Source organism: uncultured Rikenella sp. (assembly GCF_948810725.1).
Taxonomy (GTDB): Bacteria; Bacteroidota; Bacteroidia; order Bacteroidales; family Rikenellaceae; genus Rikenella.
Genome location: NZ_CAQIVA010000008.1, coordinates 1 through 57,671, shown reverse-complemented (window position 1 = coordinate 57,671; position 57,671 = coordinate 1). Strand labels below are relative to the sequence as shown.

Here is a 57,671-nt window from a genome sequence, read left to right as displayed (position 1 = left end):
AAATCAATGCGGGGGCGGAATATGTGGTGACCCAGATGTTTTTCGACAATTCGAAATATTTCGCCTACGTCGAAGCGTGCCGGGCGGCGGGGATCGGGGTTCCGATCGTCGCGGGGCTCAAACCTTTCACGACGAAATCGCAGCTCTCCTTGCTGCCGCAGACGTTCGGCATCGAACTGCCGGACGAGTTGGTGCGGGCGGTAGAGGGGTGTCGGGATAATGCGGCTGTGCGGGAGGTGGGAATCGAGTGGGCGGTGGCACAGGGGCGCGAGCTGATGGCGGCGGGAGTTCCCGCGCTCCATTTCTATACGATGGGCAAGGCGGATAATGTGGAACGGATCGCCCGGGCGTTGTTCTGAGCCTCTCTTTTCAGCCGGTTTTCCCATCTCCGGTTCGTTCGGTCTGTCCGGCATCAACGGCTTCGGGACAAACCCGGCCAGTTTTCGAGTGTCTTTCGGCCCCGGGCTACCGCAATCATACAGATGGTACATTGGTACGCATAGGCAACAACGGGTTCTGTTGGTCGTCCGCGGTCAACGAGACTAATGGGGTATTCCTGGGATTCAGCACGCTGCACCTCAATTCAGACGGTGCTAACTATCCGAGTTATGGTCTTCAGTTGCGTTGCCTCTCAGAATAAACAAGGACGTATTGCTTGGGATAGAGGCGGCCATGGTTACAGGGCCGATTCGCTTGCCAAGCGGCGCGCCCCGGGCCTCCGCGGCGATGCCGATGCAGCGTTGTGGCACTCTGGCAATCATGGTTTCATTTGGGCTTCCACCATCAATGAAACCAAGGCTATACGCCTAGCTTTGAGTACTCGATACCTCGATTCCAATAATTCGCACACTCGCGCCCACGGTTTTCAGCTGCGTTGCCTCTCGGAATAAACGGGAAAGAGAACACCCGCCTCGGGCTACCACGATACAGGATCGGGTGGACTGGGCAACGTTGGCGGCTACGGGTTCAACTACTCGTCCGCCTTTAGCGGCACCGGCAGCGTATTTTTGCATTTCAGCACGCAGTACTTCAATCCCTTCAGCGTGGGTTACCGCGGCCACGGTTTTCCGTTACGGTACCGCTCGGAATAAATGGTGGAAGTGCTGTGTCTTTTTAATGGAAACTTCGTTTGAAAATTGCCTCCTGCGGTTCGCAGAACCGCGCGGGCCGGACGCCTCCCCCTCGGGAGGCCCGCAACGTTCGCAGGCTCACTGCGGTCACTCCCGGGCGTCCGACCCACTGAAACAATGCTCCGTTCACCGGTCAAAGCTGCCAAGTTCGGCCTTGTCGCTCCCATTCTGCGAGATTCGTCCTCGGTGCGCCTTTCCTCGCGCCGGTGCCTTCGGGCACTCCGATTGGGCAGCCTCTACCCCAATAAGAGGCCGGCGATCCCTCGCGGAATCGCGCTATTCGCTCTCAGCCTATAGCAGTTCGCCGCTAGCGGCGAACTGCGCGACCCAAAGGGTCGCACAAGAGCTCAGCCTAACTCACCGCCCCAATTCTGTCGGGTTCGGGCTGCGCGCTCTGGGGGTGGGCCAAAGGCCCAGCGCGCAAGCCCGGCGGCTCTGTGAGCCGCAGAAGCACGACCAACAGCTCAGCCCAACCCACAGCCCCCTGCTCGGCCCAGCGCGGCGGGAAAACCGAATCCGGTTTTCCCGCCTGAAGAACAAGCATAGCCCAAAGCTCGCCCCAGTTCTCCGCCCCGTGTCCGCCTCACTGCGGCTCCGCTGTCGCTCCGCCACGTTTTCGCGCGCCTTGGGAAATCTTGTCAAAACACGCAAGCGAGTTTCGACGATTTCCCTACTTAAGCGGCGGCGCGCGGAGGGGTTTTGAACCGTCTTTTCCCAATCCTTTGTTCGCGCGCCTGCGCGATTCATCCATATTCGACTCACCGCCGAAATGATTGAATCGCTTCTTTAGGCGACGGCGCGCGGTTACTTTAGTAATAAAGGCCGCCCGCCGTGGCGCGAACGCGTCCGCCGGGCGGGCGCACCCTTCGGGTGATTTAATGGCAGCCTCTACCCCTATACAACGCGGGTAGCCTCGGCCAACTCACTGTTCCGCGCGCCTTGGGAAATCTTGCCAAAATGTGCTGGCACATTTTGACGATTTCCCTCCTAAGGCGTGGCGCGCGATGAGAGGGTACTGTTCTTTCTGTGAACAGAAAGAACCAAAGAAACTTTAAAGCGCATCCCTACGGGATGCTTTGGCCGGGTATACCCGCATGCACAAGACCTCGGCCCAAACAACCAGCAACCTCTATCCCAATAACGTACGACCGCCTCCGCCCAAATTCCAATACAACCTCTACCCAGCTTTTTGTTCCGCGGCCATCTCAGCCCACGCCACAACGAAAAAGCGGCTCGCCTAATAGGCAAGCCGCTCCAAAACTACTGAAAATTCGTAGCCCCTAGGGGAATCGAACCCCTCTTCCAAGAATGAAAATCTTGTGTCCTAACCGATAGACGAAAGGGCCATCGTCGAAATGACAGTGCAAAGGTAGAACCATTTTCGGAAATTCCAAACGTCTGTCGAAAAAATCTCCTCTTCTTTTGATTCTGGAGCGTCAAAAACCTCCCGCAGCTCAGCATCCGCACCTTTCCGAAACAAAAAGGCTTTCTCCTCAACGCGAGGAAAAAGCCTTTCGAACAAAGAGTGACGCCGACAGGACTCAAACCTGTAACCTTCTGATCCGTAGTCAGATGCTCTATTCAATTAAGCTACGGCGCCAATGCTTTCGCACCGCAAAAGTAGTCATTCTCCCGACATTTCCAAAATTTATATTCTCTATATTTGCAAAAATCTATCCGCACACCCATGAAAACGCTCCCCGAACTCGAAACAGCCCTCATCGCCGACGGCTACCGACTCACTCCGGACGAGGCACGGCATCTTCTGCACACAGCCGAGACCGATGCCCTGTGCCGAACGGCCGACCGGGTGAGACTCCATTTCATGGGCAACCGCATGGACACCTGTTCGATCATGAACGCCCGCAGCGGCCGTTGTTCGGAAGATTGTAAATGGTGCGCCCAGTCGGTTCACCATCGGACGAAAATCGACGTCTACCCCCTGACCGACACCGCCGAAGCCCTGCGCCACGCCCAGGACAACCACGACAAAGGAGTCGGCCGGTTCTCGTTGGTGACCAGCGGACGCGCCATGACCGACCGCGAAATCGGACAATGCGCCGCCATCTATCGCGCCATCGCGGAACGGATGCCGGGTTTCCGAAACGGACACCTCTGCGCCTCAATGGGACTGCTGACCCGCAAACAGCTGCAAACCCTGAAAGAGGCCGGCGTCGGACACTACCACTGCAACATCGAGACCGCCCCGTCCTATTTTCCCCAGCTCTGCACGACCCACACCTTCGACGAAAAGCGCAGCACATTGCGCTGGGCCCGCGAAGCCGGGATGCGGATTTGCAGCGGCGGGATCATCGGTATGGGCGAAACGGCGGAACAACGGATAGAAATGGCCTTCGCCCTGCGCGAAATCGGCGCAGACTCGATCCCGATCAACGTACTGAACCCGATACCGGGCACACCGCTCGAAAACACGCCGCCCCTGTCGGACGACGACATCCTGCGCACCTTCGCCCTCTTCCGGCTGATCCATCCGCAGGCCCATATCCGCTTTGCCGGCGGCCGGACACTGCTGCGACGTGAAGTACAGGAGCGCGCCCTGCGCGGCGGTGTGAATGCCGCAATCGTGGGCGATCTGCTCACCACGATCGGCTCCGGAGTGGCCGAAGACCGCGAAATGTTCCGACAGTGCGGTTTCGCGGAATAACGGATTCCGCCGAGCACAAAAAATCGCGTTTTTCATCGGGACGGCCCTATTTTAGGAACGGATTTTGCATCCCTCCGACACAGGCACAGGCAGATCCAACCCACCGGCCGAATCCCATCCATGTTCCGCAAGATCGTCAAATATGCGCTGCGTACAGCGGCCATTCTGCTCGGAATGGTCGTCCTGCTTGTCATCGCGCTCTATCTTCCGCCGGTTCAGCACTTCATCAAGAACAAAGCCGTCGCTTACGTCTCCGAAAACTTCGGCATGCAGCTGTCCGTCGAACGGTTGCGCCTCCGCTTTCCGTTGCGACTGGCCGTGGACGACGCCCAGGCCGTGACCACCGAGGGCGATACCCTGTTCCGATGCGCCGCCCTGCGCGCCGACATCGCCCTGTGGCCCCTGCTGCGGAAAGAGGTCGTCGTGCGGCAGTTCGAATTCGACGAGACTTCGTTCCATCTGGACGACACCACCGGCGGCCTCGACCTGAGAGTCCGCGTTCAGAAGCTGGCCCTGACCGCCGACCGGGTCGATCTCGCTCAACAGACCGCCCACATCCCCTCCATCCGGCTGAGCGGAGCCACCGTCGGCCTGACGCTGAGCGAAGCCCGGCCCGACACCACCGAAACGGATACGACAGCCGCTCCGCTGCGGTGGAAAATCGACGCCGACCGGCTGCTGTTAGACCGAATCGCGTTTACGATGCGGAATACATCGCCCGAAAGCGACCTGAAAGCACGGATCGAATCGGGCGAAATCGCTGCGTGCGCCGTCGATCTGGGCGATCAATCGGTCAATGTCGGTCGATTGAGTCTCGACGGCGGAGGATTCGCCTACCTGAGCGACACGATCGCATCGCCCGCTCCCGAACGAAGCGCCGAACCGTCCGACACCACCGCAACCCAACCGTGGAGCATACGCGCCGGGGCGATTCGCGTGGGAGCATTCGCCGTCCGCTACGGACTTCCGTACGGAGCGCCCCGGGCCGGTTTCGACCCGAATCACATCGTCATCAGCGGTCTCAACATCGCCATCGACTCGGTATTCAATCGCGGAACGGAGGTACGGGCGACCCTTGCCGACCTGAACTTCACCGAACGCTCCGGTCTCGCGGTCACCCGAACCCGCGGCGACATCCGGATGGACAGTACGGGGTATGGGCTGAGAGCGTTCCGGTTACAGACCTCCGCTTCAACAATTCGGGCTCAGGCCGTCGTCGGGGCCGGAATCGCCTCGATGGAGCCTGCCACACCGATCGACGCCCGCATCGACATGACCTTAGGGGCCTCTGACCTCGCTCGTTTCATCGAGTGGAACGACACCCTGCGGCGACAGCTGGAAAATCGCTCTCTCACCGTGGGGGCTCAGATCGGCGGAACGCTGAACAAGCTGAATCTGAATCGTTTTTCCGTCGAACTGCCTCGCGTTTTCGCCCTCCGGGCCAACGGCTCCGTGCAGCAGCCGACCGACCCGAAACGGATGCAGGGCCGGATCGCCCTGAGCGGCGAACTGACCGATCCGCAATTCGTTTCGCCCCTGCTGCCGGACGGCATCACGCTGCCCCGGATGCGGCTGCACAGCGACCTGCGGGCTGCCGCCGGGCGGTTCGAAGGCCTCGCGACCCTGTGGGCCGGAACCGGCAAACTGACCGCCGAAGGTTCGTTCATCCCGCGCAGCGAACGGTACACAGCCCGGATCGAAGCGGACAGCCTGCCGCTCTACGCCTTCCTCCCGACCGACTCGTCGAGCATCGCCACCTTCGCCATCCGGGCCGCAGGGCACGGTTTCGACCCCTTCTCGCCGCAAACGACCGCCGATATCGAGACACGGATCGTTCAGGCCGTCTACGATCGGTTCGACTTCGGCGGCCTGTCGCTCACCGCCGCTCTGGCCGACCATCGGTTCCGGGGACGGTTCGTCGGCGAAAACCGGGCCCTGAACGCCGACCTGCATTTCGGCGGGCTGCTCACACGAGCCCGGCAGGAGGCAAGCATCGAGGGACGGATTGCGCAACTCGACCTCGAACGCATGCACCTCGTCGCCCAACCGGCCAACGCCTCGTTGCGGCTCCGCGCCGCAGCATCGGCCACCGAGACCAAAGCCTACACGGCGACCGTCGTCCTCGACACCGTCCGGGTACGCTACGGCACGTTCGAAAACACGGTGAACCGCACGACCCTGACAGCCGAAGCCGACTCGGCACATGCCCGGGCAGATGTCTCATCCGGCGACCTGCAACTGACCTTCCGGTCGGCCGTTGGGCTCGACTCGCTGGCCGGCGGTTTCGACCGGGCGATCGCCGAAATCCAACGCCAGATCCGCGCCGGCCGAATCGACGCCGACACCATCGGATATACGCTGCCTCCTTTCTCGCTCGACTTCCGGGCCGGGCGGAACAACATCCTGAACAACTATCTGCTCGCCCGGGGGATGGGCTTCGGGCAGGCCACGCTGACGGGAAGAACGACACACGGCAAACCGTTCGGCATCCAGGCCGAAATCAATCGTTTCTCGACCCAGGGAATCGTCCTCGACACCATCAAGGCCGGCATCGGTTCCCGGAACGGCCGCCTGCGCTACTTCGCCCGACTGGGCAACCGGCCCGGCAATATGAACCGGCTCGGCTCGATCTTTCTCGACGGCAACGCCTCCGGCAACTCGGCTCTGGTCAGGCTGGTGCAGCTCGACCGGCAGGGGCGCAAAGGGCTCGACTTCGGCCTGCGCGGGACGCTGACCGACAGTGCGGTGACAGTGAACCTCGTACCGCGCCGGCCCGTCTTCGGATTCTCGGAATGGTCGGTCAACGGCGGCAACTACGTCCGCTACGCTTTCGACCGGAGTCTGACCGCCGACCTGCGGGTCCAACGACCCGGGCAATCCTTCTCGCTGCAATCGTCCACGGCGAACGACATGCCCGCCGGCAGCCTCCGGTTAGGAGTCACCGGATTCGACATCGCAGGCGCGCTGAACCTCCTGCCCAAAGCTCCGCCGGTCGGCGGGCGATTGGGGCTCGACCTGACGTTCGGGCTGGCCGACAGTCTGCTGGCCGCCCAAGGAACGATCGCCATCGACACCCTCCGTTACGAAAACCGTTCGGTGGGCGACATCGGCCTGCGTCTCGCCTACCGAGGCGAAGCCCACAACGGACAACAGGGCTCGGCCGACCTCTCGATCAACCGCCAGCCCGCCCTTTCGCTCGCCGGACACTACCATCCGGCCGACACGGCCCGGGCCGTGCGACTGACGGCCGACCTGCCCGGCATTCCGCTGGAGGTGCTCAATCCGTTCCTGCCGGAAGGCTCGGGCAGTCTGACCGGAAAGCTCGCCGGACACATCGAAGCCGACGGCCCGACCGACGCTTTGCAGCTGAACGGCTCGTTGCAATTCATCAAAACAGCCGTCGACGTGGCCGCCATCGGAACCCGGTTCGGCATTTCGGGCAACCCGATCCTCCTGCAAGGCGGACGGGTACTGTTCAACGACTGGGGCCTGATCGCTCCCAACCGACAGCCCCTGACGGTGAACGGCTACATCGACCTGCACGACTTCCAACAGATCGCCACCGACCTGCGCATCGAAGCCTCCGACTTCCAGCTGGTAAACGTGGAAAAGAACATGAGCGCAATGGTCTTCGGCCGGGCGAGCGCCGACCTCTCGGCCCGGATGCGCGGGCCGTTAGACGCGCTGAACATCCGCGGCAATGCCACCCTGCTGACCGGCACCGAGGTGACCTACGTCATGCGGGAATCGCCCATGAGCATCCGCGACCAGTCCCAGAACGTCGTGAACTTCACCGCCTTCAACGACACCACGACGGTCTATGCCATGCGGCCTCCGGCAATCATCCGCCCGACCGGGATCGACATGCTGATGAACGTTTCGATCGACCCCGACGTCGAAATTTCGGTCTACCTGTCCGAAGACGGCCAGAACCGCATCGACCTGCAAGGTGGCGGCACGCTCACCTATGCGATGAACCGGCTGGGCGACACCCGTTTCGCCGGGAAATACGAACTCTCGGGCGGTCGCGTGCGATACAGCCCGCCGGTGATCTCGACCAAAGATTTCGCCATCTCGCCGGGCGGCTACGTGAGCTGGACGGGCGATATCGCCGATCCGACCTTCTCGATCCGAGCGGCGCAGACGCTCCGCACGACCGTCACGATGGAAGACCAGACTTCGCGACAGGTGACCTTCCGGATCATCATCGCCATCAGCGGCTCGATGCAACAGCTCGACGTGGGGTTCGACCTCGCCGCGCCCGAAGACTTGACGCTCCAGAACCAGCTGGCCTCGCTGACGCCGGAACAACGCCAGAACCAGGCGATGAGCCTCCTGATCTACAACACCTACACCGGCCCGGGTACTTCGGCCAAGGTCAATACGGGAAATCCGCTCAATTCGTTCATCGCCAAAGAGCTGAACCAATGGGCCCAGAACAGCCTGCCGGGCGTCGATCTCTCGTTCGGCGTCGACTCCTACGACGATCCGGCGGCAGGGCCGGGCGGCACCCGAACCGACTACTCCTACAAGCTCTCGAAGAAATTCTTCGACAACCGGGTGCGGGTGGCCGTGGGCGGCAAGGTGACGACGGGCGACCCGAACCAGAACGCCGCCGAAAACCTGATCGACGACATCTCGCTGGAGTACCAGCTCACGCGGCGCGACAACATGTACCTGAAGGCGTTTCGCGAGACCAACTTCGAGAGCATTCTGGAGGGCGACGTAACCGAAACGGGCGTCGGGTTCGGCGTGCGCAAGAAGATTCTGAAACTGGGCGACCTGTTCCGGCTCACCCCGGAGAAAAAAGAGGTGAAAGAGGCCCGCAAGGCGGCCCGACAGGAGAGACGCGAAGAGAGACGCCTGCAACGGCAGGCCGAGAAAGAGGAGGCGACCCGTCCCGCCGAACCGCAGACCACTCCAAACGAACAACCCCGATGAGACACCTTTTCCGACATATCCTCTGCTCCACCCTGCTGCTGGGCGGCCTGGCCGCCTTCGTTTCGTGCTCGACCACCCGGCGGCTGGGCAAAGGCGAAGTGCTCTACACCGGCGTCCGAAAGATGACTTTCACGCCGGCCGAAGACAGCCTGCGGATTCCGGCCGAAGTGATTTCGGCCGTCCGGCAGCCGCTGAACGTGGCTCCGAACAATGCGCTGTGGTCGCCCTACTGGCGAACCGGCATCCCGATCCGGCTCTGGGCGTGGAACTACCTCTACACGCCGAAAGAGAAAGGGTTCAAATACTGGTTCTACAAACGGCTGGCCAAGCCGCCGGTGCTGATTTCGAAAGTCCGGCCCGAACTGCGCGTCAAGGTCACCGAACAACTCTTCGAAAACCACGGCTACTTCGACGCCCACGGCAGCTACGAACTGGTGCCGAGCAAACACAAACCCGACCAGAAAGCGAAAGTGAACTACCGGTTCACCGTCTCGGCGCCCTACACCTACGACTCGATCGAGTACCTCACGGCTCCGGGCCGGGTGGGACGCATCGTGGACAGCCTGCACGCCGGGACGCTGCTCCGCAAAGGGGCCGTTTACAACCTCGACACGCTGGTGGCCGAGCGCAACCGGATCACCACGACGCTGCGGAGCTTAGGTTATTACTACTTCCGTCCGGAGTACATCGCCTACGACGCCGACACGACCCAGGCGCCTTACCGGGTATCGCTGCGGATGCGGCTGGCCGACGGGATTCCGCCCGCCGCCATGCAGCCTTACCGAATCGGGAACGTACAGGTGACGCTGGTCAATCCGGTGCCGGGCCCCTTCGACACGATGACTCTGGGCGACGTCCGGGTGCGCTACCAACAGCCGCTGAAGATCCGCCCGCGCATTCTGGCCGGCACGATCCGCCTGAAACCGGGCCAGATCTTCAACGTCGAAGCCCAGAACCGAACCCAGAGCGATCTCAACAAGCTGGGGATATTCAACTCGGTGAGCCTCTCGGTGCCGCCGCTGGACTCGCTGCACGAAGGCCAAGACTCACTGAATGTCCACATCTACGCGGCGTTCGACAAACCGATGCAGGCCGAGTTCGAAGCCGACTTCAACTCCAAATCGAACAGCTATCTGGGGCCCGGAGTGACTTTCGGACTGCGACACAACAACATTTTCAAGGGAGGCGAAGTGCTGGCCCTCAACCTGACAGGCTCTTACGAGTGGCAAACGGGGAACAAGAGCCAGTACGAAACCCGGCCTTCGGCCGTCAACTCCTATGAATTCGGCCTGAATGCCTCGCTGAGCGTGCCGCGCATTCTGGCGCCGGGCTTCCGCTACCGGGGCTTCACCTACCCGGCCCACACGACCTACAAGATCGGGGCCGACCTGATGAACCGGCCGAAATACTTCCGGATGCTCTCGCTGAACCTCTCGGCGGGATTCGACTTCCGGACATCGCCCTACAGTTCGCACAACCTGACGATCTTCAAGCTGACCTACAACCGGTTGCTCCACACCTCGCACGTCTTCGACTCGACGATGCAGCAGAATCCGGCCGTGGCGCTGAGCTTCAGCAACCAGTTCATCCCAGCCATCAGCTACGCCTACACCTTCGACCGGCTGTACGGCTCGCGACAGCGGAACCGGTTCATTTTCCAAGGGACAGTCACCGAGGCCGGAAATATCTTGGCGGGCCTCTACGGCCTCTTCGGGTCGCACGGCGAGAAACGGCTCTTCGGCAGCCCCTTCTCGCAGTTCGTCAAGGGGACGGCCGAGGTGAAGTGGTACCACCGCGTGGGACTGGACAACTGGCTGGTTTCGCGGTTCCTGATCGGCGCAGGCTATGCCTACGGCAATTCGAAAGTGATGCCCTACAGCGAGCAGTTCTACATCGGCGGGGCGAACAGCATCCGGGCTTTCACGGTGCGGTCGCTGGGCCCCGGGAGCTACCGTCCGCCGAAGGAGATGGTGAACGGCTACTGGGATCAGACGGGGAGTTTCAAGCTGGAAGCCAACGTCGAGATGCGGTTCAAGATCATGGGACGTTTGGGAGGCGCCGTTTTCGTGGACGCAGGTAATATCTGGCTGCTGAAAAACGACCCTCAACGCCCCGGAGGCGTGCTGCGGGCAAAAAATTTCTGGAAAGAGATCGCCCTCGGAACGGGCGTCGGGCTGCGCTACGACATCAGCGTGCTGGTGCTCCGGCTGGACATGGGGATCGGCATCCACACGCCGTATCCGAATCCGGACAAGCGAGGCTATTACAACATTTCGAAATTCAAAGACGGACTGGGCCTCCATCTGGCGATCGGCTATCCTTTCTGATGCGAGCCGTCGGCCGCGGCGCGCGACAGGTAGAGCTCCGTGAGCCGCGCCACCGCATAATCGCCCAGCCGCGCCACCGGAATCACGCACCATCCCTCGGGCCACTCGCCGGCCGTCAGATCCGGAAGCTCGATCCGGTGGAAGGTCGCGTGGATAATGCGGTGCGACAAGACGTGCTTCGGCATCCGCACCGCCCCTCTCCACACCCAATCCGTTCCGTCGACCGGAAGCGGCAAAGCGTCGAAATCACACTCTCCATCCGTCTCGACGAGCGGAAATTCGTACAGCCCCCGCCAAATATCGTTCCCCTCGCGTCGGCAGACCACCGTTCGCCCCTGCCGGTCGACCAGATGCAGGTAGTTGAACCACCTCGGCGTCTGCACCGTCCGCCCCTGCTTGACCGGCCGCTCGGCCACCGTTCCGTTCCGCCGGGCCAGACACGTCGCCCCCAGCGGGCACGCCTCGCACTGCGGCGACCGCGGCGTGCAGACCAACGCCCCGAGCTCCATCACCGCCTGATTGTACCGTCCGGCCCCCTCGCCCTTTCGCCCGACCGTCTCCAGAAACTCCTCCAGCAGCCTCTGTGCCGCCGCAGCGAACTCCTTTCGTCCGGCCGTCGTGTCGATCGGCGTATCGATATCCAACAGACGGCTCGCCACCCGATAGACATTCCCGTCCACCACGGCATACGGCGCATCGGTCGAGAACGAGACGATCGCCGCCGCCGTATAATCCCCCACTCCGCGCAACGCCCGGACAGCCGCATAGTCCGTCGGAAAAACTCCTCCGTGCCGCTCCGCGACCTGCCGGGCCGCCGCATGCAGGTTGCGCGCCCGACTGTAGTAGCCCAGCCCCTGCCAGAGCTTCATCACCTCGTCCTCGCCGGCCGCCGCCAGATCGGTCACCTCCGGGAAACGCTCCACGAAACGGAGATAATACTCCATCCCCTGCGCCACCCGCGTCTGCTGGAGGATCACCTCCGAGAGCCAAATCCGATACGGGTCGCGCGTTTCGCGCCACGGCAGCGGACGGTGATTTTCGATATACCAGTCGATCAGAGCGTTGAAGTCCATAGAATCAAAAAACGAAATCGGCCGAAAAATTATTTCCCCTCCTCCCCGCTCTCCGTCGGCCCGGTCAGCGACGCCACGCCGAGCCGCGCAAAGCGGATCAGGTCGTCCGGAGCCAGCGCGATCTGCAACCCCCTCACCCCGGCGCTGATGTAAATGCGATCGAACTGCCGGCAACTCTCGTCGATAAAGGTCGGAAAGGCGCGCTTCATCCCGATCGGCGAACAGCCGCCTCGGATATATCCGGTCGTTTCGAGCAGCTCGCGGAGGTGGATCATCGCCACGCTCTTATTGCCCGACACCCGCGCCGCCGCCTTGAGATCTACCTCGCGGTCGCCCGGAATCACACAGACCAGTATCCCGTTCCGGTCGCCCCGCAAGACCAGCGTCTTGAAGACCTGCCGGACATCCTCGCCCAGCTGTTCGGCCACATGCACCGCATCCAGATGCTCCTCATCCACCACGTAAGGCACCAGTTCGTACTCGATTCCCGCCCGGTCGAGCAGCCGGGCGGCATTGGTTTTCGTCACTTTCATAAATATCAACGATTCAACAGCCGATCCGCGAAACGACACCCCTCCGGCAGGCACTCCAACAACCGCACCAACCCCTCCGTCAAGCGTTCCAGCGCCTCCGGAATGCGCCACTCCGACCGCGGATCGCCTGTCCGGTTCGACAGCGCGCGCAGTTGCAGAAACGGCACCCCCTCGTCCCGACACACCGCAAAGAAAGCGGCCCCTTCCATCGACTCCACCGCCTCGCCCCCGTGCAGCGGCAACGGCGAACAGGCACTATTGGCCGACCGGGCCGCCACCACCCGGAAACGATCCTTCAACGCCCCCACATAGGGACACGCCACGGGCTGCGCCTCCGGCAGCTTGTCGAACGATTCGAAACGGCCCGTCTCGGGCCTCCATGCGCCGATATCGGCCTGCCGGTCGCTCCCGACCAGAACGACATCGTCCAACGTGAGCGACGTGCCGGGCAATATGCCCGCAATCCCGGCTTGTATCGCCAGACAGGGCCACCCCTCGCGAACCGCCCGCGAAACGGCCACCCCGGTCGCTCCGGCTCCCATGCCGCCGACCATCCACCGCACGGGCCGGTCGCCGAACCGATCGCCCACCCGGGCCCGCAACGGTCGCTGTTCGAGCTCCGTCGCCGTAAGGAGAAGAATGGAAGGTATCATAATTCAATCAATCCGTCCTACAAAGATAACTCGCCCCGGCGATTCCCGGCACCTTCCGAAGCAGAAACCGATGACATCCCTTATCTTTGCACCATTATTTTTCAGACGACTATGCAACGCGACATTCGCCGGGAGCTCCAAGACCGGATCCTGATACTCGACGGCGGGCTGGGCACCCTGATCCAGGCCCGAGGGCTGACCGAATCCGACTACGACGGCCACGTCGGCTGCAACGACTATCTGGTCGTGAGCCGCCCCGACGTGCTCGAGGAGATCCACGCCGCCTATCTGGAGGCCGGAGCCGATATCGTTTCGACCGACACCTTCAACGCCAACCCCGTATCGCTGCGAGACTACGGATTGCAGACACGCACCTGGGAGCTCAACAAAACCGCCGCCGCACTGGCCCGCAGCGTGGCCGACCGGTTCGAACGGCAGGACGGCCGGGCCCGGTTCGTGGCCGGCTCCGTCGGGCCGACCAACCGGAGCGCCTCGATGTCACCCGACGTGAACGACCCCGGTCTGCGCAACATCACCTTCGACGAACTGGCCGAAGGATACGCCGAACAGATGCGCGGCCTGATCGACGGCGGAGCCGACCTGATCCTGATCGAGACCGTCTTCGACACACTCAACTGCAAAGCGGCCATCTACGCCCTCCGGACGCTGATCGGCAACCGTTCGATTCCGCTGATGGTCAGCGGCACGATCACCGACGCCAGCGGACGGCTCCTGTCGGGCCAGACCGTCGAAGCCTTCTACGCCTCGGTCGAGCACGGCGACCTGCTGAGCATCGGGCTGAACTGCGCTTTCGGGGCGCGGCAGATGATGCCCTACGTCGAACGGCTCGGTCGGGTGGCCAAGGGGGCCGTTTCGGCCCACCCCAACGCCGGACTGCCGAACGTGCTGGGCGGGTACGACGAAAGCGCGGAACAGATGGCCGTTATCATCGAGGAATACCTCAAAAGCGGGCTGTTGAACATCGTCGGCGGATGCTGCGGAACCACGCCGGAACACATCCGGGCGATTGCCGAAGTCGCTAAAAAATACAAACCGCGCACCTTCCGCGCGCCGCAGGACAACGGCGGCGCGACGGTGCTGGCGGGGCTCGACATCGTCCGGATCGAACCGGCGTCCAACTTCGTGAACGTCGGCGAACGAACGAACGTGGCGGGTTCGGCCCGGTTCGCCCGGCTGATCCGCGAACGGCAGTACGCCGAAGCGCTGGCCGTGGCCGCCGAACAGGTCGAAGGGGGTGCCCAGGTGATCGACGTCTGCATGGACGCGCCGATGATCGATGCCGAACGGGCGATGACCGACTTTCTGAACCTGACGGCAGCAGAGCCCGAAATCGCCCAACGGCCCGTGATGATCGACTCGTCGGACTGGCGGGTGATCGAAGCCGGGCTGCGGGTCGTGCAGGGAAAAGCGGTCGTCAACTCCCTCTCGCTCAAGGAGGGCGAAGCGCTTTTTCTCGACCACGCGCGCCGCGTGCGGGCCTTCGGAGCGGCAGCCGTCGTCATGCTCTTCGACGAGCGGGGACAGGCCGACTCCTACGAGCGCAAAATCGAAGTGGCGGAACGGGCTTATAAACTCCTGACAGAGAACGGATTTCCAGCCGAAGATATTATTTTCGACCCCAACATACTGGCCGTGGCCACCGGCATCGAAGAGCACGACGACTACGGACGGGCCTTTATCGAAGCGACCGCCTGGATCAAACGCCACTGCCCCGGAGCACGGGTGAGCGGCGGAGTCAGCAATCTCTCGTTCTCGTTCCGAGGCAACAACCCGGTTCGCGAAGCGATGCACTCGGTCTTCCTCTACCACGCCACCCGCGCCGGGATGGACATGGGGATCGTCAACCCCTCGATGCTACGGATTTACGACGACATCGACCCGGAGTTGCTGACGCTTTGCGAAGACGTGATACTGAACCGCCGGGACGACGCGGCGGAACGGCTCACGGCATATGCCGGGTCGCACGCCGCCGAAACCGGCGCAGCCGCAACGACAAAGCACGACGCCCGGCGCGACGGAACGGTCGAAGAGCGGATTATCCACGCGCTGGTTCAGGGAGCGACGACGCATATCGAAGCGGACACCCAGGAGGCTTATGAGAAGCACGGTTCGGCTATCGAAGTGATCAACCGCGTGCTGATGGCCGGGATGAGCGAGGTGGGAGAGCGGTTCGGAGCCGGGAAGATGTTCCTGCCCCAGGTCGTCAAGTCGGCCCGGGTGATGAAACAGGCGGTCTCGGTGCTGGAACCCTTCATCTCGCACGACCGGACGACGGAACAGGGAGCCAAACTGCTGATCGCCACGGTCAAAGGCGACGTGCACGACATCGGCAAGAACATCGTGTCGGTCGTCCTGACCTGCAACGGCTACCGGATCGTAGATCTGGGGGTGATGACACCGCCGGAACGGATCGTAGAGGCGGCGATGGCCGAACAGGTTGATGCGGTGATCCTCTCGGGGCTGATCACCCCGTCGTTGGAGGAGATGCGCGTGGTGGCCGAACGGTTCGAACGGGCAGGCCTGCGGATACCGATCTGCGTGGGCGGAGCGACGACCTCGGAGCTTCACACGGCGGTGAAAATCGCCCCCTTCTATAGCGGTCTGGTGGCCCACTCGACCGACGCTTCGAACTGCGTCCGATTAGTGAACCGTATTTTGAAAGAGCCGGGATTTGCAACACGCTACCGAGCCCGACAGGAGGAGTTGCGGCAGCAGTATGCCACCCAGCGTGCGGCCGGCGAACTGCGTCCGTTGAGCGAAGCGCGGGCGCACAAACTCGAATTGGATTTCAACGCCGGAACGGTGGCTCAACCCCGACAGCTCGGCAAACGGGTGCTGACCCGTTATCCGCTGGAGGGACTCGCGGAGCGGATCGACTGGAGCTATTTTTTCGCCGAGTGGGACTTGAGGGGGCGTTATCCGGAGATTTTCGACCATCCGACCAAGGGCGAAGAGGCACGGCGATTGTTCGACGACGCCCAGACCATGCTGCGTCGGCTGCTCGCCTCGGGCGAGGTGCGGGCAGATGCAGTGGTGGCGATCGTGCCGGCGCGGAGCGAGGGAGACGACTTGCTGATCCGAGGCTGTTGCCACACCGACGGCACTTCGTGCGGATGCGGTGCACCGGAGATTCGGTTCGCCTGCCTGCGGAATCAGGAGGCGAATCACGCAACCAACCTCTCGCTCGCGGACTTCATTTCGCCGGGGCCGACTGCGGGCGCGCCGCAGGATCACATCGCTCTGTTCGCCTTGGGGGTGACGTGCGATTTCCGCGGCGATTCCGATTACGAAAACATCATGGCCCGCATACTTTGCGATCGTCTGGCAGAGGCCTTTGCGACGGAGCTGTCGGCCCGGTTGCGGGATGAGTGGTGGGGTTTTCCGGCCGGTTCGGAAGGGATACGGGTGGCCATAGGCTATCCGTCGGCTCCGGATCACGCGGGCAAACGACTGATTTTCGACCTGTTGGATGTCGAGGGAGAGATTCCGCTGCGTCTGACGGAGAATTTCATGATGCAGCCGACCTCGGCCGTTTCGGGTCTCGTTTTCGCCCATCCGGAGGCACGTTATTTCTCGGTGGGACAGATAAACGACGAGCAATTAGCGGATTACGCGCAACGGACGGGGCGTTCGGCGGACGAGTTACGCCGTCTGCTGCCGAATCAGGTGCGATAACCCGTGTTTCTCCCGTTCCGTTTATTCCGAGAGGCAACGCAACTGAAGACCGTGGGCACAGCTGTATGCACGGCTGGAATAAAGATTCTGTGTGAAGAAACCCAAGTACAGACCATTGGTACCGTTGACCGATGACGACGAACTGTACCCATCGTTACCGACGCCCATCGGCTCTCCCGTATCCCGATGGCGAACGCCCGGGGCGGGGTACTGAGCATCCTTGGAGCACATGAAATTACTTTCCGCGAAAATTTTGACAACGAAATTTGGAGGTTCCGAAATTTTGTCTACCTTTGCACTGCAAACAAGGGGTGCCATAGCTCAGTTGGTAGAGCAAAGGACTGAAAATCCTTGTGTCCTTGGTTCGATTCCGAGTGGCACCACTTAAGATCAGCGTCTACAGTCTCATGTAGGCGCTTTTTTTGTGCTTTGCGCGGCTGATTTTCGTGGCTTTGGACACCCCAAGTTAAACCGAAATTCACCCGGACATCGGAATAATCAACCAACTCCCTGTCGACATGGCCGCCCCGGGCTACCGCCACAACCTGGCGGGTAGCCTGCTGAGCATCGGCGAACAAGGCTACAGTTGGTCTTCCTCGGCAAGCGACACCAACGGCCTGAATTTGGGCTTTGGCGGAACTTGGTTCCGCTTCAGCAGTTCGGACGGACGTGCCTACGGTTTTCAGTTGCGTTGCCTCTCGGAATAAACGGGAAGGCGCGCACGCGGTGGGTTAAGAGGCCGGAATGATCCGAACGCTCCCCGACACAACCTATCGCCCCCTCACTTAACGCCCACTCCCTTCAGCCCGCGCCACAGACGAACCGCCCGCAACACCCCCACCGGACAATCCGCACACCGCCCCCGGGCACAATATTCCGTACTCAACTGAATCAACGCCTGCGAGTCCGACGCGCTTTCCGGCCGGAACGCTCCGGCCCACACCCGGGTATAGCGGTTCGACTCCGGCGCCACCTCGTCGTAGAGCGCCAACGCCCTCTCCTGCAACCCCGTGTCGCGAGTCGCACGCCCCATCGCCGTCAGCAGCGGAATCACGAAATTGATGATCCGCAAATCCACCTTCTGAACGCTCATCCCCTGTTCCGCCCCTCCGAACAACTCGCGCAACGCCGTCATCCCCTGCATCGCCGCCTCGCGCACCCGCTCCGACAACTGTGTCGCCCGAACCAGCAACGCCGCCGCCCTCAGCAGCATCGTCGAAGGCAGCGACACCGGCCGAACGCCCGCTCCGGCCCACGACACCACCGGTCGCAACAACCCGTACTCCTTTTTCAGCGACAAATAGATATCCTGCCACTGCCGAACGGCCGGTTCCGCCTCGAACACCCCGCTCAGATAGCCCGACTGCCCCAGCAACAACGCCTCGGCCTGCCGCACATCGCCTCCGCAACGGACGAAACAACGCAAAGGGATCGACCTCGCCAACGCCTCGTAGGAACGTTTCTGATCCCCCATCCCCAGCGAACGCAGATAACAGACATACGCCGTCTCGTCCCAATCTCCGCCCAAATCGGCCCGCAACCGTTCGACCTCGGCCGTCTTGCGTCGCAACCGATCCGCCAGCAACCGTGACACGATCTGCCCCTGCTCCACCCCGGCCAGACCGCCAAAAAACTCGGCACACGCTCCTCCCCGACCCTCTGCGGCCGTGGCAAGCGATTCGGCGTACCAGCCGACCAGCTCCTCCGAGGGCTTCAATACGAGCGTCGGCACCTCCCGCCCGTTCCGCACCAACACGCGATCGCGTTCGCCCACCACGTGAAAAGCTACGCTGTCGAAAGCCGGATCGCTCATCCGTCCCCCGTCGCGCCACGTCGAAGCCCGACCATCCACCCGCACCGCTCCGTAAAGCGTCGTCGCTCCGATCCGAACGGCAGCCTGTGCGAAATCCGGCGAGGGGATCGACGCATCGGAATCGGCAGCCGTTTCGGCAGCATACCCCGGATGCTCGACGGCACATTCGCCAACCTCCCCGACCTCCAACTGATCGTCCCGGAACAGACGATGGCCCCACACGAGCGCCAGAAAGCTCCTTGTTTGATTTTCGGTCATAAATTGTTTCGCTAAAACCGTCCGCCGCACGGTCTTTTCCTCCGAGCGGCATTGTTTTCCAAAGATAGCGTTTCGGAACGAAAGTCTCGCTTTCTTTTTCGCCGGAAATCCCCTATATTTGCGACACGAAAAATACACAGTATCACCGAAATTCGATATTATGGGAAGAGCTTTTGAATTCCGCAAGGCGCGTAAACTCAAACGCTGGGGAAATATGGCCAAAACATTCACCCGGCTGGGCAAGGAGATCGTCATCGCGGTGAAGGCCGGCGGGCCGGATCCGAACTCCAATCCGCGGCTCCGGATGCTGATCCAGACGGCGAAGTCGGAAAACATGCCGAAAGACAACATCGAACGGGCCATCAAACGGGCGGTCTCGAAAGACACGGATACGGACTACAAAGAGATCCAGTACGACGGTTACGGGCCGTTCGGGATCGCGATCGTGGTGGAAGCGGCGACGAACAACAACACGCGGACGGTGGCCAATGTGCGGAGCTACTTCAACAAGGCGGGCGGTTCGCTGGGGACGACGGGGAGCCTGGATTTCATGTTCGAGCGCAAGTCGGTGTTCAAGATCAAGACGCCGCAGGGGTTGGATTTGGAGGAGTTCGAGCTGGAGATGATCGACTACGGGGTGGACGAGGTGTTTGCGGAAGAGAACGAAGAGGGGGTACAGGAGATTGTGATGTACGGGGCGTACGATTCGTTCAGCAAGATTCAGAACTACTTGGAGGAGAAGGGTTACGAGATTCTGAGCGGGGAGTTCGAACGGATTCCGACGGATCAGAAGGAGGTGACGGCGGAACAACGGGAGTCGATCGAGAAGCTGCTCGAAAAGTTCGAGGAGGACGAGGATGTGCAGCGGGTCTACCACAATATGAAAGAGGAATAGTTCTCTCGCGCGCGTTTTTTTAAACGATATCATGGGCTTGTATCTTATCGAAAAGATACAAGCCCATTTCCGTTTGCGGCAGATGGAAACCCCGCCCCGGGCTGCCGCCATCGGGAGTCAGGCGTGATGACCGGCATCGGCAACGTTGGCTACAGCTGGTCTTCCTCTGTCAACGGCACCAATGGCATGTACTTGAGTTTTTATACAACATGGCTCAATCCCAGCCTCGCACACAACCGCAGCTATAGTTTTCAGTTGCGTTGCCTCTCGGAATAAACGGGTGACGAGTGCGCGCGGTGGGCAAGGGACTGGAACAACCCTGAGTAACTGACCACCCAACCCTGCATTTAAGTTGCATCCCTGCGGTTCGAAGAACCGCCCGGGCCGGAGCCACCCCAGGCGTAGGCCTGCAACCTCGCGAAGCTCGTTTCCGGCTACGCTGGCTCCGACCCGAACCACAAGAGCATATTTCTATCTGTTAAGCGGAAACGCACTGTAAGCGGGCCGGACGCCCGGGAGGAACGGCAACTCTCGACGCGTAAGCGGCGTGTTGCGTCCCGCCAGTGGGCAGGCGTCCGGCCCGCGCGACCCTAAAAGGTCGCAAGAGCAACAACCTATTCCCGCCCCAATTCTGTCGGGTTCGGGCTGCGGCGTCCGGCCCGGGCATCGAAGATGCCCCGCCGCAAGCCCGGCGACCCTTTGGGTCGCAAGAGCACGGCCTATTTGCTATGAGATTCGTCCTCGGCGCGCCCCCTCGCGCCGCTGATGCGTCGCTCTCGCCGAGGACGGCGACCTAAAGGTCGCAAAAGCACAACCCATTCGTCTCTTTAGGCAGTTCGCCGCCAGCGCGGCTCGAAAACCTACTACGGTTTTCGAGCCCGAGGACAGTCGCAGCCCAAAGCTCGGCCCAATTCTCCGCCCAGTGTCCGCCTCACTGCGGCTCCGCTTTCGCTCCGCCGCGTTTTCGCGCGCCTTGGGAAATCTTGTCAAAACGCGCCAGCACATTTTGACGATTTCCCTCTTTAGGCGGGGCGCGCGATCTGATCACTGCCCCGGCTGGTACTGTTCTCGTTGGCTTCGCCTTCCTCCTCGCCGCTCGGCAATTCGCAAACTGCGTTTGCATTGCACTCGCTGGCAGCGTCGGTTGTGAACAAAAAGAACCAGAAAAACTTTAGACGGATGCTGACGCATCCTCAAGCTGCCGACAGCCCAAATCTTTTGTTCGCGCACGGCAGTACCCGAAACAAAAAAACCGTGCCCTCCTCACGGAAGGACACGGGGAAAACTCCTCTCCCACCACGTAAAATCCTCTATTTGGACAACGACTGCCGATTCTTCAAAGCGTGTGTAATCGTCAGTTCATCCGCGTACTCAAGCTCGTCGCCAAAGCCGATACCCCGCGAAATCACCGATACCGTTACGCCCAACGGCTGCAATTTTTTGGTCAAATAATACGACGTCGTCTCCCCTTCGATCGTCGTCCCCAACGCGAGAATCACCTCTTTCACCCCGAACCGCGTCACATTGTCCAGTAGAAGATCGACATGCAGATCCGACGGCGAAATCCCCTGAATCGGCGAGATCACACCGCCCAGCACATGATACAACCCGTTATACTGACGCGTATTTTCGATCGAAATCAGGTCGCCCACCTGCTCCACCACACAAATGGTCGTCCGATCGCGCTTCGGATCGGTACAGATCGGACAAAGCTCCTCGTCGGAGAGGTTCCGACACTGGCGACACCAACAGATATCACGTCGGAACTGATAGATCGCTCCGGCAAAGAGATCGACATCCGCCACCTCCTGCCGCAAAAGGTGCAAAGCCAGCCGCAGGGCAGTACGACGCCCCACGCCCGGCAGTTTGGAGAGCTCTCCGACGACGTTTTCGAGCAACTTGGACACCGCGCGCTACTCCTCCCCTCCTGCTACTTGCGACCGGTGATCAACGACCGCCGGATCGACCGCCTCGATAGCATCCGAAGCAATCCACCCCTTGTTTCCGTCCGACAGAACGATCTCCGTCCAACCGTCCAGCTCCTCCTGCATCCGCACCTTCGTCCCCTCGTGCAACACAAACAGATCCTTACCGCCCGTCCCCGGCGAACTCTTGACCGGCGCGACGAGATTCATCACCACCGCCTCCCGGTTGTGCAACAGCCGACTCCGTTGGAAATTGGCATAGAACAACGACAGAAAGCACAGAATCAACGCTGTCACCGCCCCATAAAAACCGACTTTCCGTCCCCTCAGCGTCCCGGCCAGCAGCCAAAGAATCACTGCGGCAAACGTCAGCCCCAGAAAGACCAGCCCGAGCACCGCCCAGGTGTTCGACCCGAGCATCAGCCCCAACTGCCGCAGCCAGCTTTTGAGAAAAAATTCGGGAACGGTGTCGATTTTATCCACAATGCGGGCATGCGCCAAAGCCAAATTGTACTGCGTATCCTCGTCGGTCGGATCGAGCAGCAGCGCGCGATTGTAGTTCAGAATCGCCTTGCCCATCCGCCCCTGCTTGAACCAGCTATTGCCGAGGTTGTAGTAGAGTTTGACGCTGTGCACCCCCTGTCCGAGCAACGTCTCGTACAGTTCCACCGCCTGCCGATAACTGCCGTTGCTGTACGCAGCATTCGCCCGGGCCCACAGCGAGTCTGCCGGCGCTCGCTCCGCGTCGCCGACCTGTGCCAAACCGACGGTATCGACTGTCGCCCCACCCTCCTCCGCCACAGCCGGAAGCACGCACGCTCCGAGAGTCAGCAGCACAACCGCTCCGCTACGAATAACCCAACGAAATATATTTATCTTCTTCATACGAATCATATTTTAGATTCGAACCGCCCGATCCAGTCGAGAGCGGCCTGATAAGCCTTATCCATCTGCACACCGCCCGCCGGCGCATACTGCGCGAATTCGCATTCCGAGATCAGGTTCAGAAACTCGCGCGCCTCTTCGTCCGGAATCCCGCGTTCGACGACCAGCACATGTCGCACCCGATCTTTCGTCAAATCGGCTACCGAGATCGCCAGTTTGTCTCCCATATATCCCCACAAAGCGCGCAACATCTCTTCGAAAAACGGGCTCTCTTTCCCCGCCGCCAGATAAGCCTTGGCCCGTTTCAACCGCCGCAGAGCCACTTTATTCGCTTTCCGGGTCTTGACCCGCACGATATCGGCACGCTCACGAATCCGATGTTGCAGGTAGAACAACAGCCCCACGAACAACGCGGCCAGCCCGATCGCCGCAAGGAACCAGCCCCATGACCAGAGGAAAACACGCCCCTGCCGCACGAGGTGCGGATCGCCCATTCGGATGAAGCGGATGTCGGAACCGAGGAGTTTCAAATCCTCTTTCGTCACGCCGGAGACCATTCCGAGCCCGGAGCCCGAGCCTCCCTCGCCGCGGACGATTTCGACATGAAACGCTTCGGTGGTCAGCCGATCGTACCGCCCGGTAGCCGGATCGAAATAGGAGAATCCCACAGCCGGTATCTCATACGTTCCCTCGGCCCGCGCAATGAACGGATATTCGTAAGTCCGCTCGCCGGTCGTCCCGCGCAGGGTACTGGCCAACTGTTCGGTGGTCTTCGTGTCGAACTGTTCGAATGCCACCGGCAGATCGATCTGCGGCGCTTCGATCAGCGGGAAATTCCCCGTCCCGGTCAGCCGCAGCGAGATCGAACCGGCGCTATGGGCCGGAAAGCGGTCGCCGGAGATGACGCCGGTCAGCTGGAACTGTCCCACTGCGCCGCTGAAATCGGCCGGCTGAGGCTGGGGCAGCTCTTTGACCCGGATCCGCACGACGGGCGTAGAGAGTCGCGTCGGCACCTCCTTGACCTGGGCCGCGCCGCCGAAAAAGAGGTCGTAAGGCGAACCGGTCGAAGGCATCTGGGTCACGAGCCGGGCCACTGCCGTCAGCTGGGTCTGCTCGATTTCGATCGTGCCGGTGCGCTGGGGGTAGAGCAACCACCGACGCAACACCTGCGACAGATAGACCTTGCCGCCGACCGTCACGCGTTCGCCGCCCTGTCCGCTGACATCCATCTCCTGAGCCCAGAAACCGTTGAGCGCCGGGTATTTAATCTGCTGAAGACCGGAAATCTCGATCTGGGTATAGATCCGCAGGGTAGCCACCAGCGCCTCGCCCTTATAGACGTCGTTTTTGCTGACCTCCATCCGCAACAGGATGTCATCCGAAGCGACGGTCGTCTTGGGTGCCGGAGCTGCCGTCTCACCGGCCGCACCGCCACTGTTCCGTCCCCCGTTTCCCGCCGGTCGCGCGCCTCCGGCCGCGCCGTTTTCGAGGCTTTCGATCACGGTGGATTTCGCGGTATACCGTTTATCCCCGACGGTCAGCGTAGCGGCAGGCAAGGTAATCTTCCCGGCCCGCGTGGCCCGCACCCAGTAGGTGTAGGTATGGGTCTGCCGACTCTCCGACACGCCGCCCATGTTGCTCATAAAGACGCCGGTGGCCCGCACCGGCCCGGAGAGGATTTCGATCCCCTCGGGCATGGTCGGCGGTGCGAACTGCGCGCCGTTCAGGTCGCCGGTGGTCGAGGCGGCGTATTCGATCTGGAACTGCTGGCCGTTCGCGACGGTCAGCGGGGCCTGAATCTCGAACTCCACCTCCTGGGCCGAAACGCTCCACAGGCAGAGACTGGCGATCCACCCCACCGTCCCGGCTACGCACAACCGCCGCAACCGACGGAAACAGGTATCGAGTTTCATTCTATTCATAAGGGTCTGCACAAAATTACGTTTTTGCATCGACTTCCGACCGGTCGTTGTCGTTTTCCCCATGGGATCTCAGGATTTGAAGATCGAAATCCGGGAGAGCCACCGGTTTTTCCGGTCGAGCATCATGAATTCGACGAGCAGGAGCACCAAGGCACAGGCCAACAGGTAGTGGAACTGGTCGTTGTATTCGGAAAAGGCCATGGAGGAGAACTCTTTTTTCTCCATCCGGTCGATCTGTTTGAGTATCTCGTTGAGACCGATCTGCATGTCGGTGGCGCGGACATAGCTACCGCCGGTCAACACGGCGATCTGCTGCAAGGTCTGTTCGTCGAGTTTCGAGACGACCATCTGTCCGTTTTCGTCCTTAATGGTCTCGCCGCCGATGGTGATCGGCGCCCCTTCGGGTGTCCCGATCCCGACGGTGTAAACGACTACGCCCTGCTCCTTGGCCAGCTGGGCTGTGGCAATCGGATCGTCGTCGTGGCTCTCGCCGTCGGTAATCAGGATAATGGCGCGGCTCTGTCGGCTCTGGTCGGAAAACGACCGGGTAGCGACCTCCAAAGCTCGTGCCAAAGAGGTTCCCTGAACGGGTACCATATTGGGATTCAGTCCGTTCACAAAACTCTTGGCGGAGATATAGTCCGAGGTAATGGGCAACTGAATATAGGCGTCTCCGGCAAAGACGACCATCCCGACGCGATCTTTGTCGAGCTGTTCGATGAGCCGGTTCACGGCGTTCTTGGTGCGTTCCAGCCGGTTGGGGGCGAAGTCTTCGGCCAGCATGCTGTTCGAGACATCGACGGCGAGCATGATTTCGACGCCTTTCCGAGTCACTTCATGCAACTTGGCGCCGAACTGGGGCTGCCCCAAGGCCAGGATCATCAGAAGCAACGCTATGGCGGTGAGAATGAATTTGTTTCTCACTCGTTTGGGCGACGCTTCGGGCATCAGCTGCCGAATGGTCTCGGGATCGCCGAAACGGGCTAACCGCCGGTTCCGGGCACGCCGATACCACCAATAAACGGCTATAACGGCTGGCAACAATATCAATAGCCACAAATACTCGGGCTGCGCAAATCTGAACATATGCTCAATTTATATATCGGTCGTTTGTCGGCATTGTATGGTTATATCCGGCCAGAGCATCCCGCAGGGATGCGCTCTAAAGTTTTTCTGGTTCTCTTTGTTCACAAAGAGAACAGTACCCTCCAGCTACTGCGCGCCACGCCTTAAGAGGGAAATCGTCGAAATGCGCTGGCGCGTTTTGACAAGATTTCCCAAGGCGCGCAGTTCAAACCATATCTGTCACCGGCTGGGATTTCATCTCGATTTTGTGGATGCAAAACAAGTAAAATCTCTTTTTATGCGAGCAGGCGACATTTTTCGCGCGCCTTACGCGATTCATCTATATTCGGCTACCGCCGAAAGAGTTGAATCGCTTCTTTAGGCGGCGGCGCGCGTTGGTATGAGGGTACTGCGCTCGGGCCGCGCGGGCCCCACGTCCCGTGGACGGGCAAAACTGCGTTTTGCTGCGGCAGCCTCGGAAAGAACCGGCATTGACAAACAAACTGTTAAAGTTACGGTATCTGGCGGAGGAAGAGGTAGCGGCTGAGAATCTCGACCACCAGCAACACAATCGCCAACAACAACCATCCGTGATACACCTCGCTGTATTTCACGAAATTTTCAACCTCGACCCGCGTTTTTTCCAACCGGTCGATTTCGGCATAAATCTCGGCCAGCTTGGTATTGTCCGTCGCCCGGAAATAACGCCCCCCCGTCTGCTCGGCAATCCGACGCAGGATATCCTCGTCGATCTCGACCTTGGCCTGTACGAACGAAATGCCGCCCCAGGCATTCAACGTCGGCGTCGGCGCCACCCCCTCGCTGCCGATCCCCACCGCATAGACCCGAATGCCGTAGTCCGCCGCGATCTGCGCCGCCGTCATCGGGTCGATCTGACCGCTGTTGTTCACCCCGTCCGTCAAGAGGATAATCACCTTGCTCGGCGAGTCGCTCTCTTTCAACCGGTTCACCGCCGTCGCCAGCCCGTTCCCGATGGCCGTCCCGTCGGCAATCATCCCGATCTCGATCTGATTCATGAGGTTCACCAGCGAGACGTGATCGGTCGTAATCGGCGACTGGGTGAACGCCTCTCCGGCAAACACCACCAGCCCGATCCGATCGGTAGGCCGACCGAAAATAAACTTCGACCCGATATCCTTGGCCGCCGAGAGCCGGTCGGGCTGAAAGTCACGCGCCAGCATCGACCCCGAAATGTCGAGCGCCATCACGATGTCGATCCCCTCGGCGTTGATATTCTGCCGATCTTCGGCCGACTGGGGCCGCGCCATGGCGAAAATCACGAGGGCCACCACCGCGCACCGCAACACGAATGGCGTGTGCCTCAACCAGTACCGATAGGTATGCCTCAATCGCTCCACGCCGCGCACCGTGGAGAGCCGAATGGCAGCCCTTCCCTGAAGCGTGCGATAGATGTAATAAACCACCATCGGCACCAGCACGAGCAGCAGCCACAAGATGCGTGGATTTTCGAATCTTACTATATCGAACATACAGTGTTCCGTATCTGTCTTTGAATCAACAAACTATCTATTCCCCAAACCCCTCGTCGCCCCCTACCACTGTTTCCGCCCGCGAACTCCGACCGCTTCGGCCTTCTCGGCATCGACCCGTTTTTTGGTATTGTCCTCGCTGGCCTGAATCGCTTTCAGAAGGCGTTCCGACTCTTCGCGCGAGGCGGACGGCTGACGTTCCGGCTGCCGGCCGTCGTGCGGCTCGTTCTTCTTGTCCGACTGCCCGTCGTCGGGGTTGTTCCGATCGTCGGGGTTCTTATCGTTGTTTTTATCTTTATTCCTGTCCGGATTATTCCGATCTTGATCGGGGTCGTTTCGGTCGTCGTTATTCCGATTATCGGAATTATTCTGGTTGTCCTGATTATCCTGGTTGTTCTCGTTTTGATCGTTCTGGTTATCCTGCTGCTGTTGCTCCTCCTGCTTCAACTTTTTGGCATAGGCCAGATTGAACTTCGCCTCTTTGTCCTCCGGCACGAGCCGCAAGGCGTTTTTGTAGGCTTCGATCGCCTCGTCCAGTTTGCGTTGCTGTACGAGCGTATTCCCGAGGTTGTAATAGGTCGCCGCCTGCCGGTGCCGGTCGTTTCCGTCTTCGGCCAGCCGCCCGTAAGCCGCTGCCGCGTCGTCGTACCGCCCCTGTTTATAGAGCGCGCCGCCGAGGTTGAAATTGGCCTCGTAAGAGGTGATTTTTTTCTCCAACGCCCGCCGATACCCGACTTCCGCCTCCGGATATTTCCCTTCGTAGTAGGAGAGGTTCCCCCACCGGATATCCGCCCGCTCTTTTTGCCCCCAGGCAATGGCCGGAGCGACGGAAAACAGACTCAAAATCAATATATTCCTCCTCATCGTTCGAACTCTTTGTTTTCAGGTTTCGTTTCCGGATCGAACAAGTCGTCTTCCGGCATATCGACCGCTTCGGTCGCCGTCACCCCCGGCGCGGCAGGGGCTTCGCCCGGCGCAGGGAGCTCTTTGGTCTCTTCGACGTAGAAATAGGCGTCGAAGTAGGCCTGTTCGTTATCCTCGGGCGACGGGTTCAGCTTGGCGAACTTCACGAGGTCGGCCAGCCGGAAAAGCTGGCGCAGTTTCTCGCGCAGCCGCTCGTCGTTCACCTCCCGCACGGCGTCCAGGATCTGGTCGGAGGTCATCTCCATGGCGCCGATCCCGTACCTGCCCTCGATATAGATGCGCACGATGTCGGCCAGATGGGAGTAGTACTCCTTGTGTTTGCCGTTCTGCCACAATTTGCGGCTGTGCAGCCGTTCCAGAGCACGAATAGCCGCCACGTGCGGCGGCACAGCCGGTCTGCCCGCGCCCCGTCGCCCGCGCCGCAGATACTTGACAGCCAGATAGATCACGACAGCCAGTCCCACGGCAATCAATCCGCCCCACAAGAGGTACTCCTTGATTTCGCGCCACTGGAACGGGGTGTTGAGCGGCCGTTTGATATCGAATATTTGTTGTTTCGCGGTGTCGATCTCGAAGGTCTCGACGACGAGCCGCATCGCTTCCGGGGCGAATACGGTGTCGCCTTTTCCTGCCTTCGCCTCGTCGGGCGTGGCCGACCAAACGACCGGGAAGCCGCCCAAAGCATAGTTCCCCTCGTCGAACCCCGTCAGCCGATACGCAACGCGTATCCTGATCCGCCGTCCGCTCTGCTCCAGGGTGTCGATCCGGTCGATCCCGAGCATTTCAATCTGCGGCGTCAACTTCCCGTCCTCGAACTGAGGCAGCTGGATCTCCTGTGCGACATCTTTGTCGATGTCAAGAAAGAGGCTGAACTGGTCGCCGATCAACACGGTGTCGGGCACCAGCCGGGTGTGTACCTCGGGCGGCCGCTGGGCAGAGAGGGGCTGGGCCGTTCCGGATGCCACGCTTCCCCCGGCGGCGACAAAGGCCGAAAGGAGAAAAAGAATGCTACGATATAGTTTCATATCCACGAGTTATCGCATTTTAAAGAGCCGTAACAAAGCGGCTACATAATCTTCGCCGGTGGCCACCGAGACGGTATCGACCCGGCATTTGGTCAAGGCCTGTCCGATCGCCGAGGAGGCGAGCTCCCAGTACCGAGCATAGCTGTCGCGCGTCCGGGCGGAGGCGGTATCGACCCAAACTTTTCTCCCCTCTTCGGCGTCCTGCACTTCGATAATCCCGACGTCGGGCAACACGGCTTCCCGAATGTCGTAAATCCGCAATCCGACCAGGTCGTGCCGCGACGAGGCGATTTTCAATCCCTCTTCGAAGTTGACGTGCAAGGCCTCGCCACGTGTGGTATCGGCCGAAAAGTCCATGAAGTCGGTCAGCAGAAATGCGGTACACCGTTTTTTCATCACGTTGGTGAAAAAGCGCAGGGCTTCGTTGATATCGGTTCCGCGCCCTTCCGGTTGGAAGTCGACCAGGTCGCTGATAATCCGCAGAACGTGCTGCCGTCCTTTCTTCGGCGGGACGTACTTTTCGATGCGGTCGGAAAAGAGGATGCAGCCGATTTTGTCGTTATTCTGCGCCGCAGAGAAGGCCAGTACGGCGGCGATCTCGGTCATCAGGTTTTTCTTGAATTGTCCCTGTGTCCCGAACATGCGGGAGGCGCTGACATCAATGAGAAGCATCATGGTCAGTTCCCGTTCCTCTTCGTAGACTTTGATATACGGGGCTCGGTTTCTGGCGGTGACGTTCCAGTCGATATCGCGGATATCGTCTCCGATGCGGTAGTCGCGCACTTCGCTGAAAGCCATCCCGCGTCCTTTGAAGGCGGAGTGGTATTTCCCGGCGAAAATATCGTTGGAGAGGCCGCGGGTCTTGATCTCGATTTTACGGACTTTCCGGAGTATGTCTTCTTCGGTCTCTTTCATGGTGTGCAATCGGGTAATATATCTTGTTGCCACAAGGCTTCGGTTCGTTTTTCCCCGCCCCGGGCTTCCGCGATGCGGGCAATAACGGACGATCGGGTGCGCTGTGTCTCGTCGGCGAAGGCGGGTACATTTGGAGCTCTACGGCTGTCGAAACCACGGGGATGGACTTGAATTTCCATTCGCACTACCTGGATCCGTGTCACACGAGCAATCGCGGCTACGGTTTTCAGTTGCGTTGCCTCTCGGAATAAACGCCGCGTGCCCGCGGTGGGCAAAAGGCCGGGTCTACCCTAAAAATAAGAGCAGCCTCTACCCTACTTTTGAGTGGCAACCTGCGGTTCACAGAACCGCCCTATTCGTGGCATTCGTCCTCGGAGCGCTATTCGCTCTTGGTTTAAGCGGGTCGCCGCCAGCGGAGGTGCAATCGAGTTTGCGAAAATGCAATTGCCTTAGCGGGTCGAAGCCTGCGGGGCCTAAAGCAACGCCAGTTGCGGGCCTCCGCTACGGGAGGCTTCGGCCCGCGCGGCTCTACGAGCCGTAAAAGCAGTACCTTTTTCTGTCGGGTTCGTCCTCGGCCGCAGCCAGCAGAGAACGGATATTAAGGCTGAGGCGGCTAATAAAAGACGCTGTGCGTCCCCTCCGCGCCGAGGGCTGCGGGCCGACCGTTAACACGGAGACTTAGCTATTCGCTCGCGGCCCAAAGGGTCGCAAGAGCACAGCACCCATTCACTGCCTCAATTCTGTCGGGTTCGGGCTGCGCGCTCCGGGGGTGGGCCGAACGGCCCAGCGCGCAAGCCCGGCGGTTCTACGAACCGCAAAAGCACGGCCCATTTATTTTCGACCGCAGCCAGCGGAGAACAAACATTAGGCCGAGGCGGCCAGTAAAAGACGCTGTGCGTCCCCTCGCATCCGGGGGCTGCGGGCCGACCATTGTCACGGGGACTTAGCTATTCGCTCTCAACCCAAAGCACAGACAAGAGCACAGCCCAGTTCTCCGCCCCGTGTCCACCTCACTGCGGCTCCGCTGTCGCTCCGCCGCCTTTTCGCGCGCCTTGCGCGATTCATCTATATTCGGCTACCGCCGAAATAGTTGAATCGCTCCTTTACGCGGCGGCGCGCGGTTTGGTTTGAGGGAACTGTTCCTTTTGTGAACAAAAGGAACCGAAAAAACTTTAGACGGATGCTGACGCATCCTCAAACTGCCGGGGGCCCTAACCAACGCACGGCTGTCGCAGAACCCTACGGTACTTCGACAGCGTTCAAAATCTCGGTGATAATATCCTCAGACGTAATATTCTCAGCCTCAGCCTCATAGGTAAGACCGATCCGATGCCGCATCACATCCGGACAAACCGCCCGAACGTCTTCCGGAATCACATACCCGCGACGCTTGATAAAGGCATAAGCCTTCGCCGCCTTCGCCAGCGCAATCGACGCACGAGGCGAACAACCGTAACCGATCATCATCGCCAACCGATCGAGTCCGTATTCCGCCGGTTCGCGGGTGGCAAAAATAATATCGACGATATAACGTTCGATTTTCTCGTCCATATAGACCTGCGCCACCACCTCGCGCGCCTGAAGGATCGCATCGGTGGTCACCACAGGAGCAGCTTTCGGGAACGCAGCCCCGAGCATGTTCTGCCGGATAATCTGCCGTTCTTCCTCCTTTTTCGGATAGCCGATCTTGACCTTGAGCATGAAACGGTCTACCTGCGCCTCCGGCAGCGGATAAGTCCCCTCCTGCTCCAGCGGGTTCTGGGTCGCCATCACGAGGAACGGCTTCGGCAAGCGATACGTGCTGTCGCCGATCGTCACCTGATGCTCCTGCATGGCCTCCAGCAAGGCCGACTGCACCTTGGCCGGCGAACGGTTGATTTCATCCGCCAGGACGAAGTTCGTGAAAATCGGCCCGAGTTTAACGGTAAACTCTTCGTTTTTCTGGCTGTAAATCAGGGTTCCCGTCAGGTCGGCCGGCAACAAGTCCGGCGTGAACTGAATCCGGCTGAACTTCGCGTCGATCGCATCGGACAGCGTATTGATCGCCAACGTCTTGGCCAGCCCCGGAACCCCTTCGAGCAGAATGTGCCCATCGCTGAGCAGTCCGATCAGCAGACTTTCCACAAGGTGTTTCTGACCGACGATCACTTTGCCCATCTCCAAGGTCAGCAGATCGACGAACGCGCTCTGCTTTTCGATGCGGGCGTTGAGCTCCTGAATGTTTACGGCTTCGCTCATATAGGTTATTTGGTTAATGTATCGTTTCGAATTTCGACTGCGTTTTTTAAAGTAGTTCAACTACTTTAAACGGTCGGAACGAGATTTTATTTTGTTCCGGACGAACAAATTTAACAGTTTTTCCGCCTCAACAGTCAAATAAGATGCCATTCGTTCGGGCGGCCCGCTAAAACGCCGCGCGTCGGAAGGACAGAAAGCCTCCCGACGCGCCGCAAAAAGCAGAATTTTTATACGAAGCACCTCTTTTTCAAGGTTATTCAGCCTCAGTCGCCGCCGTACCATAGACTTCGGCGAGTTTGTTCATCAGCGCTTCGCCGCGCAGGTTGCGGGCCACGATCGTCCCGTCCGGCCCGATCAGCACGTTCGACGGAATCGACCGGACGCCGTACATCCCTGCCGGAACGCACTCCCAGAATTTCAGGTCGCTCACGTTGATCCATTTCAGACCGTCTTTTTCGATGGCCTGAATCCAGTTTTCGCGTCCGTCGGGCCGGTCGAGCGACACGCCGAAGACGGTAAACCCTTTGTCTTTATACTGGTTGTAAGCCGCGACGACATGCGGATTCTCGGCCCGGCACGGCCCGCACCACGAGGCCCAGAAGTCGAGCAGGACGTAATTTCCCTTTCCGGCCACCGAAGACAAGGCGATCGGCGTCCCGGTGGTATCGGGCAGGGTGAAATCGAGGAACGGATGCCCCGGACTGCTGAGTTCGAGTTTATCGGCCATTTCACCGACCAATTTCAGATAGACCGATCCCCGGATCGTGCTGTCGAACCCGGCGGCATAGGCGCGCATCTGTTCCGGATCGAGCCCCGGAGCCATCCGGCGGAACAGCAGATAAGCCGCAGCCACGCTGGCCGGATTCTCTTTCACGAAGGCTTCGTTGACAGCCACGTAGTCGTTGTAATTTTTCACCGTATCGACCGCCGCCTGATAGGCCTCGAACAACGCCTGTTCGGCAGAGCCGACGACCTGAATACTGTCAAGCTGTTCGAGCGATCCGGTCACGGCAATCGGGCTGTTTTCGAGGAAGAAGACTTTCGCCGGCCGGGCGGTACTGTCACCTACGGTAATCTGGGCGAGCATGGGGAGTTCGAGCACGCCGCTAAACGAGGCTTTCCCCTGCGCCACCTTGGCCGAGTCGATCACGAGCGGGGTTTTCCCTTGGAAAACAGAGAGGTAGACGGGTTGTCCCTCTTCGAGTCCGTCGAGGGTGGCTACTACTTGATAGCCTTTCCGGGCGCAGGCGGCGAACATCAGGGCCGCCACGCCGAACAGAAGCATTTTTTTCATCGTATTCGTTTGGATTTAATTGTTGTTCAATGTTTTATCGGAGCTTATCCGGATTGTCGCGCACAAAAGCGGCCCAGCCTCCCGCGCCTCCACTACCCGCCGAACGCTCGCCGACGGCAGTTCCGAAAGGGCTGGAGCAGATGTAATAATGACACAAAGCGACCGCCAGCCCGTCCGTAGCATCGAGCTCTTTCGGGGTGGTCCCGATGCCGAGGATCTTCTGCAAAAGGGCTGCTACTTGTTCTTTCGATGCACCGCCCTGTCCGGTAATGGCCTGCTTGATCCGTCGCGGCGAGTACTCGAACACCGGAATCCCCTGGGTCAAAGCGGCCACCATCGCCACCCCTTGCGCTCGTCCGAGTTTGAGCATACTCTGCACGTTTTCGCCATAGAACGGGGCTTCGAGCGCCATCTCGTCCGGCCGATACTCGCGCACCAGCGCGGAAACCCGTTCGAAAATGTGCCGAAGTTTCTGGTAACGGTCTCCATATTTCCCCAAGGTCACGACGCCGAGCACCCGACACTGGGGCTGTCCGTTCCGAATCTGCAACACGCCGTATCCGAGCACGTTGGTACCGGGGTCGATCCCGATGAGGGTTTTCCCTTCCATGGGATCGGCCCGGACGGCTTGTTCTTCGCGCTGGGCGCGGCTGCGACGGGTAATCATGCTGTTTTTTACGATAATCTGTCGGGCCTCTGCCACGACTCTGCCCGCCCCGGGCTACCGCCGTCGGGATACGGGCGCGCTGCTCAGCGTCGGCAACGATGGGTACAGCTGGACTTCCACGGTCACTGACACCGATGGTATGCGCTTGGGTTTCAGTGTGACATGGTTCGATTCCAGCAGCACGGGTAGTCGCGCCTATGGTTTTCAGTTGCGTTGCCTCTCGGAATAAACGGGAAGAAGAACTCCGCCCCGGGCCACCGCAATACGAGCACGGGCGACCTGATGGGCGTCGGCAACTACGGCTATAGTTGGTCGTCCGCAGTGAACAACACGGGCGGCGTGTTCTTGGACTTCGGCGTGACGTGGATCCGTCCCAGCGCTCCATACAACCGCGCCTACGGTTTTCAGTTGCGTTGCCTCTCGGAATAAACGCCGCGTGCCCGCGGTGGGCAATGGGCCGGGTCTACCCTAAAATAAAGACCGCCTCTACCCTACTTTTGAGTTGAATCCCTGCGGTTCGAAGAACCGCCCGGGCCGGAGCTTCCCCTGCGGAGGAACGCACAACGTCTAATGGTAGCCTCTACCCCCAATAAGGCACTCTCCATCCGAAGCGGGCCAAAGCCTGCGGGGCCCACAGCAACGTCAGTTGCGGGCCTCCGCGGTCGGAGGCTTCGGCCCGCGCGGCTCTAAAGGGTCGCAGAAGCTCGGCGCGGCGCGAAAAACGACTGCGTTTTTCACGCCCGAAGAACAAGCACAGCCCAAAGCTCACCCCAGTTCTCCGCCCTGTGTACGCCTCACTGCGGCTTCGCTTTCGCTCCGCCGCGTTTGCCGTCGCCCGTTGGGATTTCATCTCTATTTTGCTGACGCAAAATGAGCGAAATCTCTCTTTAAGCGGGCGGGCGACGGATTTTTCGTATGCAGATAGAGTTTTTTGTTCGCGCGCCTTGCGCGATTCATTCTATTTCGGCTCACCGCCGAAATAGTTGAATCGCTCCTTTGGGCGTGGCGCGCGTCTTTTTCTCGTCGCCCGCTGGGATTTCATCTCGATTTTGCTCACCACAAAACGAGCGAAATCCCTCTTTAGGCGGGCGGGCGACGGGGTTTTGCACGGGTTGACCTTTTTTCGCGCGCAGTTTTTTTTTCGCGCGCCTTACGCGATTCATTCTATTTCGGCTCACCGCCAAAATGATTGAATCGCTTCTTTAGACGTGGCGCGCGTCTTCGCCAACAGGAGGGTACTGCGCTCGGGCCGCGCGGGCCCCACGTCCCGTGGACGGGAAATGCTTACGCATTTCAACTACCAGCCTCTACCCCATTCTTTGTTCGCGCGCAGATGGGGCAACCGACAGCTTCAACAAATTGTTATCCGCCAACTTACTCCTCGGCCCGTTCCCCCAACCGAGCCTCCAGCGCCTTGAGCTGCCGCGACAGCTCGGCCACCTGCTTCCGAAGCTCCGGCAACTGCTTGACCGAAGCCTGAATACGATGCCCCTCCAACCCCGGATAGGCCGGAGAACCGAATACCGTCACTCCCGGAGTCAGGATATTGTTCGGAATCCCTGACTGAGAACCGATCTTCACCCCGTCCGCAATCGCGATATGCCCGACAACCCCCACCTGTCCGCCCATCATCACATTCCGCCCCACCTTCGTAGAACCCGCAATACCCACCTGAGCCGCCATCACCGTATTTTCGCCGATCACCACATTGTGCGCGATCTGGATCAGGTTGTCGAGCTTCGCCCCCCGCTTGATCCGCGTGGAACCCATCGTCGCCCGGTCGATCGCACAATTCGAACCGATCTCCACCCCATCCTCGATCACCACATTTCCGATCTGCGGAATCTTCTGGAACGAGCCGTCGTCGGTCGGCGCAAAACCGAACCCGTCGCCGCCGATCACCGTCCCGCCATGCACAATCACATCGTCACCGAGCTCGCAAGCCTCGTAGACCTTGACCCCCGGATAGAGAATCGTCCGTTCGCCCACCCGAACGCCGTCGCCCACATAGACCTGCGGCCAAATCTGCGCCCCCGCCTTCACCACCGCCCCTTCGCCGATCACGGCATACTCGCCGACATAAACCCCCTCGCCCACCGTCGCGGTCGGATGGATCGAGGCCAACGGACTAATCCCCGTCTTCTTCGGCTTGTTCGCCACATACAGATCGAGCAACGAAGCGAACGCTTTATACGCATTCTCGACCCGCACCAGCGTCAATCCCTCCGGCAGCGCCTCGCGAACGATCAGGTCGGCATTCACGATCGCAATCGTCGCCCCCGTCCGATAGAGGAACTCCTCGTATTTCGGATTGGAAAGAAAAACCAGGTCGCCGGCCTTAGCCTCCTCGATCTTGGCCACCGAACCGACCGCAGCCTGCCCGTTGCCTTCGACCGTGCCGCCGAGAAATCCGGCGATCATCTCTGCTGTAAACTGCATCATCGAATCTGATTTAGAGATATGTGTAAATTCCTACCGCGCAGCCCGCACCAACGAATCGAGACAGGTGTAGAAAGCCGGATCCTCGCCCGTAAAGCGCCGCACCGTGCTGCCGTCCGGCGCCAGAATGATCTTGGTCGGGAAAGCCTCGATTCCGTACCGCACCGGAATGTCATCCCCTTCGGCCCGCACATGGATCCACGGCAGTCCGTGTTTTTCAACTCCCTTTTTCCAAGCCTCCTCCGTATCGCCGCAATCGATGCCGACGAACTCCACCTGCCGGCCGTTCCCCAGCTCGGCGTAGGCTTTCTTCATCTCCGGCATCCCCTTGATACACCAACTGCACCAGGTTCCCCAAAAGTCGAGGACAATGTATCTGCCCTCCTTATTGAACAGCGACGAGAGGGTGAAATCCTTTCCGTCCAACCCCGGCAAGGTGAAGTCCGGCGCCACCCCGCCTCCGGCCATCGCCGTGCGGGCCTCTTCGGCGGCAAAAACCTTGGCGATCTCTTCGTTTTGCAGGTCGAGCCACGCTTTGAAGGGGCCGTTTTTCACCGAATCGTCGAGCCCGCGATACAAGCTGTCGACCAGATACGGATCGCCGATGGTCGTCAGGTAATAAGCCGAAAGCTGGGCCGACGGATTCTCTGCGATATAGTCGGTCTTGAGACTGGAAATGGAATCGGCCAAAACCTGCATCTGCATCTGCAACGAGTCGGCCACTCCGCTCCCCGGCTGCACGAACGAAGCGGTCATGCCGAGCATCCCGAGCTGCATTTCGAGCGGTTCGATCACCTTCTGCCGTTCGAGCCACTCCTCCTGCACCGGCGATCCGGTCAGGGTATAGTCGATGGTCTGATGTTCCGGTTCGTATTTCCCTTCGACGCGCATGTCGTTCTCGCCGGGCAGCAGAAAGAGTTGAATGGTCTGCCTCGGCCCGTCGCCGCGATAGCCGCGCGGGGCGAGAATCATGCGATAGAGCTGCTCGTCATCCGGCGTCGTCACACGGAATTCGACGCTCTTCCCGTCGTCGCTTTTCTGCCCGCCGATCATCCGCTGCACCATCGGCTGCCGGTCGCGAATCGTCGCCGGGGTCATATAGGCGCAGATCAGGCTGTCTTCCTGCAATCCTTCGATGCGAACGGTGAGGCGTTCCTTTTCGTTATTACGGCATCCAAAGGTCAGCAGAAGGAGGCCGAGAAGCAAAAATCTATTTTTCATTATCACTGGTTTTCAAATGGATACAAAAGAACTCCGAGGCATCGCCGGAGAGAGGGGAAGTTAGAAGCGCAAACCGAGATTCACCGAGAGCACGCTGCTCTTGGCATGATCTTTCTTGTTTTCGCTGACCCGGATGGTGGAAATATCATACCGCACTCCGAGATCGAACCACCGGCGGAACTGGTAGTTGATCCCTACCGGAATCGTCAGGTCGAAGCTTTTGCAATCGTCCATCAGGCTCCGGGTATGGGTCGTCGTTTCGGTCACATTGCCATTCACGTCATGCGAGTTGCTGTTCCATTTCTGCTGGGCCTTGACGAGCCAGTTGAAAGCCACTCCGGCCTCAAGATTGAGCCCGCCGATGAGGTAAACTTTGGCCATCACCGGAATCTTCACATAGTTGTAGGAGTAGATATCCTGCTGGTCGTTATCGACTTTGCTTCCTTGCAGCGAATACAAGGCTTCGGCCTGCAATCCGATGAGGTCGTTGATCTTATAGCCGGCCATAAGTCCGAAGCTCCCCCGAATCCGGGCTTTGGAATAAGTGGTTTTGGTCATCGAACTGACGTTCATCCCGACACGGGGGCCCCAATAAAAATCCTGTGCCGAAGCACTATGGTTCAACCCGAGGCCAAAGATCGCCATGAAAAGGATTTGCACGAATCGTTTTTTGGTCTGCATCGCTTTCAAAATCTATATGTGTGGTTTGAGTGAATCGGTCGGTTCGCCGGGCTGTCGTCCTCGTGTCGGAGGAGCGGAGGCGAAGCCAACCGTTTTAACTGCCAAAGATAAGCATTTATTTTTCAGTTGCTTCGGAATGGGGATTTTTTCAGGCTTTGGCGGTTTGTGTTTCTGTCTTGGCTTCGTGGGATTTCAACCGGCGGTACCCCGCCCCGGGCTTCCGCAACCACGCCTCGGGCGTACCGGGTGGCGTCGGCGACGAGGGTTCGGTCTGGTCTGCGTCGGTGCCCAACGGTAGCACGTACGCCTGGCGTTTGTTGTTCCATGCGACGAACATGAGTCCTTCGAATGCGAGCTATCGCGGCTACGGTTTTCTGTTGCGTTGCCTCTCGGAATAAACGGGGGACGAACAGCGTCTTTTACTGGCCGTGTCTACCCCAGATGGAGACCGAGACTACCAATTGTTTGGGGTAGAGACACTTAGGGCAGATGGACCATTGGAGCAGAAAAAAGCCGGTTCGAGTGCCGAGCGGCACCGCCCCGGGCTTCCGCGACGCGGGCAATCTTGCTCAATGGGGTGATCTAATGCACGTCGGAAACAACGGATTCAGTTGGAGCTCCGCAATCAGCGGCTTCGACGGCATGTATTTGGGTTTCGACTCGGCAGTCATCTACCCCAGCAGTGCATCATCCCGGGCTGGCGGTCTTCAGTTGCGTTGCCTCTCGGAATAAACGCGCCCAAAGGGCGTTTTGCTGGCTGTGTCTACCCCAATCACTGAGCTGGCTCTACTCTATTTTAAGTTGAATCCTGCGGTTCGCAGAACCGCCCGGGCCGGAGCCACCCCAGGCGTAGGCCTGCAACGTCGCAGAACTCGTTTCCGCCCACGCTGGCTCCGACCCGCTCCACTTAAGCTACCCTATTGGGGACGAACTACCTATTCGTTTTTGACAAAGTGGGCCGGACGCCCGGGAGGAACGGCAACTCTCGACGCGCAAGCGGCGTGTTGCGGGCCGCCCGTGGGCAGGCGGCCGGCCCGCGCGACCCTAAAGGGTCGCAAGAACATAGCCTCACTGCCTAAATTTCTCGGATGACAAGACTGGTGACCTTATTGGGTTGCAGGAGCAACATCTCATTTACCGCCCAAGGCTGTCGGGTTCGTCCTCGGCGCACCTCTCCCGCGCCACTAATGCGTCGCTCTCGCCGAGGACGGCGATTCCCTTCGGAATCGCGCTATTCGCTCTCAGTCTTAGCTGTTCGCCGCCAGCGGTGAATGCAACGAGCCCCGACGAGTTGCAGTCCGCCGCGTGGAGTGGCGGCGAACTGCGCGACCCTTTGGGTCGCAGGAACAGTGCCTCGTTCACCGCCCAGTCTATCAGTTTCGGCCTGTCGCCCATCCCCCCGAAGCCGCTACGCGGCTGGGGCGACAAGGCCGGCGACCCTAAAGGGTCGCAAGAGCACTGCCCAAGTCCCCGCCACCTGCCTCGCCAAAATTCTCGCCCCATTCTCGGCCCAGCACGGCGGGAAAACCGGTTACGGTTTTCCCGCCCGAAGAACGAGCACGCCCCAGTTCTCCGCCCCGTGTCCGCCTCACTGCGGCTCCGCTTTCGCTCCGCCGCATTCCCGTCGCCCGCCGCAATTCTTGCCGAATTGGCTCACCGCCAATCGGCAGAATATGCCCTCTTAAGCAGGCGGGCGACGGATTTTTCGTGGGTGGGTCGAGTTTTTCGCGCGCCTGCGCGATTCATCTATATTCGGCTACCGCCGAAATAGTTGAATCGCTCTTAAGGTGGGGCGCGCGGTTTGGTTTGAGGATACTGTTCTCTTTGCGAACAAAGAGAACCAGAAAAACTTTAAAGCGCATCCCTGCGGGATGCTTTGGCCGGGTCTAACCGCATAATCTCAAACACACATTCCTACCCCAAACAATACGCGTCAGATTCAAATCTTAACCCGACCGCATCACAACAAGAGCATCCCCCTAAGTACACAAAAAGTAGCAGGGTTTCTTGCCTGAGACAAGAAACCCTGCTACTTCACTAACTCGCTGTGTGCTTCCGAACAACTCCCAAATGCCATACCGGCATTCAAAAAAGATTCGAATCACACAACCGTCTAAGCATTGTTACCAATGACTTAGCACGTCATACGATTACGCCTACTTCGCCGCCCCTACTTCCGCAGCAGCAGCTTCGGTCGCCTCCGCAGCCGCGTCGTAGTGCATCGCCGCATAACGCTTGTAGCTGTTATACCGCCACTTAGCATTCTCTTCCGAAGCCGCAAAAAGTTCCTGTGCTTCCTGCGGGAAAGCTTTCAAGAGCGAAGTGTAACGCACCTCCTGATGGATAAATTCCTGGAACTTAGACCAATCCGGTTCTTTGGAATCGAGGGTGAACGGATTTTTCCCTTCCTGTTCCAACAGCGGATTGAAACGCCACAGGTGCCAGTAACCGCATTCCACCGCACGTTTCTCGGTCAGCTGCGAAACGCCCATCCCGTTCTTGTTCCCGTGGTTGATACACGGCGCATAGGCGATAATCAGCGACGGCCCCGGGAATGCTTCCGCCTCCTTGAGCGCCTGGAAATACTGGCTGTGATTAGCCCCCATAGCGACCTGAGCCACATAAACATAGCCGTAGGTCATCACCATCGCGCCCAAGTCCTTTTTGCGAATCCGTTTACCGGACGACGCGAACTTGGCCACCGCCCCGACCGGCGTAGCTTTGGATGACTGGCCCCCCGTATTGGAGTAAACCTCGGTATCGATCACCAGCACGTTCACATCCTCGCCCGAAGCCAGCACGTGATCCAACCCGCCGTATCCGATATCGTAAGCCCAACCGTCGCCGCCGAAGATCCACTGCGATTTCTTGATCAGGTACTGCTTCAGTTCCTTGATCTGTCGGCAGTAGTCGCACCCGCAAGCCTCAACGAGCGGCAGGAGTTTGTTGGTCGCTTCCACGGAAGCCGCCGAACTGTCCTTGCCGTCAATCCAAGCCTGCATAGCCGCCTTGAGTTCTGCCGAGCAATCCGCGCAGTTGGCAATCGCGTCGGTCATAATCTGTTTCAGCCGGTCGCGCATCTTTTCGACGCCGATGTGCATCCCGAGACCGAATTCGGCGTTGTCTTCGAAGAGCGAGTTGGCCCAAGCCGGCCCGTGTCCCGAAACCTGATCCGGGCAGTACGGCGTCGAAGGCGCGGAACCGCCGTAAATCGACGAACAACCCGTCGCATTGGCCACCATCATCCGCTCGCCGAAGAGCTGGGTGATCGATTTGATATACGGCGTCTCGCCACACCCGGCGCAAGCCCCCGAGAATTCGAAGAGCGGCTGGGTGAATTGCAGGTTTTTCACATTCTGGGTCTTGTCCACCGCCGTAGACTTGTAGCCCACCTTGCCGTGCAAGTACTCCCAGCGCGGTTCTTCCGCCGGCAGCAGCGTTTCCATCGGCTCCATCACCAGCGCCTTGCCTTTCGGTGCCGGACATACGTTGGCACAGTTGCCGCAACCGGTACAGTCGAGCGGCGAAACCTGAATCTTGAATTTGTACTCTTTGAGTGCCCCGTTCCCCTGGATGAACGGCGTCCCTTCCGGCGCAGCCGCCGCCTCGGCTTCCGTCAACAGGAACGGCCGAATGGCTGCGTGAGGACAAACATAGGCACACTGGTTACACTGGATACAGTTTTCGGGTTTCCAAGCCGGAATAGCAGCTGCAATCCCCCGCTTTTCATATGCCGCCGTACCTGCTTCCCAAGTCCCGTCTTCCCGTCCGGTGAATGCCGATACCCGCAGATCGTCCCCCGCCAAAGCGTTGATCGGGTCAACAATTTTTGAGATAAATTCCGGACGCGACGGGTCGGCAGCTTTCGCCGTAACGGTAATCGACGCCCACTCTGCCGGCACTTCGACCTTCACCACATTCTTCCCCCCCGCATCGACCGCAGCATAGTTCTTGTTCACCACATCCTCGCCCTTCTTCCCATACGATTTGTAGATGGCTTTCTTCATCTCTTCCACTGCCTGGTCGTACGGAATCACCTCCGAAACCTTGAAGAAAGCGGACTGCATGATCGTATTGGTACGCGACCCCAGCCCCAGTTCCGACGCGATCTTCGTAGCGTTGATGATATAGAAGTTGATATGATGTTCCGCCAAATAGCGTTTCATATCGTCCGGCAGGTGTTTCTTGGTGGTCTCTTCATCCCACACGGCATTCAGCAGGAACGTCCCCCCGTCTTTCAAACCCTTGAGCAGGTCATACTTGCCCAGGTACGACGGCACGTGGCAGGCCACGAAGTTCGGCGTGGTCACCAAATAAGTGGAACGGATCGGCCGATCACCGAAGCGCAAGTGCGAAGAGGTATACCCGCCCGACTTCTTCGAGTCGTACGAGAAGTATGCCTGACAGTATTTATCCGTCGCCCCGCCGATGATCTTGATGGAGTTCTTGTTCGCCCCCACCGTCCCGTCGGAACCCAGCCCGATGAACCGGGCTTCATAGGTAGAAGCATCCCCTGCCGCCACTTCCGCACCCACCGGCAGCGATTTGAAGGTCACGTCGTCCACGATCCCGACCGTAAACTGGTTCTTGGGTTCGTTCTGGGCCAGATTTTCGTACACGGCGATCATCTGGGCCGGCGTGGTGTCTTTCGACGACAGCCCGTACCGACCACCGATAATCAGCGGTTTCCGATCGGCCGGTATATCCTTGCGGTTGGCGAACACTTCGACCACGTCCAGATACAACGGATCGCCGTTGGCCCCCGGCTCTTTGGTACGATCCAGCACGCAGATACGTTTCACGGAATCCGGCAACGCCTGCAAGAAGTATTTCACGCTGAACGGCCGATACAAGTGCACCGACACCAAACCCACCTTCTCTCCCTTCGCACGCAACATGTCGATCACCTCCTTAATGGTCTCCGTCACACTGCCCATAGCAATCACCACATGGGTCGCCTCCGGATCGCCGTAGTAGTCGAACGGATGATATTCCCGCCCGGTAATCTGGCTGATCTTCGCCATATAATCCGCCACCATATCCGGCACGGCGTCGTAGAATTTATTCGCCGCCTCTCTACTCTGGAAGTAGATGTCCGGATTCTGTGCCGTCCCGCGGGTCACCGGATGTTCCGGATTCAAAGCCCGTTCGCGGAAGGCCTTCAAAGCGTCCATATCGATCAGCGATTTCAGCGCTTCGGTATCGAACTCTTCGATCTTCTGAATTTCGTGCGAAGTCCGGAAGCCGTCGAAGAAGTTGATGAACGGCACCCGCCCCTTGATTGCGGTCAAATGCGACACCGCCGAGAGATCCATCACCTCCTGCACCGATCCACTGGCGAGCATGGCAAACCCGGTCTGCCGTGCGCTCATCACGTCGGCATGGTCGCCGAAGATCGACAAGGCCTGTGCGGCCAATGCCCGGGCCGAGACATGGAACACCGCCGGCAGCAGTTCCCCGGCGATCTTGTACATGTTCGGGATCATCAGCAACAACCCCTGCGATGCGGTATAGGTGGTGGTCAACGCCCCCGCCTGCAACGAGCCGTGCACAGCCCCTGCCGCACCCGCTTCGGACTGCATCTCCTGCACACGGACGGTTTCGCCGAAAATGTTTTTCTTCCCTGCGGCCGCCCATTCGTCCACATACTCCGCCATGGTCGAACTTGGCGTGATCGGATAGATCGCCGCCACTTCGCTGAACATGTAAGCGATGTGCGCAGCGGCATAGTTCCCGTCACAGGTAATGAATTTCTTCTGATTTGCCATTGCTATCGAAATTGTTGAAATAATTTACTTACGGTAAGCCAACTCCTGACGCGCCTGCGAGAGCGTCTCTCCCGCGACGAAACGCGCGCCCGATTGGACAAAGTTACACAAAATTTCGGCTCGGCGGGTCGCTAAGCCGATAAAATCCGGTTGAGCCGTTCGACCAGCGCCTCGGCATCGGCCACGGTGACGATTTCGCCCCCCTCGGCGACGGAGATCTTCCCGCGTTCTTCGGAAACCACCACCACGACGGCGTCGCTGTGTTCGGTCAGCCCGATGGCGGCGCGATGCCGCATCCCGTAGTGCTGCGGAATATGCGGGTTGTCGGACGAGGGCAGAATGCACCGGGCGGCATGAATCCTTCCCTGTCGGATAATCACGGCGCCGTCGTGCAACGGGCTGTTCTTGAAGAAGATGCTCTCGATCAGCCGCACGTCGATCCGGGCATCGATCGTGTCTCCGGTCGCGGCATAAGCTCCCAGATCGCCCTGCCGCTCGATACAGATCAAGGCGCCGGTATAGGTCGCGGCCATATTCCGACAGGCTTTGGCGACCTCTTCGGTCCACTGGAGGTCGCTCCGGACGCCGGCCGACCGGAAGATGCGCCGCACGAAGCGGTTCTTGGCTTTGGCATAGCGGCTCCCGAGCAGCAGGAGGTATCGCCGGATCTCTTGTTGAAAGACGATGATCAAGGCGAGTACGCCGACGCCGATCACTTGCCCCATAATGGAGCTGAGGAGGGTCATGTTCAAGGCTTTGACGACGACCCAAAGGAGGTAAACGATGAAGATTCCGGCAAAGATGGTCATCACGGAGGTACCGCGGATCATGCGGTAGACTTGATAGAAAAGCACGGCGACGACCAGCACGTCGATGATGTCGAGGACGGTGATACTGATAAAATCCATAGGTTTTCTCCTCCCGGGGTGAATCGGCGGAATTGTGTCGGTAAAGATACGATTTTTCCGTTTCCGGCGGTTCGGAGCGCGGTCTCGAAGGAGTTGCCGGCGGTTTTCGGTGGAGTCTTTTTTAGGGAGAGAAGCGCCCCGGGCTTCTGCGGCAGCGGAGAGGGGGCGCTGTGGAACATCGGCAGCAACGGTTATATGTGGCAGTCAGCTGTCAGGGCGTTCAACGGCACGAATCTGGGTTTCAGCCCTTCCTGGCTGTTCTCCAACGGATCAGATTATCGCGCCTACGGTTTTCAGTTGCGGTGCCTCTCGGAATAAACGGGGGTAGAGGCGGCCAGTAAACACCCTGTGGGTGCGTCCCGGGCTACCGCCATTCGCACTCGGGAATGCTGGGGGGCTTGGGTTATCACGGCTTCAACTGGTCTTCGACAACATACAACGACAATGGAATGTATCTGGATTTCAATACAGAGAACCTCTATTCCAGCGGTGCGAATCGTCGTGCCTACGGTCTTCAGTTACGTTGCCTCTCGGAATAAACGGGGGACGAGAGGCACGCGAATACTGGCCGCCTCGGCCTAAATGACCGGCTGCCTCTACCCCAAGTAACCGACAATCTCTGCCCTACTTTTCTAATTGGACTTTGGCGGTCGGACGCCCGGGAGGTACGGCAACTATCGACGCGCGAGCGGCGTGTTGCGGGCCGCCCGTGGGCAGGCGCCCGGCCCGCGCGACTCTACGAGTCGCAAAAGCATAATCTATTCGTCCTTGGCGCGCTATTTCGTTCTTAGCCTAAGTTCGCCGCCAGCGGGGGCGCAACGAGCTCCGTCGAGTTGCAGTCCGCCGCGTGGGGTGGCGGCGAACTGCGCGACTCTGCGAGTCGCAGAAGCTCGGCCAACAGTTCAGCCCAATCCACCGCCCGAAGAACAAGCACAGCCCAAAGCGTACCCCAATTCTCCGCCCCGTGTCAGCCTCACTGCGGCTCCGCTGTCGCTCCGCCACGCTTGCCGTCGCCCGCGGCAATTCTTGCCGGATTGGCTCACCGCCAACCGGCAGAATATGCCCTCTTAAGCGGGCGGGCGACGGATTTTACGCGAGAGGGTCGAGTTTTTTCGCGCGCCTGCGCGATTCAACTATTTCGGCTCACCACCGAAATAGCTGAATCGCTTCTTTATGCGGGGCGCGCGGCTTTGGCTACAGGAGGGTACTGCGCTCGGGCCGCGCGGGCCCCACGTCCCGTGGACGGGAAATGCTGGCGCATTTCAACTGGCAGCCTCTACCCCCGTTCTTTGTCCGCGCGCTGGCGGAAATCTTATTCAAACGCAAATCATGCGTTTGAATGATTTCCTACTTCAGCGATCGCGCGCGGCTTTGGCTACGGAGGGTACTGCGCTCAGGCCGCGCAGGCCCCACGTCCCGTGGACGGGAAATGCTTACGCATTTCAACTACCAGCCTCAGCCCAAATCTCAAGACCCCTCTACCCCAACTACAAAAACTCCTCTCCCAAAACTTCAACACGAAGTTTCGGGAGAGGAGCCTAATTTCAAAAACACGTACTACAAAATACTGAATGCCACGGTCAAACCCGCCATCACAATCGCCACCATACTCATCAGCTTGATCAGAATATTCAGCGACGGCCCGGAAGTATCCTTAAACGGATCCCCCACCGTATCGCCCACCACCGTAGCCTTATGAGCATCCGAACCCTTACCGCCGAGATTCCCCTCTTCGATATACTTTTTGGCATTGTCCCACGCACCGCCCGAGTTGGCCATAAAGATCGCCAGCACGAACCCCGCACCCAATCCGCCGACCAACAGCCCCAACACCCCCGCCACACCGAACACGATCCCCGTCACGATCGGAGCCACGATAGCCAGAATCGACGGCAACAGCATCTCCCGCTGCGCCCCTTTGGTCGAAATCGCCACACAGCGTGCATAGTCCGGCGTCGCCTCGCCCGTCAGAATCCCTTTGATTTCGCGGAACTGCCGGCGAACCTCCTCAACCATACTCTGCGCCGCCCGCCCCACGGCGTTCATCGTCAACCCACAGAAGACGAAAGCCATCATCGAACCGATAAAGACCCCGATCAAGACCTTCGGATTCATCAGATTCACCTGATAGTACTCCATAAAGTCAGGCAACGTAGCCGCCTCGACCGGCACCGCATTCCCCAACACCTCGATAGTCTTGACCCCGATATGCTGCAACCCCATCTTGATTTCCTCCAGATACGAAGCCATCAGGGCCAGTGCCGTCAGCGCCGCCGAACCGATCGCAAAGCCCTTGCCCGTTGCCGCCGTAGTGTTCCCCAGCGCATCCAAGGCATCCGTCCGTTTCCGTACCTCCGCTCCGAGGCCGCTCATCTCGGCATTCCCGCCGGCATTGTCCGCAATCGGCCCGTAAGCATCCGTCGCCAGCGTGATCCCCAGCGTCGAAAGCATCCCGACCGCCGCAATCCCGATCCCATACAGCCCCAGAGCCAGATTCTGAGCCGTCAGCATATTCGCCACGTCGAACCGAATGGCGCACAGGAAAGCCAGCACGATCGCCACGCAAATCGTAATCACCGGAATCGCCGTCGAAAGCATCCCCAGACCGATCCCCGAGATAATCACCGTCGCCGGCCCCGTTTTCGAACTTTCGGCCACTTTCCGGGTCGGTTTATACGACTGCGAAGTGTAGTACTCCGTCGATTGCCCGATAATGATCCCGGCCACAAGCCCCGCAATCACCGAGAACGAAATCCCGAGCCAGTTTTCCAGCCCCAGCAGATAGAGAATCACGAACGTAGCCACGGCAATCAGCAGCGAACTGGTGTTCACCCCCAAGCCCAAAGCCTTGAGCAAATTTTTCATCGAAGCCCCCTCTTTCGTCCGCACGAGGTAGATCCCGATAATTGACAACAGAATCCCGACAGCGGCAATCAGCATCGGCGCCAGCACGGCCCGCAGCTGCATCTCCGGCGCCAGCGCGAAAGCCGAAGCCCCCAACGCCGCCGTTGCCAGTATCGAGCCGCAGTAGCTTTCATAGAGGTCTGCCCCCATGCCCGCCACGTCGCCGACATTGTCCCCCACATTGTCGGCAATCGTAGCCGGATTCCGCGGGTCGTCTTCCGGAATCCCTGCTTCGACTTTGCCCACAAGGTCGGCACCCACATCCGCAGCCTTGGTATAGATCCCGCCCCCCACACGCGCAAACAAGGCCTGAGTCGATGCCCCCATCCCGAAGGTCAGCATCGTGGTGGTAATAATCACGAGTTTCTGGGTGGTGGTGATGTCATTGTAGAACCACTCCAGCACCAGGTACCAGGCGGAGATATCCAGCAGCCCGAGGCCCACCACGACAAGTCCCATTACCGCGCCGGAGCGAAAAGCGACTTTCAGCCCGCGGTTCAGCGACTCGGAAGCGGCCTGCGCTGTCCGGGCCGAAGCATACGTAGCGGTCTTCATCCCGATATACCCGGCCAACCCAGAAAAGAAGCCGCCGGTCAGAAACGCAAACGGCACCCACGGGTTCTGCACGCCAAAGCCATAGGCGAGCACGGCAAAAAAAGCGCACAGTACAAGAAAAACGATGCCGACGATCTTGTACTGCTGTTTCAAATAGGCCATGGCACCTTTCCGCACATGGGCGGCAATGGTCTGCATGGTCTCGCTCCCCTCGCTCTGCCGTTTCATGTGCACGAAAAAGTAGCGGGCGAACCCGAGCGCAATCAGCGCCGCTGCCGGTACGAGCCAGAAAATCTGAGGTATGTCTGTATTCATAAGCGGTTGTTTTTGAATGAGCTCTGTTTGGTGTCTGAAAGATAGACATTTTTTTCTTTCGCCCGCCTCCTGCTCTCGACTTTTCCTCCTATTTTTGCTCTCTATCAAAAATCAATCGGTTATTCTGCATCTCGTTCATTGGGTTGGAGGGTACTGTTCTTTTTGGCTTCGCCTTCCTCCTCGCCGCTCGGCAATTCGCAAACTACGTTTGCATTGCCCCCGCTGGCAGCGTCGGTTGTGAACAAAAAGAACCCAAAAAAACTTCAGAGCGCATCCCTACGGGATGCTCTGGCCGGGTCTGCCCGATTGGTTGGGCTGGATTTTCCGGCGGGCGCGCTAATAATGGGCGAGAACCCCACGCGCGCCGCGCCGGAAAACCACAGCCCAACGAAACAAGGCGGAGAGAACCCGTGGTCGGCCCACCGGGACGACCTCTGCAAAAGTTCTTTGGGTACCTTTCTTTCAAGAAAGGTACGGTTCCGGCCGGCACAAAGAACAGCGTGCGAGAAATTGATCGTTTTTAATACTGAACGATATGGAGAAGTTGAAAAACGAAGAATTGGGTCGTCCCGCCCCCTCGGACTTCGCCCGGCAACCCAAGATGCCCGTCGTCGTCGTCCTCGACAACGTGCGGAGCGCCGCCAACGTAGGCGCCTTTTTCCGGACAGGCGACGCCTTCGGCGTCGAGCGGATCGTACTGTGCGGCATCACCGCCCAGCCCCCCTCCCGCGAGATTCACAAAAGCGCCCTGGGAGCCGAGCTGACCGTCGCCTGGGAATACGCCGCGAACAGCACCGACGCCGTGGAACAGCTGCGCGCCGCAGGATACACCCTGCTGGCCGTGGAACAAGTGCGCGGAGCGACCCTACTGTCGAACTGGAACCCCGCAGAGCAGCCCGGAGAGGAGCGTTTCGCCATCGTCTTCGGCAACGAAGTGGAAGGCGTCGGACAGGAAGTGGTCGATCTGTGCGACGGAGCGTTGGAAATTCCGCAGGTCGGCACCAAACACTCGCTGAACGTGGCCGTGAGCGGCGGCATCGTGCTGTGGGAATTCTTCCGACGGTTCGGACGCCGCTGAAACAGCGACATTTTTTCGACCGCATTTAGCCGCAAAACCCTACTTTTGTAAAGCCGTTGAGAAATCGCCTCGGCCCTCGCCTCCTCACTATGGACTACACCCTCTCCCACCTCGTCCGCCTCACCCGCGACCACCGGTCGGACAGCACGCTGCACGGCCCGGATCGCCGTTTCACCCACATCGTCACCGACAGCCGGAACAGCATCGCCCAACCCGACACCGCCCTGTTCGTCGCCCTCGTCGGGCCCAATCACGACGGACACCGCTATATTCCGGAGCTCTACCGGCGCGGCGTGCGCTCCTTCGTGGTCGAACAGATGCCCGACACGCCGCTCCCCGACGCCTCGTTCGTAGAGGTCGCCGATCCGCTGGCCGCTCTGCAATTGCTGGCCGCCGACCACCGGAGCCGATACCGGGGCACCGTCGTCGCCATCACCGGCAGCAACGGCAAAACCGTCGTCAAAGAGTGGATCGCCCAGCTGTGGCCCGAGGCAGCCGGCCGGCTGCTGCGGAGCCCGCGAAGCTACAACTCGCAGTTAGGGGTCGCCTTGTCGCTGCTGATGATCGAAGGGGACGAAGAGTGGGTGGTGATCGAAGCCGGCATCTCCCGTCCCGGCGAGATGGAGCGATTGGAGGCGATGATCCGGCCCCAGATCGGCCTGCTGACCAACATCGGCGAGGCGCACGGCGAAAATTTCGCCTCCGAACAGCAGAAATTGGACGAAAAACTCCGGCTCTTTACCCACGCCGAGACGATTATCTATCCGGCGGACGGCTCGATCGTCCCGGAAACCGTCCGCCGGAGCTGCAACGGAGCGGGCCGGAGAGTGTACGATAACGAATCCGGCCTGAAAGCGATCCGGAACTCCGACGATTTTCCGTTCCACGACGCCGCGTCGCTCCAGAACGCGGCGTTGGTCGACACGCTCTATCGCGTAATGGAACGGACACACAAGCCTTTCAGCGAATTGCAGCCCGTCGCCATGCGGCTGGAGTTGCGGGAGGGAATCTTGGGCAGTTGGGTGATAAACGACAGCTACAACAGCGACCTGACCTCGCTGGGCATCGCCCTCGACTACCTCGACCAGACGGCAGGCGAGCGACCGAAAGCGCTGATCCTCTCCGACATCCGACAGGCCGGCAGACCACCGGAAGCGCTCTATGACGAGGTCGCCCGCCGCGTGCGCGAACATCGGATCGACGACTTCGTGGGGATAGGGCCCGAACTCGTCGCTGCGGCCGACCGGTTCATCCCGGCGGCCGGACTCGGGCCCGAACAGGCGCGTTTTTACGCCACGACGGACGATTTTCTGCGCCACACCGACAAAGAGCGTTTCGCCGGAAACGCCATTTTAGTCAAGGGAGGCCGAGCATTCGGTTTCGAGCGCATCTCGCGACTGCTGGAAAAGCGCACGCACACGACTACTTTAGAGGTCAATCTCAACGCCTTATCGGCCAACCTGGCCCACTTCCGCGCCATGCTCCGGCCCGGGACGCGGGTAATGGCGATGGTCAAGGCCTACTCTTACGGAACAGGGTCGGCCGAGATCGCCGCGATGTTGCGGCACGAGGGGGTGGATTATCTGGCGGTCGCCTTTGCGGACGAGGGCATCGCCCTGCGCGAGGCGGGAATCCACCTGCCGATCGTGGTGCTCAACTCCGACCCGGGGAGCTTCGCCGTGATGGCCGACTACGGTCTCGAACCGGAAATCTACTCGTTCGCCTCGCTGAAAAGCTATGCCGACGAGGTGCGCAGCCGGGGGATGGCCGCGGCGCCGATCCACCTGAAGATGGACACCGGAATGCACCGGTTGGGATTCGTTCCGGAGGAGATCGCCGAGTTGTGCGCCGTGCTGCGGCAGGAAACAGGCGTGCGCGTGCGTTCGATTTTTTCGCACCTGGCCGCCTCGGAAGACCCGGCGGAGGACGATTTCACCCGTCGGCAAATCGGCCTTTTCACGGAGATGAGCGAGGCGATTATCGAATCGCTGGGCGACCGTTCGATTCTGCGCCACATCTGCAACAGCGCGGGAATCGCCCGCTTTCCGGAGGCCCATTTCGACATGGTGCGGCTCGGCGTGGGGCTCTACGGCATCGACGACCCGGCGTTGCAGGTGGCGGCGACGCTCAAGACCCAAATCGTGCAAATCAAAGAGCTCGACGCGGGCGAAACAGTGGGCTACAACCGGCGCGGGGTGGTGACAGCCCGGATGCGTACGGCGACGATTCCGATCGGTTATGCCGACGGCATGGACAGGCGGCTGGGGCGGGGAGCGGGTTCGGTTTCGATTCGCGGGGTGCTGTGTCCGACGGTGGGAAATATCTGTATGGACACCTGTATGGTCGACGTTTCGGGGGTGCCGGAGGCGCGGGTGGGCGACGAGGTGGTTATTTTCGGTGACCGGCCGACGATTCGCGAGGTGGCGCAGGTGCTCGGAACGATCTCGTATGAGGTGCTCACGTCGATATCGGCACGCATCAAGCGGATTTACGTGCGCGAGTAATCGCTTTCTGCGGGTGCCCGGGCTACCGCCATCGGGAAACGGGCGCGCTACGGCTTGTCGGCAATGGCGGGTACAGCTGGGGTCACGGTCAACGGGACTAATGGGGTGTTCTTGTTTTTTTGCACACAGTATCTCTATCCGAGCACTTCGGACAACCGCGCTTTCGGTTTTCAGCTGCGTTGCCTCTCGGAATAAACGCGCCCACAAGGCGTTCTACTGGCAGCCTCTGCCCCAAGCAACTGGCTGGGTCTACCCTAAATAAATACAAGGCCGCCTCTACCCTAAACACACCCTTTCTTTGGTCTGACTTTACGCGGGACGCCACCACGCCGTTGAATGGGACCTTCCCGTACTACTCGGATGGGGTCGTCGGAGAGTCTTATGGCTCAGGCCATTACAAGGCTACTAACGGTCGTCTCTACAAGGTAAGCACCTCTGGCGCGGGAACCCCGCTCGCCTGGTACCCCGCCCCGGGCTTCCGCGACGCAGGCAATAACGGGCGATTGGGCGCTCTGACGAACGTCGGCAACTACGGGTTCAGCTATTCGTCGTCGGTGAGCGGCAGCACTGGGGTGTACTTGGATTTCTACGTGGCGCACCTCAATCCCAGCTACGCGAACAGCCGCGCCTTCGGTCTTCAGTTGCGTTGCCTCTCGGAATAAACGGGCCGGAGAGCTTTCGCCGGAACCGATTAGGGGCTTAAAACCCAAACTTCTACCGACTTTTTCCATTCGGATTTTACGGATCATGCGGCACCGCCCCGGGCTACCGCGTCAGTGCTTCGGGCGGGCCGGGTGGCGTCGGCCACAGCGGGTTCAGCTATTCGTCGTCGGTCAGCGGCAGCAATGGGGTGTACTTGAGTTTCTACACGCAGCACCTCAATCCCAGCCACGCGGACAACCACGCCTACGCTCTTCAGTTGCGGTGCCTCTCGGAATAAACGGGGCAGATCGGCACGCGAATACTAGCTGGAACTACCACAAGCAATCAGCGACCATTGCGTTTACTGCGGTTCGCAGAGCCGCGCGGGCCGGACGTCTCCCCCTCGGGAGGGACACACAGCGTCTTTTACTGGCCGCCTCTACCTCATGAAAGTACCTCCCGGGCGTCCGACCCGCACTATTTTACCCGCTACAAGTTCCGCCTATTCATCCTTGGCGCGCCTTGTGGATGCAGTTCGCCGCCAGCGGTGAATGCAACGAGCCCCGTCGAGTTGCAGTCCGCCGCTTGGGGTGGCGGCGAACTGCGCGACCCTAAAGGGTCGCAGAAGCTCGGCCCAAAGCACTGCCAAGAGCATAGCCCAACCCACAGCCCAAAGCACTGCCTCATACTCAGCCCAGCGCGGCGGGAAAACCGGATACGGTTTTCCCGCCCGAAGAACGAGCACAGCCCAAAGCACAGCCCAATTCTCGGCCCCGTGTCCGCCTCACTGCGGCTCCGCTGTCGCTCCGCCGCGTTTTCGCGCGCCTGGGGAAATCCAGTCAAAACGCACAAGCGAGTTTTGATGATTTCCCTTTTAAGGCGTGGCGCGCGTTTGTCCTACAGGAGGGGACTGCCCTTACGCCGGGCGGGCGGTGCCTCCCGGCACTCGGAATGGGCAGCCTCGGCCCAATTCCGCGTCTCATTCTTTGTCCGCGCGCCTTGCGCGATTCATCTATATTCGGCTCGCGCCGAAATCGCTGAATCGCTCCTTTAGGCGGGGCGCGCGGTCTAAGCACGGCCCCGGCTGGAACTGTTCTCGTTGGCTTCGCCTTCCTCCTCGCCGCTCGGCAATTTGCAAACTGCGTTTGCATTGCACTCGCTGGCAGCGTCGGTTGTGAACAAAAGGAACCGAAAAAACTTTAGAGCGGATCCCTACGGGATGCTCTGGCCGGGTCTACCCGCATGTGCAAAACCGCGACAGCCTCGGCCCAAATCAGTCGCTACAACAACAGTCACAACGGAGATTATCCCCAAAAGCGCTTCCCCCGCCGACACAAAAAGTGTAACTTTGTCCACCAAGCCCCCCTGAAACGATGTTTTTAGAACGAATCTCCATCCTGAATTTCAAGAATATCGAGGAAGCCGAACTGGAATTCTCGGCCAATGTGAACTGTCTGGTCGGCGACAACGGCGCAGGAAAAACCAACCTGATCGACGCCGTCTACTACCTCTCGATCAGCAAAAGTTCGGTGGGGCTGACCGACGGACAATCTGTGCGGCACGGTTCGGACTATTTTATGCTCGACGGCCGCTATTCACTCAGTGAAGGAGAGCGGCGGGAGGCGATCGTATGCAGTTTCAAACGCGGCGGAGGAAAAGTCATCAAACGGAACGGCAAAGAATACGACCGGATGTCGGAACACATCGGCCTGCTGCCGCTCGTGATGGTTTCGCCCGCCGACACCGCCCTGATCCACGAGTCGGGCGACGAACGGAGACGGTTCCTCAACTCGTTTCTCTCCCAGACCGACCGCGAATACCTCACGGCGATCGTCCGTTACAACCACCTGTTGCAGGAGCGCAACCGGCTGTTGAAAACAGGCATGGGGTCGGCTTCCGACGAGATTCTGGAGGTGCTGGACATGCAGCTGGTCGAGACCGGAACGGCGGTGCACGAGAAACGGGCCGAGATGATCCGGCGGCTGGCCCCGAAAGTGGCGGAGTACTACGGCATTCTCTCGTCGGACAGGGAGGAAGTCACCGTCTCCTACAAATCGGAGCTGACCGAGACGCCGTTCGCCGAACTGCTGACGGCGGCGAGGGAGAGAGACCGGGTGTGCGGCTTCACCAACTGCGGCGTGCACCGCGACGACATGAAATTAGAGATTCTGGGATTCCCGATCCGCAAATACGGCTCACAGGGCCAACAGAAATCCATGCTGCTGGCCCTGAAGCTGGCACAATTCGATATGATGCGGGAATTACGAGGGATTCGGCCGATTCTGCTCCTGGACGACGTATTCGACAAACTCGACATGGCGCGGGTCGAAGCGCTGATCGGTATGGTCTCGTCGGATCGTTTCGGCCAGATCTTCATCACCGACAGCAATAAGGTTCGGTTAGAAGGGATTCTGACCCGGCTGACGGAAAACTACAAGCTCTTCGGGGTGAACGGCGGACGGTTCACGGAACTGTAACCTCCTCTCTCTTTGTCCAAAAATCCGCCTATTTCGGGAACCGCGGTACCATGCCGAGTCTCGTCATCCCTTCATACCAGCCGTTCCGCCGTTCGGGAATCGTCTTCATAAAAGGCAGAATATCGTCGCCATATGCCCGCCGGGAATAGAAACATAACAGCGACGCCTTCTTCCCGTCGATCACCACCTGCCGATAGTAGTGTATATCGACCTCCACGCAATCCAGCACACCGTCCCGCCCGTCGCTGACGATAAATTCTAGGATATATTCTCCCGGTTTATCCGGATTTTCCGCCACCAAATACCGGCAGACCTTGTCCGTCTCCCGGCGTCTCTCCAACTCGGCCACTTTCGCCCGGACAGTCGCCTCAGGCGTCCTGTCCCAAAAGATCACGCTGACGGTAAACATCTGCGTGTAGCGTTCGAGCGTCTCGCCTTTGGGCAGGTACTCCTGAAGATAATAGATATCCTGCGGATGGGCGCTCCAGGCGAGATAAAATTTCGTTCCATCGTACTTGATAGGATTGCCCGCATCGAAATAGGCGACAGGCTCTGAAGCGGCCCACCCGGACCGCACCAGAGCCGTCAGCAAGATGCAAAACCACAAAAAATGTTTCATGGCAGATGGAGTTAAATACTTCTATCTTTTTTGGAGGCCGTCCCCTAAAACCGAAGCACCGCCACCACCGGCATATGGTCGGAGAGATACCGCACCCCGTATCCGTCGGGAATCACCTCGTAGGTGACAGGCACGAAACCGCGGAAAAAGATATGGTCGATCACCTCGCCCTCTTCGCCGTGTCCGAATCCGCGATAGGTGACCGGCGGCAGCGAGTCGCCCTGAGGCCGGGCAGCCTGCGAACTGCGTGCTTCGGCAAACCCCGGAGCATCGACCAGCGGAGCGAGCGACGGATCGGTGGTCGGATAGTTGAAATCGCCCATCACAATGGCCGGTATCGAATCGCCGAACCGTTCGATCCGTTCCAGCATCAGTTTCGCGCTTTCGCGTCGCGCTACGGTTCCCACGTGGTCGAAGTGGGTGTTGACCACTATAAATTCCCGACCGGTAGCCCGCTCCTGCAACCGCACCCAGGTGGCGATCCGCACGCAAACGGCATCCCATCCCAAACCGGCCTGCTCGGGCGTTTCGCTCAGCCAGAAGTGGCCGTCCGCCACCGGTACGTACAACGAGTTCCGATAAAATACGGCTGCATACTCTCCGGCCTGAGCTCCGTCGTCGCGTCCCACGCCGACATAGGAGTAATCGGTCAATGCCGAGTCCAAAAAGGCGACCTGCTGCGCCAGCCCCTCCTGAATCCCCATCACGTCGGGCCGGACGGTTTCGACCATCCGCACGACGGCATCGCGCCGATTGTCCCAATAATCGGGCCCGTCGTCCGGATTGGCATAACGGATGTTAAAGGTCATCGCCCGCAGGGTCGAAGAGTCGGCTGCTTCTCCGTTTTGTCGGGTCGCGCTGCCGCATGAAACAAGTGCAGTGGCTCCCGCAGCAACGAGCAGGGTCAAAAGAATACGTTTCATATTTTGTATGTGTTAAACGATTTCGCAGGGTAAAGATAGCGAAATTTCGGTTGGGTTCCGGAGGTTCAAGAAGCCGCCCTGGGCTACCGCAGCGCTGGCACCGGAGAGCTGCTGAGCACAGGCAATGGAGGTTACAGTTGGTGCGCAACTGCAAACGGCACTAAAGATCAAGATTTAAATTTCAATTTTCAAAATCTTAGCCCGACCTATTCCGACATTCGTTCTTCCGGTTTTCAGTTGCGTTGCCTCTCGGAATAAACGGACGCCCATAGGGCGTTTTAC

General features: G+C 59.7%; 45 protein-coding genes and 3 tRNA genes (1 of these 48 running past the window's edge). 21 read left to right on the top strand and 27 right to left on the bottom strand.

Annotated features, from left to right (window positions below; translation table 11 throughout):
* Positions 1-359: the end of a methylenetetrahydrofolate reductase gene (locus Q9S52_RS04790; RefSeq protein ID WP_304708335.1), read on the top strand. It extends 592 nt beyond the left edge of the window; only the last 359 of its 951 coding nucleotides appear in the window; its start codon lies beyond the left edge, outside the window; its stop codon occupies positions 357-359.
* Between the two features lie 131 nt (positions 360-490).
* Positions 491-640 carry a hypothetical protein gene (locus Q9S52_RS04785; RefSeq protein WP_297626037.1) on the top strand — a complete coding sequence of 50 codons (150 nt, stop codon included), beginning with the start codon at positions 491-493 and terminating at the stop codon, positions 638-640.
* Positions 641-2,404: 1,764 nt separating this feature from the next.
* Here Q9S52_RS04785 and Q9S52_RS04780 read toward each other — a convergent pair.
* Positions 2,405-2,476, bottom strand: a tRNA-Glu gene (locus Q9S52_RS04780).
* A gap of 180 nt (positions 2,477-2,656) precedes the next feature.
* A tRNA-Arg gene (locus tag Q9S52_RS04775) sits at positions 2,657-2,730 on the bottom strand.
* An 87-nt stretch (positions 2,731-2,817) separates the two neighbouring features.
* On the opposite strand from Q9S52_RS04775, the gene bioB reads away from it, so the two are divergent.
* From bioB to Q9S52_RS04760, 3 genes are all read left to right on the top strand, one after another.
* On the top strand, positions 2,818-3,795 hold the full coding sequence (bioB, locus tag Q9S52_RS04770; protein ID WP_304708334.1) for a biotin synthase BioB: 978 nt from the start codon (positions 2,818-2,820) through the stop codon (positions 3,793-3,795).
* 120 nt (positions 3,796-3,915) lie between these two features.
* Positions 3,916-8,736 (top strand): translocation/assembly module TamB domain-containing protein, encoded by a 4,821-nt coding sequence (locus tag Q9S52_RS04765; protein ID WP_304708333.1) that lies wholly within the window; start codon positions 3,916-3,918, stop codon positions 8,734-8,736.
* Complete coding sequence (locus Q9S52_RS04760) at positions 8,733-11,063, top strand: BamA/TamA family outer membrane protein (protein WP_304708332.1); 2,331 nt, start codon at positions 8,733-8,735, stop codon at positions 11,061-11,063. The genes Q9S52_RS04765 and Q9S52_RS04760 overlap by 4 nt, the downstream gene beginning before the upstream one ends.
* Here the strand turns inward: Q9S52_RS04760 and mutY are convergent.
* Genes mutY through Q9S52_RS04745 form a run of 3 tightly spaced genes read right to left on the bottom strand, consistent with a single transcriptional unit; the run spans position 11,051 to position 13,322 of the window.
* Positions 11,051-12,136 carry an A/G-specific adenine glycosylase gene (gene mutY / locus Q9S52_RS04755; protein ID WP_304708331.1) on the bottom strand — a complete coding sequence of 362 codons (1,086 nt, stop codon included), beginning with the start codon at positions 12,134-12,136 and terminating at the stop codon, positions 11,051-11,053. The genes Q9S52_RS04760 and mutY overlap by 13 nt on opposite strands.
* A gap of 29 nt (positions 12,137-12,165) precedes the next feature.
* Positions 12,166-12,669: a Cys-tRNA(Pro) deacylase gene (ybaK, locus tag Q9S52_RS04750; protein ID WP_300726120.1), complete on the bottom strand. Its 504-nt coding sequence runs from the start codon at positions 12,667-12,669 to the stop codon at positions 12,166-12,168.
* 5 nt (positions 12,670-12,674) lie between these two features.
* A complete protein-coding gene (locus Q9S52_RS04745) occupies positions 12,675-13,322 on the bottom strand; it encodes a hypothetical protein (RefSeq protein ID WP_297626018.1) in 648 nt (215 codons plus the stop codon).
* A gap of 111 nt (positions 13,323-13,433) precedes the next feature.
* Here Q9S52_RS04745 and metH point away from each other — a divergent pair, with 111 nt between their 5' ends.
* Positions 13,434-17,018, top strand: coding sequence for a methionine synthase (gene metH / locus Q9S52_RS04740; protein ID WP_304708330.1), 3,585 nt, complete (start codon positions 13,434-13,436; stop codon positions 17,016-17,018).
* A gap of 21 nt (positions 17,019-17,039) precedes the next feature.
* On the opposite strand, the gene Q9S52_RS04735 is transcribed toward metH, so the two are convergent.
* Positions 17,040-17,249, bottom strand: coding sequence for a hypothetical protein (locus Q9S52_RS04735; RefSeq protein ID WP_304708329.1), 210 nt, complete (start codon positions 17,247-17,249; stop codon positions 17,040-17,042).
* Between the two features lie 79 nt (positions 17,250-17,328).
* Here Q9S52_RS04735 and Q9S52_RS04730 point away from each other — a divergent pair.
* Together Q9S52_RS04730 and Q9S52_RS04725 are read left to right on the top strand one after the other, a co-directional pair.
* Positions 17,329-17,401, top strand: a tRNA-Phe gene (locus Q9S52_RS04730).
* Positions 17,402-17,536: 135 nt separating this feature from the next.
* Positions 17,537-17,725: a hypothetical protein gene (locus Q9S52_RS04725; protein ID WP_297626010.1), complete on the top strand. Its 189-nt coding sequence runs from the start codon at positions 17,537-17,539 to the stop codon at positions 17,723-17,725.
* A gap of 74 nt (positions 17,726-17,799) precedes the next feature.
* Here the strand turns inward: Q9S52_RS04725 and Q9S52_RS04720 are convergent, their stop codons facing one another.
* Positions 17,800-19,089 carry a DUF2851 family protein gene (locus Q9S52_RS04720; RefSeq protein WP_304708328.1) on the bottom strand — a complete coding sequence of 430 codons (1,290 nt, stop codon included), beginning with the start codon at positions 19,087-19,089 and terminating at the stop codon, positions 17,800-17,802.
* Positions 19,090-19,249: 160 nt separating this feature from the next.
* On the opposite strand from Q9S52_RS04720, the gene Q9S52_RS04715 reads away from it, so the two are divergent.
* Positions 19,250-19,984, top strand: coding sequence for a YebC/PmpR family DNA-binding transcriptional regulator (locus Q9S52_RS04715; RefSeq protein ID WP_304708327.1), 735 nt, complete (start codon positions 19,250-19,252; stop codon positions 19,982-19,984).
* A gap of 123 nt (positions 19,985-20,107) precedes the next feature.
* Positions 20,108-20,260 (top strand): hypothetical protein, encoded by a 153-nt coding sequence (locus Q9S52_RS04710; protein ID WP_304708326.1) that lies wholly within the window; start codon positions 20,108-20,110, stop codon positions 20,258-20,260.
* A 1,034-nt stretch (positions 20,261-21,294) separates the two neighbouring features.
* Here Q9S52_RS04710 and recR read toward each other — a convergent pair.
* From recR to Q9S52_RS04670, 8 genes are all read right to left on the bottom strand, one after another.
* Entirely contained in the window at positions 21,295-21,891 is a 597-nt protein-coding gene (gene recR, locus Q9S52_RS04705) for a recombination mediator RecR (RefSeq protein WP_294593460.1), read from the bottom strand.
* 6 nt (positions 21,892-21,897) lie between these two features.
* A complete protein-coding gene (locus Q9S52_RS04700; RefSeq protein ID WP_300829461.1) occupies positions 21,898-22,794 on the bottom strand; it encodes a tetratricopeptide repeat protein in 897 nt (298 codons plus the stop codon).
* 5 nt (positions 22,795-22,799) lie between these two features.
* Complete coding sequence (locus tag Q9S52_RS04695; protein WP_300829462.1) at positions 22,800-24,707, bottom strand: BatD family protein; 1,908 nt, start codon at positions 24,705-24,707, stop codon at positions 22,800-22,802.
* A 78-nt stretch (positions 24,708-24,785) separates the two neighbouring features.
* Positions 24,786-25,802, bottom strand: a complete 1,017-nt coding sequence (locus Q9S52_RS04690; protein WP_304708325.1) for a VWA domain-containing protein — start codon at positions 25,800-25,802, stop codon at positions 24,786-24,788.
* Positions 25,803-26,293: 491 nt separating this feature from the next.
* Positions 26,294-27,292, bottom strand: coding sequence for a VWA domain-containing protein (locus tag Q9S52_RS04685; RefSeq protein WP_297628659.1), 999 nt, complete (start codon positions 27,290-27,292; stop codon positions 26,294-26,296).
* 63 nt (positions 27,293-27,355) lie between these two features.
* Positions 27,356-28,156 carry a tetratricopeptide repeat protein gene (locus Q9S52_RS04680; RefSeq protein WP_304708324.1) on the bottom strand — a complete coding sequence of 267 codons (801 nt, stop codon included), beginning with the start codon at positions 28,154-28,156 and terminating at the stop codon, positions 27,356-27,358.
* On the bottom strand, positions 28,153-29,241 hold the full coding sequence (locus tag Q9S52_RS04675; RefSeq protein WP_304708323.1) for a hypothetical protein: 1,089 nt from the start codon (positions 29,239-29,241) through the stop codon (positions 28,153-28,155). The genes Q9S52_RS04680 and Q9S52_RS04675 overlap by 4 nt, the downstream gene beginning before the upstream one ends.
* 9 nt (positions 29,242-29,250) lie before the next feature.
* A complete protein-coding gene (locus Q9S52_RS04670) occupies positions 29,251-30,156 on the bottom strand; it encodes a DUF58 domain-containing protein (protein ID WP_304708345.1) in 906 nt (301 codons plus the stop codon).
* A gap of 26 nt (positions 30,157-30,182) precedes the next feature.
* Between Q9S52_RS04670 and Q9S52_RS04665 the strand changes: the two genes are divergently transcribed.
* Positions 30,183-30,407: a hypothetical protein gene (locus Q9S52_RS04665; protein WP_304708322.1), complete on the top strand. Its 225-nt coding sequence runs from the start codon at positions 30,183-30,185 to the stop codon at positions 30,405-30,407.
* Positions 30,408-31,395: 988 nt separating this feature from the next.
* Here Q9S52_RS04665 and Q9S52_RS04660 read toward each other — a convergent pair.
* The 3 genes from Q9S52_RS04660 to ruvC all read right to left on the bottom strand — a co-directional run bounded on the left by Q9S52_RS04660 (position 31,396) and on the right by ruvC (position 34,298).
* Entirely contained in the window at positions 31,396-32,394 is a 999-nt protein-coding gene (locus tag Q9S52_RS04660; RefSeq protein WP_304708321.1) for a MoxR family ATPase, read from the bottom strand.
* 253 nt (positions 32,395-32,647) lie between these two features.
* Positions 32,648-33,688, bottom strand: a complete 1,041-nt coding sequence (locus Q9S52_RS04655) for a TlpA disulfide reductase family protein (RefSeq protein ID WP_300829577.1) — start codon at positions 33,686-33,688, stop codon at positions 32,648-32,650.
* A gap of 34 nt (positions 33,689-33,722) precedes the next feature.
* Complete coding sequence (ruvC, locus tag Q9S52_RS04650; RefSeq protein ID WP_297628677.1) at positions 33,723-34,298, bottom strand: crossover junction endodeoxyribonuclease RuvC; 576 nt, start codon at positions 34,296-34,298, stop codon at positions 33,723-33,725.
* Between the two features lie 55 nt (positions 34,299-34,353).
* Between ruvC and Q9S52_RS04645 the strand changes: the two genes are divergently transcribed.
* Together Q9S52_RS04645 and Q9S52_RS04640 are read left to right on the top strand one after the other, a co-directional pair.
* On the top strand, positions 34,354-34,584 hold the full coding sequence (locus tag Q9S52_RS04645) for a hypothetical protein (RefSeq protein WP_304708320.1): 231 nt from the start codon (positions 34,354-34,356) through the stop codon (positions 34,582-34,584).
* On the top strand, positions 34,569-34,784 hold the full coding sequence (locus Q9S52_RS04640; protein WP_304708319.1) for a hypothetical protein: 216 nt from the start codon (positions 34,569-34,571) through the stop codon (positions 34,782-34,784). Before Q9S52_RS04645 ends, Q9S52_RS04640 begins: the two co-directional genes overlap by 16 nt.
* Positions 34,785-35,323: 539 nt before the next feature.
* Here Q9S52_RS04640 and Q9S52_RS04635 read toward each other — a convergent pair.
* The 4 genes from Q9S52_RS04635 to Q9S52_RS04620 form a co-directional block, all read right to left on the bottom strand.
* Positions 35,324-35,518 (bottom strand): hypothetical protein, encoded by a 195-nt coding sequence (locus tag Q9S52_RS04635; RefSeq protein ID WP_304708318.1) that lies wholly within the window; start codon positions 35,516-35,518, stop codon positions 35,324-35,326.
* 211 nt (positions 35,519-35,729) lie between these two features.
* Entirely contained in the window at positions 35,730-36,797 is a 1,068-nt protein-coding gene (lpxD, locus tag Q9S52_RS04630; protein WP_300829055.1) for a UDP-3-O-(3-hydroxymyristoyl)glucosamine N-acyltransferase, read from the bottom strand.
* A gap of 30 nt (positions 36,798-36,827) precedes the next feature.
* Positions 36,828-38,015, bottom strand: coding sequence for a TlpA disulfide reductase family protein (locus Q9S52_RS04625; protein ID WP_304708317.1), 1,188 nt, complete (start codon positions 38,013-38,015; stop codon positions 36,828-36,830).
* Between the two features lie 60 nt (positions 38,016-38,075).
* On the bottom strand, positions 38,076-38,696 hold the full coding sequence (locus Q9S52_RS04620; protein WP_294593892.1) for a porin family protein: 621 nt from the start codon (positions 38,694-38,696) through the stop codon (positions 38,076-38,078).
* 176 nt (positions 38,697-38,872) lie between these two features.
* On the opposite strand from Q9S52_RS04620, the gene Q9S52_RS04615 reads away from it, so the two are divergent.
* The gene (locus Q9S52_RS04615; protein ID WP_294593894.1) at positions 38,873-39,094 is read left to right on the top strand and encodes a hypothetical protein; all 222 of its coding nucleotides are present in this window, start codon (positions 38,873-38,875) and stop codon (positions 39,092-39,094) included.
* A gap of 124 nt (positions 39,095-39,218) precedes the next feature.
* Positions 39,219-39,428, top strand: a complete 210-nt coding sequence (locus tag Q9S52_RS04610; protein WP_304708316.1) for a hypothetical protein — start codon at positions 39,219-39,221, stop codon at positions 39,426-39,428.
* A gap of 1,424 nt (positions 39,429-40,852) precedes the next feature.
* Here the strand turns inward: Q9S52_RS04610 and nifJ are convergent.
* Positions 40,853-44,464 (bottom strand): pyruvate:ferredoxin (flavodoxin) oxidoreductase, encoded by a 3,612-nt coding sequence (gene nifJ / locus Q9S52_RS04605; protein WP_304708315.1) that lies wholly within the window; start codon positions 44,462-44,464, stop codon positions 40,853-40,855.
* Positions 44,465-44,595: 131 nt separating this feature from the next.
* Positions 44,596-45,372, bottom strand: a complete 777-nt coding sequence (gene cdaA / locus Q9S52_RS04600; protein ID WP_294593898.1) for a diadenylate cyclase CdaA — start codon at positions 45,370-45,372, stop codon at positions 44,596-44,598.
* Between the two features lie 195 nt (positions 45,373-45,567).
* Between cdaA and Q9S52_RS04595 the strand changes: the two genes are divergently transcribed.
* Both Q9S52_RS04595 and Q9S52_RS04590 read left to right on the top strand, forming a co-directional pair.
* On the top strand, positions 45,568-45,690 hold the full coding sequence (locus tag Q9S52_RS04595) for a hypothetical protein (protein WP_297624142.1): 123 nt from the start codon (positions 45,568-45,570) through the stop codon (positions 45,688-45,690).
* Between the two features lie 68 nt (positions 45,691-45,758).
* On the top strand, positions 45,759-45,911 hold the full coding sequence (locus tag Q9S52_RS04590; protein ID WP_300729268.1) for a hypothetical protein: 153 nt from the start codon (positions 45,759-45,761) through the stop codon (positions 45,909-45,911).
* Between the two features lie 1,018 nt (positions 45,912-46,929).
* On the opposite strand, the gene Q9S52_RS04585 is transcribed toward Q9S52_RS04590, so the two are convergent.
* The gene (locus Q9S52_RS04585; RefSeq protein WP_297831242.1) at positions 46,930-49,146 is read right to left on the bottom strand and encodes a sodium-translocating pyrophosphatase; all 2,217 of its coding nucleotides are present in this window, start codon (positions 49,144-49,146) and stop codon (positions 46,930-46,932) included.
* Between the two features lie 535 nt (positions 49,147-49,681).
* Here Q9S52_RS04585 and Q9S52_RS04580 point away from each other — a divergent pair.
* The 4 genes from Q9S52_RS04580 to Q9S52_RS04565 all read left to right on the top strand — a co-directional run bounded on the left by Q9S52_RS04580 (position 49,682) and on the right by Q9S52_RS04565 (position 55,847).
* The gene (locus Q9S52_RS04580; protein WP_304708314.1) at positions 49,682-50,224 is read left to right on the top strand and encodes an RNA methyltransferase; all 543 of its coding nucleotides are present in this window, start codon (positions 49,682-49,684) and stop codon (positions 50,222-50,224) included.
* Positions 50,225-50,280: 56 nt separating this feature from the next.
* Positions 50,281-52,728, top strand: a complete 2,448-nt coding sequence (gene alr / locus Q9S52_RS04575) for an alanine racemase (protein WP_304708313.1) — start codon at positions 50,281-50,283, stop codon at positions 52,726-52,728.
* Between the two features lie 332 nt (positions 52,729-53,060).
* Positions 53,061-53,390, top strand: a complete 330-nt coding sequence (locus tag Q9S52_RS04570; RefSeq protein WP_304708312.1) for a hypothetical protein — start codon at positions 53,061-53,063, stop codon at positions 53,388-53,390.
* 1,353 nt (positions 53,391-54,743) lie between these two features.
* On the top strand, positions 54,744-55,847 hold the full coding sequence (locus Q9S52_RS04565; protein ID WP_304708311.1) for a DNA replication/repair protein RecF: 1,104 nt from the start codon (positions 54,744-54,746) through the stop codon (positions 55,845-55,847).
* A gap of 28 nt (positions 55,848-55,875) precedes the next feature.
* On the opposite strand, the gene Q9S52_RS04560 is transcribed toward Q9S52_RS04565, so the two are convergent.
* Both Q9S52_RS04560 and Q9S52_RS04555 read right to left on the bottom strand, forming a co-directional pair.
* Positions 55,876-56,466: a hypothetical protein gene (locus Q9S52_RS04560; RefSeq protein ID WP_304708310.1), complete on the bottom strand. Its 591-nt coding sequence runs from the start codon at positions 56,464-56,466 to the stop codon at positions 55,876-55,878.
* A 44-nt stretch (positions 56,467-56,510) separates the two neighbouring features.
* Positions 56,511-57,389 (bottom strand): endonuclease/exonuclease/phosphatase family protein, encoded by an 879-nt coding sequence (locus tag Q9S52_RS04555; protein WP_300828900.1) that lies wholly within the window; start codon positions 57,387-57,389, stop codon positions 56,511-56,513.
* Between the last annotated feature and the right edge of the window lie 282 nt (positions 57,390-57,671).

Coding starts and splice junctions, on each gene's coding strand:
- Q9S52_RS04560 (WP_304708310.1), bottom strand. CDS start 56,466: ATGAAACATTTTTTGTGGTTTTGCATCTTGCTGACGGCTCTGGTGCGG.
- cdaA (WP_294593898.1), bottom strand. CDS start 45,372: ATGGATTTTATCAGTATCACCGTCCTCGACATCATCGACGTGCTGGTC.
- Q9S52_RS04720 (WP_304708328.1), bottom strand. CDS start 19,089: ATGACCGAAAATCAAACAAGGAGCTTTCTGGCGCTCGTGTGGGGCCAT.
- Q9S52_RS04715 (WP_304708327.1), top strand. CDS start 19,250: ATGGGAAGAGCTTTTGAATTCCGCAAGGCGCGTAAACTCAAACGCTGG.
- Q9S52_RS04680 (WP_304708324.1), bottom strand. CDS start 28,156: ATGAGGAGGAATATATTGATTTTGAGTCTGTTTTCCGTCGCTCCGGCC.
- Q9S52_RS04695 (WP_300829462.1), bottom strand. CDS start 24,707: ATGAAACTCGATACCTGTTTCCGTCGGTTGCGGCGGTTGTGCGTAGCC.
- Q9S52_RS04700 (WP_300829461.1), bottom strand. CDS start 22,794: ATGAAGAAGATAAATATATTTCGTTGGGTTATTCGTAGCGGAGCGGTT.
- mutY (WP_304708331.1), bottom strand. CDS start 12,136: ATGGACTTCAACGCTCTGATCGACTGGTATATCGAAAATCACCGTCCG.
- Q9S52_RS04725 (WP_297626010.1), top strand. CDS start 17,537: ATGGCCGCCCCGGGCTACCGCCACAACCTGGCGGGTAGCCTGCTGAGC.
- Q9S52_RS04660 (WP_304708321.1), bottom strand. CDS start 32,394: ATGAGCGAAGCCGTAAACATTCAGGAGCTCAACGCCCGCATCGAAAAG.
- Q9S52_RS04625 (WP_304708317.1), bottom strand. CDS start 38,015: ATGAAAAATAGATTTTTGCTTCTCGGCCTCCTTCTGCTGACCTTTGGA.
- Q9S52_RS04620 (WP_294593892.1), bottom strand. CDS start 38,696: ATGCAGACCAAAAAACGATTCGTGCAAATCCTTTTCATGGCGATCTTT.
- Q9S52_RS04590 (WP_300729268.1), top strand. CDS start 45,759: ATGCTGGGGGGCTTGGGTTATCACGGCTTCAACTGGTCTTCGACAACA.
- nifJ (WP_304708315.1), bottom strand. CDS start 44,464: ATGGCAAATCAGAAGAAATTCATTACCTGTGACGGGAACTATGCCGCT.
- Q9S52_RS04745 (WP_297626018.1), bottom strand. CDS start 13,322: ATGATACCTTCCATTCTTCTCCTTACGGCGACGGAGCTCGAACAGCGA.
- Q9S52_RS04565 (WP_304708311.1), top strand. CDS start 54,744: ATGTTTTTAGAACGAATCTCCATCCTGAATTTCAAGAATATCGAGGAA.
- Q9S52_RS04585 (WP_297831242.1), bottom strand. CDS start 49,146: ATGAATACAGACATACCTCAGATTTTCTGGCTCGTACCGGCAGCGGCG.
- Q9S52_RS04580 (WP_304708314.1), top strand. CDS start 49,682: ATGGAGAAGTTGAAAAACGAAGAATTGGGTCGTCCCGCCCCCTCGGAC.
- Q9S52_RS04760 (WP_304708332.1), top strand. CDS start 8,733: ATGAGACACCTTTTCCGACATATCCTCTGCTCCACCCTGCTGCTGGGC.
- Q9S52_RS04595 (WP_297624142.1), top strand. CDS start 45,568: ATGTGGCAGTCAGCTGTCAGGGCGTTCAACGGCACGAATCTGGGTTTC.
- Q9S52_RS04735 (WP_304708329.1), bottom strand. CDS start 17,249: ATGTGCTCCAAGGATGCTCAGTACCCCGCCCCGGGCGTTCGCCATCGG.
- bioB (WP_304708334.1), top strand. CDS start 2,818: ATGAAAACGCTCCCCGAACTCGAAACAGCCCTCATCGCCGACGGCTAC.
- Q9S52_RS04555 (WP_300828900.1), bottom strand. CDS start 57,389: ATGAAACGTATTCTTTTGACCCTGCTCGTTGCTGCGGGAGCCACTGCA.
- Q9S52_RS04635 (WP_304708318.1), bottom strand. CDS start 35,518: ATGAATCGCGTAAGGCGCGCGAAAAAAAAACTGCGCGCGAAAAAAGGT.
- lpxD (WP_300829055.1), bottom strand. CDS start 36,797: ATGATGCAGTTTACAGCAGAGATGATCGCCGGATTTCTCGGCGGCACG.
- ruvC (WP_297628677.1), bottom strand. CDS start 34,298: ATGGAAGGGAAAACCCTCATCGGGATCGACCCCGGTACCAACGTGCTC.
- Q9S52_RS04675 (WP_304708323.1), bottom strand. CDS start 29,241: ATGAAACTATATCGTAGCATTCTTTTTCTCCTTTCGGCCTTTGTCGCC.
- Q9S52_RS04690 (WP_304708325.1), bottom strand. CDS start 25,802: ATGTTCAGATTTGCGCAGCCCGAGTATTTGTGGCTATTGATATTGTTG.
- metH (WP_304708330.1), top strand. CDS start 13,434: ATGCAACGCGACATTCGCCGGGAGCTCCAAGACCGGATCCTGATACTC.
- Q9S52_RS04645 (WP_304708320.1), top strand. CDS start 34,354: ATGCTGTTTTTTACGATAATCTGTCGGGCCTCTGCCACGACTCTGCCC.
- Q9S52_RS04765 (WP_304708333.1), top strand. CDS start 3,916: ATGTTCCGCAAGATCGTCAAATATGCGCTGCGTACAGCGGCCATTCTG.
- Q9S52_RS04685 (WP_297628659.1), bottom strand. CDS start 27,292: ATGTTCGATATAGTAAGATTCGAAAATCCACGCATCTTGTGGCTGCTG.
- Q9S52_RS04655 (WP_300829577.1), bottom strand. CDS start 33,688: ATGAAAAAAATGCTTCTGTTCGGCGTGGCGGCCCTGATGTTCGCCGCC.
- Q9S52_RS04670 (WP_304708345.1), bottom strand. CDS start 30,156: ATGAAAGAGACCGAAGAAGACATACTCCGGAAAGTCCGTAAAATCGAG.
- ybaK (WP_300726120.1), bottom strand. CDS start 12,669: ATGAAAGTGACGAAAACCAATGCCGCCCGGCTGCTCGACCGGGCGGGA.